Genomic DNA, 55683 nt, shown 5'->3' on the forward strand with positions numbered 1-55683 from the left:
GCGCGACGACTACGGCGTCGCCCTCCGCGGTGTCGTGAAACGATACCCGAGCGGCGGCGGGGATCCGGTCGTCGCGCTCGACGACGTCGACTTCGCGGCCCGGCCCGGCGAGTTCGTCGCGGTGGTCGGGCCGAGCGGCTCCGGGAAGTCGACGCTGCTGAACGTGTTGGGGCTGCTCGACGACCCGACCGGCGGTCGGCGGTTGCTTGACGGAACCGACGTGACCGAACTCACGGTGGGCGAACGCACCGCGGCCCGGAAGGAGTCGATCGGGTTCGTCTTCCAGGACTTCCACCTCCTCCCGACGCTGACGTCGGTCGAGAACGTTGCGCTCCCGACCGCGTTCAATCCGGGCGACGAGAGCGACCGCGCCGCTGACCTCCTCTCGCGGTTCGGGCTCGGCGACCGACTCGATCACGAGCCGACGGAACTGTCCGGCGGGCAGAAACAGCGGGTCGCTATCGCCGGGTCGCTCATCAACGAGCCGGCGGTGCTGCTCGCGGACGAGCCGACCGGGAACCTTGACACGGAGACCGGCGAATCGATCCTCGCGGAGTTCGAGCGCGTGAAAGAGGAGGGCGTCGCCGTCATCGCCGTCACGCACGACCCGCTCGTCGAGGAGTACGCGGACCGGGTCGTTGAGCTCAGGGACGGGATACTGAGCGGCGGCATCGCGGACGAGACGGACCCGTCGGAGGGTTTCTCGTCGGACCGGAACCCAGGCGCCGCGCTCGCACCAGGGGAACGATGAGCGGCAGCAACACAGGAGAGATCAAAAGCGGGGGCGGAGCCACCGGCCGACTTCGCGGCTGGCGGCCGGCCGTTTCGATGGCCGGACGGAACCTCCGTCGAAATCGCGTGCGAACGGTCCTCGCGGTACTCGGCGTCTCTATCGGTGTGCTTGCGGTCGCGGCGCTGGGTATTTTCGGGAACGTGCTCGCGCTCGGTGCCGCCGACGCTATCGGCGATATTGGCACACAGGTGGTGGTCTCGCCAAACGCCGACGCGGGGGTAGAGTCACTTTCTGCGACCGACGTTGCGGGGATTCGGCGCGCCGTTGATGACCCGGCGGTCGGGGATCCGGCAGTCGTCCCGCTGTACTCCGATAACGGGATCGTTGAGGGTCCGAGCTCACAGACCTTTGCGACAATCTACGGGGTCGAGGAGCCGGGGCTCGCGTTTGAATCCGCCGAAGGGAGGCTCCCGGACCGCCACCGGCAGGGCGCGATCATCGGCGCAGGCGTTGCCGAGGATCTTGGTATTGGGGTGGGCGACACCGTGGGGATCGCAGGGTCACAGCAGCGCGTCGTTGCCGTGCTCGCCGAGACGCAGACATTCAGCCCGGTTGCGCCCGACGACGCCGTCTTCCTCCCGGAGTCAGCGTTCGCCGCTGACGGCTACGCGCAAGCCCTTGTCATCTCGGAGTCCGGTGAGACAGCACAGGCCGCCGCGGACGCGATCCGTGAGAACGTGAATGCCCGCGAGGAACGAGTCGACCTGTTTGAACTGGCGGCGATCGTCGACGAGATTAACGGCTTCTTCGACCTCCTGAGTACGTTCCTGCTCGGGCTCGGCGGCATCTCGCTCGTGGTCGCCGGCGTCTCGATCCTCAATGTCATGTTAATGAGTACGGTCGAGCGCAGACAAGAGATTGGTGTGATGCGCGCGGTGGGGGTGACCCGCCGAGACGTATTACGCGTGTTGTTAGCAGAGGCTGGCCTGATCGGTGCCGCGGGCGCGGCAGCGGGGACCGCGCTGACTGTGGTGCTCGTCGCGGGGCTCGTAGCCGCGACGCCAGCGGTAGACACCAGTCTAGTTATCGATCCGACGAACGGCTACTATCTCCTACGCTCTTCTGTAGGAGATTGTTGATACTGCTGAGCTGTGGCTGTCGAGTCGAAGAGGACAAGGACACCGCGTCAGCGGTGTCCGACACGGATGATTCCGCTAGATGCGTTTGGGTCGGAATCGGTCGCAGCGGACCTGCTCCAACAGGTTCGCTGGCGTGACGGCGTTTCCTGTCCTCGCTGCCGTTCTGACCGAACGGTCAGAAACGGCAGCTACGGGCACTTTCAGCGGTATCTCTGTAAGGATTGCGACCGCACGTTCAACGATAAGACCGGCACGATCTTCGCTCATTCGAAGATCGCGCTCCGTAAATGGTTGTTCTCGATCTACGCGTTTTTGCGGTTTAACACGAGTATCAGGCAGTTACAGTGCGAAATCGAAGTTACCTACAAAACGATCCACAGGCGTGTCGAGCGCTTCGCCGAAGCGCTCGACGCGCCGTCACTCGATCTCCGTGGTCCGGTCGAAATTGACGAATTCTACGTCTCTGCCGGCCTGAAAGGCCGCGAGCGCGACCGCTGGTCGCGCTCTCGCGGCCTCTCTCGACGCGGGCGCGGGACGTATGAACAGGACAAACCACCTGTGTTCGTCCTCGTGGATCGCGGCACCGAGCAGCGGTACATCGTACCGGCAAAATCCGCAGACGAATCGACGATCCGGCTCCTGCTGGCGGACCGCCAGCAGGAGCCTCTCCCGGTCTATACCGACGGATTTTGCGCGTACGATCCGCTTGAGGAAGACGAGAAATTCGACCGCGAATACGTCGTTCACGGAGACGGAGAGTACGCCGATGACACGGTTCACGTGAACACGTGCGAGAGCCACGCGTCGCTGGCGCGACGGTGGCTCTCGCCGCATCGAGGCATCTCAAAAGATCGTCTCACACAGTACTTCAGAGCGTTCCAACTCAGACGAGAACTCTACCGCAAACCTGGACGAGAAGCGCTCAAACATGCCGTCAAAGCCACTCTCTGAAATCAACAATGTGCTACACAAGAGCGATCTCCTATTGGCGCTCGGATTCGGCGTTGGCGTAGGAATCGTCAGCGGAGCGTACCCTGCATGGAAGGCGGCAAACGAGCGCCCGGTAGAAGCGCTGCGAAGCTGAACCGGGATCGCGATAGAGGAGAGCGCACCCGGCGGGGCGATTCAGCCTGTCGTTCCGTTCGATAGAATCGAGACCCCGTCGACTACCCACTCACTAACGGCGACACTTCACTGAGCGTCGAGTCGTTTCTCTGCGACCAGCAACGCGGCGTTTTTTTGACGCGGGCCCCGCAACATCCGAACCTGATCGGGCTCTCGGTGGTTCTGGTTGAGTCCATTGAGAGACACGAACTCACGGTGAGAGTATTGACATCGTCGACGGAACCGTTGCTGGAGATCAAAGTGTTTGTTCCGGAATTCGACGTCTCGTCCGGAACGGAGGCTGGGTAAGAGACACGTCGGAGCCGACGGTCCGATCGGAACACGTCGACAAACGGTTTCTCTGACGGGTCTGTTCCCTGATTCAAGAACTAATTGGACGCCGTCGCTTACCATCTGCCAGCTTTGTAGAAATCTTCGTCTATCGATGGGTATCAGCAGCCTTACTGAATACAAACGAGGAGTTCAGCACCGTTGGTCTGTTCGATTCACGCACCTACTACTGAACCAGCCGGTAGGTCTGTAGCCCTCATCAACCGGCTTTTTCAGGCAAAAATATATCAGATTAATAGAATTTTACCAGACCCAAAGACAATTAAAACCCAACTCCAAGCGAAAACCTGCGACAACGTACGGGCTTAGACACGTTTACAAGTGAATCTCATTCATACGGCCGTCAGCCAGCCGCTTATGTCGGGACGTTGCGGGTACGACGTACCGCCAGTGTGCCGTGGTACAGGATCATTAGACAGACGAACAACGCAGATCCGATCAGGAGCACGAAACTGAGCTGATCGAGTATCGGCATCGAGAGCCACTCCGCGAGCTCGCCCAGCCCGACCGCCAAGCTGGCGACGAGCAGCATGATCCCGAAGTAGATAGTCACGTCATCCTCATCTACGTACGCAGTCGCACTCGACCCGATCCGTGCGCCGAGCGCGCTGCCGACGAGGAGCGCAGTGACGATCCCGAGATCTATCACGCCCGCACGCCCGTACGTGAATGCGCCGACGGCTCCAGACAGCAGGCCACCGAAGAGGCTCGTTCCGACCGCAGCTGCCAACGACGTGCCGATCACGTAATAGATCGCGGGCATCCGGACGAATCCCCCACCGACGCCCAGGAATCCGGAGACGAGCCCGACTCCACCTCCGACTCCGGAGATCGTCCATAGCGACGCCTTGCTCCCGTCCGCGAGAGTCATCATTGGCGGGATGTCGTATGATTTGATTTTTTGTGCGATCTCAGGCACCTCGTCGTCGGCGCCACCGTCGGTAGGCTCGTCAGCGGTAGTACCGGCGTCTTGGTCGTTGTCCAGCGCACTCCGCGTAAACAACACCCCAATCGCGGCTAGCAGGAGGACGTACGCGACACCGACGACAACGTTCGCGATCCCGAGAACCTCAAGCCCAAACACGAGCCGGCTCCCGAGTTCGATACCGGCAGCAATGCCGACGAACATCAGCGCGCCGAGCTTGTAATCTACTTGCCCGGCGTCATGATGTTTCATCGTCGCAATAACGGCCGTCCCGAAGACGAACGTCATTGAGCTACCGATCGCAACTGGAGCTGGGTAGCCGAGTATCAGCAGTGCAGGCGTGACGAGGAACGATCCCCCCATCCCGAAAAAGCCGAAGAACACGCCAACCATGAATCCGAACGCGACGAACAGAGCGAGGAGCTCTCCGCTGAGTCCCAACAGCTCGAAGCCGGGAACTATCTCGAACATCTACGTCTCCGCGAGACGGTCAAGGACGATCGCTCCAACGGCGTCCTCGACAGTGCCGTAGCCGACGTAGAGAAGAACCGCTTCGAGGAGGACTATCGCTATTACTGCGAGCGCTTGGAGTGACGGGGGGAACCGACGAGAATCTCTGTTCCCGTCATCTGATACCACCGTGGCCGTGTTCGCGGGTTCCGGCATGAAGCGCGCGATTGATGTCGACCATATAATTGGACGTAGCCGGTGTGTCGATATAACAGTTTTGGGTTAACTACACAATACTATATTCTTGTGGTGAACGAGGCACGATAGAGAGGTTAGCAATAAGTTATAAAAATATATGCCTGCTCCCTGTTAACCACTATCCCCGTCGTTGCTGTCGAATCTCTTTGAGTCCTCTCCGTATCGATAACAGAGTGGGCTACTTCTCGTGGTCAGAACGGTGAAAACTGGATAAAACGACCGCTAAACCGGGAGGTTATAGCGAAGTATATGTAAACAGACGGTCAGAATAAATGTGGAAGGGTTAGTGAGTGATCGCCCACCTCTTACCGTCAAACATACGGCACACGCAGATGAGTTGCGATACTGCTCTCAGTTCGGCGCCGTATTGGGTTCAGACGGGTCAGTATCGTTATACTTGTTCTCAAACTCCTGAATTAACTGTCCCATCTTCGCATACCAATCGTTCAGCATCCGCTGCATCTCGTCGGCGACTTGCTCTGGATCGGTCGGCTGGTACACGTGGTAGTAACCGCCTTGGTCATAATTGACCTGTTCTTTGCTGATCAGTCCGGACTGGAGGAGCCGCTGGACAGCGCGATACGCCGTGGATCGCTCGCGGTCGGTCGCTTCTCCAATCTCGTCTACTGTAAGTGGCTCCTCACTCTCAACGAGTACCTCGAAGCATATCCGGTCCAGCGGTTTGTGACCGTGGAAACACTCCAGTAACCCTTCACACTCCATGTCGCTTCGAAGTTGTTTGGACACTGAACCTGGCATGTTACTACTTAATAGTACGGGTGGCCGTTGTAAATTTCTTGTGTAGAATACACAATTCTACCCAAGCAAACGATGCGCGGTCTAATATCATGGTGACCGTTGCTGTGGAACTAAAAAGACATTCCCGCTCGCCTTGGCAACGATATCCTCTGAGACGTCCCCGATGAGAAGCCGCCGCAAGCGACTCCGCCCGCGCGAGCCGAGGAGAATCGTGCTCGGTTCGTGTTCACGCTCGGCTCGGAGGATCTCTTTGGTCGGGTCACCGCGTCGAATATCGGTCTTCGCGTCTAACTCCCACTCTCCGAGCCGCTCAACAAGCGGTTGCATACGTGACTCAACCTCGGCATGGTCACCGGTGTCGTCTTTCGGGGACCGAACGTGTACCAGCGTGACCTCTTCGGTCGCGTGACGGAGATACTCGAACGTATTGAAGGCGTGCTCCGCGTTCTCCGAGAAATCCGTCGCGAACAGCGTCCGCTTGAACAGATGCCGGCGTACCGTCCCCGGTGTGTCAGTACCACGCTCGATGCGGTCAACGAGCAGTGGGACTACCGCCGTTCGAGCGAGATTCCGCGCCGTGGATCCGATCACCCTGTTCTCGAGCGGACTCTCGCCTCGTGACCCAATAAGGATCAGGTCCGCACCGACTGTGCTGGCGATTCCGTTTATTCGACGGTGTGGCGTTCCTCGAACGACGTGCGTCTCAGCGCCGAAACCGGCGTCCTCTATCTGTGACTGATAGCGACCTAGCGCGCGCTTGCGCCGCTTTTCGAAGTTGATTCCGGGCATCCCCGAGTGAACACTCGAAGGAACGACCGTCACCAAGTGGATCTGCTTGACGCCGATCTGACTGAGACAGCGCAGCCCAGTCTCTGATTCGATCATCGTCTGGCTCGCCGTCGAGAGATCCGTCGCCAGCACTGCCGACTTCGCGGTCACCGATGACACCTCGTCGTGTCACGGCACCAGTTGATATTTTCCACTACCTACAATACCATCGCGGCGGATATAAATCCCAGCCCTGTCTCCGACAGATACGACAGCACCCCACTGATCGGTAAGAGGAATCCGTACAGTTTCATTCGCAGTGGCGAGGAACGGAGAACTGAGGGGTCCGAACATCTCAGTATTGAACTATATTAACAATACTTATACCTGAATAGATCGTACAACAGTGTATAATGAGCTGTGAAAAACGGCGTGTATTCGGTGCCGGCTTCGTGCTGTTACAAGGGGTCGTAACCGCGGTTTTCCCCCAACTAAGCGTCAAGCTGGCAAAGAAGATGATCGGGAAGAACTTCGATAACGCCTCTGATCTTGAAGCAAACCCGGCGTACGTCCGTCAGCTCCGGGCCGTCGGTGTTGGTATGGTCGCTGCTGGCGGTACGACCCTCCTCTTGGATAGCCCACAAGAGACGAAGTCCGACTCGCCCGAGGACGGTGCATCGGACGAGGGGTCCACCGAAAGCTCAACGTAATCACTCCGGCGAGACGACGGTGGATTCGGCGGTCTCCCCCCGACACGAATCTTTTGATCGGGTCGGTCATCCACTCCGCGTAGGAGTCCAATCCCGGTTCTCGTACCCGAACGTTTTCTCCGGAGGCGACGATTCCACTCGTGATCTCAGTGTCGCGCCTGAGAGTCACAGAACGGTTCGTCCGGGGCTGTCTCTCTCCGCCGAGTAGCGGGTACCGACTCCTGCCGCCGGGCGGTTGTGCTCATTCGGCTCCGTTAGACACCTCCAAATCAGACACAAATGGCGTATCATCTTCATCGCACCCGTTTTTGGGATTATTATGTCACGAACTGGCTGGCGAGCGTCACGACGGCGAAGAGGGCGGTTGGAGCGCGTTCCGTCCGAAACGGGAGATGTCAGTCGGCGCTCGCCGGCGCGGCGTCGCGGGTCTGACTCCGGCTCCGCCAGTAGCCCTGGGCGTACGCGCCGAGGAACATCCCGCCGAGCGCCCACAGGATCGTGATGTTCCCGACGCCGAGGCTGGCGTACGCGGCGCCCGGACAGATGCCGGAGAGGCCCCAGCCGACGCCGAAGACGGCACCGCCGACGAGGACGTTCCGGTCGAACGGCTTCAGCCGCCGCTCGTAGGGGGTGCCGGTGAGCGGCGCGGTATCTCGAATCCGGGGGAGGAGCGCGAACGCGATCCCGGAGACGATCGCTGCCCCGAACATGACCGAACGGGAGGCCGAGATCCTCGAACAGGAGGAAGTTCACCACGACTTCCGGCCGCGCCATGTGGCTGAACCCGAGCCCGAACCCGAATATCAGACCACCGACGAACACCAGCGGCTTGAAGAGGGGATGGCGATCACTCACGCGTCGCTCCCTCCGATCGCTCCCGTTCGCGCCTCGCGCATTACGGGCTCACCCCCAGCGCGGCGACGACCTGCGCGGTCCCGATCGCCACGGTCAGGAACGTCGCGACGCCGACCAGCGACGTCTTCGACGCCGATCCGACGCCGCAAACACCGTGGCCGGACGTACACCCCTTCCCGACGCGGGTCCCGATTCCGACGAGGATGCCGCCGAAGAACAGCCGCCACGGCTGGACATCGGTCGACCACAGCGTCACGCCGGCGACTTCGTAGAGCTGACCGGTCGTCCCGGGTTCGTACAGCGAGGTCGTGACCACGCCGGACTGGACCGTCGCGGCGAACGCGAGCGCACCGAGGATGATCCCGGCCGTGAACACGACTCGCCAGTCCCGTGAGGCGACGTACTGCTGGAACCGCGACTGGCCGGACACGTACGACAGCGTCGACTCGAGGAACGTACTCGCCCCCGCCGGGATGCCCGTGCCGACGTAGATAACGACGGTGCCGAGTCCGACGAGCAACCCGCCGACTGCGTACCGGCTGATCCCGTTGGGGAACAGCTCGGCGACCGACTGAAGCAGCACAAGTGAAGTCGCCATCGGGGCCGTTAGTCACCCGCGAGCGACTCCTGGCTCGCCGCGCAGTTGTTGGGCCCGAGTTCGAGCGTGAACGCTTCCTCGTCGTCGACGACGTTCTGTCCGAGGTTCGTCGCGATAATGTCCTCGTAGTTGGCGGGCCGCGGCGGCATATCCGAGAGGATCAGGTCGACGAAATCGTCCTCGTCGGTCGTGAGCGCATCCATCTCGTCGACGAGTTCGCCGATCGTCGCGGTATAGGTCCCGTCAGCTGCCGTCTCCGCGGCGTCGCTGAAGTGTGCACCGCCGATCAGCGTGTCGTCAGGCAGCGTCAGGACGCGCTCTTGGAGCGATTCGTACAGCATGCGTGCGGCGTCGGGCGCACCCTCGTCGCCCTCCTCAAGGTCGGGGCGGGCGACGCTCTCGACGAACAGTCCGTCACCGGTCGCGAGCAGACTCCCGTCGACGAGGTAGGAGGTCATCCCCGTCGTGTGGCCAGGCGTGTGAACGGTCTCGATGGTCGCGTCGCCGATCTCGAAGGTGTCGCCGTCGGCGGCGTTCGTCAGGTCATCGGCGTACGTGACGCCGCGGTCGACGGCCGCCTCGGGGATAACGCCCTCGACGCCCGCCGTGTCGAGGTCACGCACGCCCGAGATGTGGTCGGCGTGGACGTGGGTATCCAGCGCGTACTTCAGGTCGACACCGAGCTCGTCGGCGTCGTCGAGGTAGCGGTCGGTGAACGCCCGCAGCGGATCGACGATTGCGGCCTCGCCGTCGTCGTAGAGGAGGTAGCCGAGACACCCCGACGAGGGGCGCTGGTACTGGAGGAGCGTGCCGGCGCCGTCATAGCCGCTGACCTCGACGGTCTCGTAGATACTCGCCCAGCCGTTCATCCCGTCTTCGAGGTGATCGACTTCGTATCCGCGCTCGACGAGCGTACCCGCGACGTACTCGCTGGCGCCGCCCTTCGCGCACAGGACGGTCACTTCGCGGTCGTCGGGAATGCGGTCGAGGACGTCGTCGTCGATATCGTCTTCGAGGAACTCGAAGTACGGGACGTTGATCGACGTGACGTTCTCGCCGTCGATGCGCCACTCCTCGTAGTCGGAGCTCATCCGCGTGTCGAGAAGTGTCACGTCGTTGCCGGCGTCGATTCGGTCTTTCAGCGTTTCGGGCTCGACCGACGCCACCTCGGCGTCGGGGGTCGGGAAGTCATCAGCGTTCATATCGGACAACTACATCTACCGGCCTGACGCACAAAAGTATTTTCATAGTATTTCCTCTACTAAGCAATACTGTGGTAGCTGAAGAAGCACTTCATAGTGAAGAATCCCAAAAACAACGTTTTTGCCGGGTATGTGGGAGAACCCGGTCTGAGAGTAGTTTGTCATAAACACAAGAACCGACAATTTTTTATTTCGGCACAGGGTATTGTGCGTTAGCTCCAATATAGACCACCGGAGCAGATAACCAATGAGTTCCCAATACGACATCGCGGAGACGCTCGACGTAAAAGGCGCATCGTGTCCCATGCCTGTGGTGAAGACGAAGGGAGCCATCGACGACCTCGCGGTCGGCGATGTCCTCGAAGTGGTGGCGACAGACTCCGGCAGCATGAGCGACCTCGACGGCTGGGCGGCCGGCACTACCGGCGTCGAACTCGTCAATCAAGAGGCGGGCGACGACGTGTACAGACACTACGTGCGCAAGACAGAGTAACGATGAGCACGGACACACCTGATGTCCCGTCCGACGGGGGCCCCTCGCGCGCGGAACTGGCCGCGCGCGTCGACGAACTCGAGGCGGCGCTTGCCGACGCCACGACCGAGGACGACGCCAAGAAGATGAGCATCATCGCGACGAAGGGGACGCTTGACATGGCGTACCCGCCGCTCATCCTCGCCAGCACTGCCGCCGCGTTCGGCTACGAGGTGACCGTCTTCCACACGTTCTGGGGGTTGGACATCCTCCACGAGGAGCGCTCGAAGAACCTCAAGCTGAGCTCGGTCGGCAACCCCAACATGCCGGTTCCGAACGCGGTCGGGGCGCTCCCCGGCATGGACCGCGTGACGACGAAAATGATGGAGCGGCGGATCGCGGACAACGACACCGCGAGCATCGAGGAACTGCTCGAGACGAGCCTCGACATGGGTGTCGAGTTCCAGGCCTGCCAGATGACCATCGACCTCATGGACTACGACGAAGACGACTTCTACGACGGCGTCACCACCGGCGTCGGCGCCGCGACAGCGCTTCAGGACATGGCTGACGCCGACATTCAGCTTCTTGTCTGAGCGTCGTCAGTCCGACGCGCTCCCCCCACTGATATCGACCGCCGGAGGTTCGCTCCGCCGCCGATGGTCCCCACATTTCTCCTTCTGACCGCAAGTGTGGCTGCCACACCGCCACCGAACGTCCAGCGATGACGACCGTTGGAACCGGTGGTTCGGTTAGCCTCCAGTCGGACTCCAGCGGGTCGGATTGAGTTACCGGGAAGTTCGGTTGCCATCTAGCAATTTGAAGCAAATCCAAGACGAGATCTTGTTTAGAACTGGTCGGCTCTGTTTAAATCCTATTTTTTAGATATATACTCGCTTGAAACAACTGGTCGCTGAATAGTGCGAGTGGCCCGAACCAGCATACCCAGTGAAAACTACTGTGGATTCACAGAGAGTTCGAGAGTTTTGAGATCAAGGTAGACGACCATCCCGACAAAAAGGCCCTCTATACCTGTGTTCACTACTTTGGACTCGATGAGCGTCAGCTGTACTACTTGAGTGACTGCTACACCAAGAGCCGCAAGAACGCCAGCGGCGAACACAAGGTGGTAAATCGCACTTCGGATGTTCCTTTCGTCTGTCTATCCCATGCTGAATATCTCTCTGAACTGAACAAGTTGCGCTTCATCTGTATTGAGCGATTAAGCGTATGAGCCTATCAACTGATGAGCATTTCAACAAAGCCTAATCTCCAGAAATGTTTACTCACATCTCTGGTTGTAGCCCTGAAAACCACGAGATAGCGCCTCGCTCCATCACATGAGAATCAAGACGACTTGGACTGCCTTGTCGACGATCGAGGTTCCTCTGAGAGAAAAGCAAAATATCTCGGCTTCATCGCCTCCGGCTCAAAGTCCGTCGCTCAGCAAAAGCAATTAATTGTCTGACTCACGCCGACGCAGATCCGTCCCTGACGGTACTCCCCAGAACGAGTGCGCCGGCAATGATTACCAGGTTCTTTACGATATACTGGCCCTCAACGGTTAATCCGTACGGGAACGTGGTATAGACGACTTCTGGGAGAAGTACCATCGGAAGGAACGTCCCCGGGAGTTGGAGTGCCAGCAATAGTAATCCGGCACGAGTAAGCGGTGGATAGAGCAGACAGACCCCGATGACCATTTCCCACACGCCGAGTACCGGGACAAAAAACTCAGGCGGAAGGATGTACACCGTTGAAGCGACGAGGTCGCCAGCCGGCGAGACTCCGAGTACTTTGAGTGCGCCGAACCAGATGAACACTGCTCCGACAGCGGCTCGCAACGCTGGGACGCTCCAACGGTCCATTTTTGATGCCAGTGTCGCATCAAGTGCGTCCAACCGCTCTTGATACGCGGTTATCGTATCTTTTGATTCGTTTTCTGAGGTTGCCATCGCGTACCTAATAATTACGATTTCAGCGCGTAAAACACTTCTATCTCCTGATCGACCATGGTAGATTCTTCTCAACTGAAGCTGTGAGCTTTTCACCATCCGAGGGTGTCATAGAACGGTTGTCATAGGCGACACGAGAGAGCATTTGTCTAATTGAGTTCGAAGTGTGGTTCGGCTTTTGAGAGACGTGAAATACCAGAATTAAACTATCCGCGAACGCAGCAGTTCGATCACCCGTTGTGGTCAATATACCCATTTTCCCATTCAGCCCGCGCCTCAACGCTCTTGCGTAGAGGATTGTTGGTGAGGACTCGTTAATTCAGGCGGGCTGCAAGAAACCACGGTTCAGCTGTGTTCACCACCGTTCTGGAGGGGAAGCTCAAAAGAGCCGAGTTTGTAAAACCGCAAGACAGCTCACCACCAACAATCTACGCCACAAAAGTATAAATATTTGAACAGCTACTATCCCATCCTGTTCAGTGCGTCTCAACGGTCTTCTACTGGTGTTTGGCCGTATCGTATTGTCGTCTTTGGACTCTTATGACGGAGTTGTGCCTTTGCCGACGCCAAATCTTTCTCCCAAGTCAGGTACGTCCCAACAGAATGTCGGATCGTGTACCAGCTCATCTGGCGATTTTCAACAGGAATTCCCGCTATCTCACAGAGTTCGTGGAGATCGCTATATAACTGACTGGCAGTAACTCTCACCTCACTTTAATATGATAACTCGGTGAATACTTCCTTATGCGTGGACGAGGACGCGGTTCAATCGTATGTCGATCACGCGCAAGTCACCGCTATATTTTTGCTAAACCCGTGTGATAAGTTATTTGTTCATGGAAAAAGACCTATTTGAGCGAATACTGGTTCCGATCGCTGATCCCGAAGACGCCGAGGCAACGGCCCGTGCGCTTCGACCTCACCTTGATCCGGATACGACGCTCATTGTGACACATGTTGTACAAGGTGAAACCGACGAAACGTCAGTAAAAAGGGGGCGTGATCAGTTTGCGGGAGCGACTTATGAGACATTCTCGGACATATTATACCGTAGGGATCTCCAGTTCGAATGGGCAACACTTGAAGCACGGGAGGTCGCGGAGGCTATCATCGATGGGGTTGAAATGACAGAGGCAACACTCGTCGCCTTCACACCGAGAGACATTGATACTTGGAGTCGAACAATCTCCGGCGATCCCGGCGGCCAGCTCATCCGGGAATCGGATGTGCCAGTAATGGTCTTTCCAAATCAGGAAATGTAGAACGCTCTTGGGTAGAGGATTGTTAGTGAGAGTTCGTCAGTTCCGATCGGTTCCAAGAAAGCACGATTTATCCGGATTTATGTCCGTTCTAGTAGGCTGGGTCAAGGGAATAGAATCTCGAAAATCGCAAGACAGCTCTCAACCAACAATCTACGCCACAAGAGCGTTGTTCCCAATCTGCTGAACCAACCTTGTTACTCAGAGTGCGAATTGACCGCTGTAAGTCCTACCAGCTTGAGATGATGTTTGGAGCACCGTGTAAGATGTAGGGCGCGTATCTCGTACAGTGGTTCTGAAGCAACGGCTAGTATTCTACCAACACAGAAGCAGTTTTGACGGTTCGTTGTGTGTATACTACCATGGGCCAGGCTATTCCTCTCGCAATTGGGTTCTCTGTTGGGGTCTGTTTATTTGTGTGGCTTGCGGGACCGGTACTTGAAGCTCGGTTCGGTGCGGAAGCCCTGCTGATCGCTTATGCGGGCGTTGCAGTCGGTGCCGGCGCAACTACATATGCGCTCGTTCGATGGATTGACTCGCGTCTTAGCGGTACCCCCAACTCTTCTGTCGATCAACATTCACATACAGACGATCTTGAGAATAGCCCGAATGATGAGGGTGAGACTGTGACGATCGCTCTGGCTGAGCTAACTGATCCCGATATCGAACGAGAGGTGCGACAACTCAAAGCCGAACAGACAGTGAGCGAAGATGGACACGACCAGTCGGTTACCCACGACTGAGAAGCCGGTGTTTGGTCTCTGAATAGACGGCTAGTTGGGCACTGTCTAGTTTACACCTCCTCTGCTGGCGTTCGATTGTTGAGTGACTGATGCGGTCGTTGGTGGTTATAATAGCGTACGAACTGTTCAAGCCATTCGCGGACGCTTGCCCGACTGCCCACCCACGAATGATGAAAACGGTCAATTCGCATCTTAAGCGTATGAATCCACTTTTCGATGAGGTTTCGGTCAGTATAGTCAACCTGACCGTTCAAGTCTAATCGAAAGAGGGCAGTCCGGTAGCCGAACTTATCGACGAGAAACGTGGCATCAGAGAGATCGTGTTTCTCACGGAGACCAGCGAGGAACGCAGCCGCTGGATCTGTGCCATGTCGTCCAAACAGCTGGACATCGAGAATGAATTTTATCTCGATGTCTATTGCGGCATAGAAACAGGCGGCAACCTCAGAGGGCGGGCTTGAGGAACCGTCCAGTTCGGCCTCCTTCAGTAGGTTGTGAACGTCATCGCAGAGCGCTTCGTCGTCTATATAGCCCAGTTTTGTGGCGACGTACGGGATGTATTCCGGCGGGTCGACGACGAGGTCCGAAGCGGTCCGAGGCGTGTGTGTTGACCGCGCCGTGCTACCCCACTCGATTCTGTTGCGTTATCATCCGGTGAACGACCCCCGACGCGCCAAAGAGGAGCGCAAACAGCATCGCGTACGCGTAGCCGGAAACGCCCGCGAACGGAACCGTCCCGATCCATGCCGCGCCGGCGAGCAGCCCGCAGACGGTCGCGAGCCCGACGTAGTACTCGCTCCAGAGGATCTCGTTCTCCTCGACGACCTCCAGATACACCTCCAGCTGCTTGCTCTCCTCCGTCAGTGAGACGAGCCCGCGGTCCGACTCGTAGTCGATGAACTCTCCCTCGGCGAGCTTCGGCAGATGCGACTGGTGGAGCGCCGTGTAGACGCGCTTGCGCTGCTTGTACGTCACCTCATGGATTTCGAGGTCGTTCTCCCACGCCGCCAGCTGCTCGGCGATGTCTCTGACCTTCGCGTCGTCGCCGTCGTGTTGTTTCAGATACCTGATTATGTTCCGCCGTCGCCGATTGCTCAGCGCTGTGAACACCTCGTCGCGGGAGGGGCCGTCGTCATCGCTCGTCGCCGCCCCTTTGGTAATGAGGTGAGGTGTCATTGTTAGATCACGAAACGTATCTTCATACAGATTGGTACCGAGATACATATCTGTTTCTGTGACTGTTTCGGACCCATTACCGTTCCGGACCGGGCGTTTGCCGGCAAATCTGCTCGGGATCGAGTATCATCTCAGGACACACTAGCCCGCGTGCCGGCTGGCCGTCGCAACTGCCACAACCCGACTGCGTCTTCGCCGACAGCGCACTGGTCGCTCCGTCGCTGCCATCGGTAGGCCGGTCATACATACGACCGTTCCGCCCTACTACCGGGTATGACTACGTCACACGACACGTCTCACGGCGCTTCCCGATCCGCGTCGCCGAACCGCACCGGCCTCAACCGATTCCGAAGCCCGGAGTACACGGGTGAGAACCGGTGTCTTCCCTGTACGGCAGTCAATGTCGGCATCGCCGGCGTCCTCGCCGTCGCGGTCGGCGTCGTCGTCGCCGTCGAACTCGGCGTCTTCGCCTTCGTTGCCTCCCTCGCGGCGATCTGGCTGCGCGGCTACCTCGTTCCCGGTACCCCCGAACTCACGAAGCGGTACCTCCCCGAGCGCGTGTTGCGGCTGTTTGGAAAGGGCCGCGCTTCGTCGCCGCCGACAGCGCTCGACGCCGAGTCGTACCTGCTGTCGTCGTCGGTGCTCGTCGACACACCGGACGGTGTCGATCTCGCGTTCGCGCCGTGGTTCGCGTCGGCGTGGCGGTCAGAGCTCGCCGCGTTGCGAGCGGGAGACAGCGACGATGACGGCCCGTCGCGCGAGGCCGACGAAGCCACCGACGGACCCGATCCGGACATCGCCGCGCTCGCCGCGCTCACCGACATCGACGCTGAGCTGCTCGCTATCGACTGGCGAGATGGCGCCGCTTTCGCCCGCGCCGACGGCGAGCGGATCGGGCACTGGGAGTCTCGTGCCGCGTTCCTCGCGGACATCGCCGCCGACCGGGCGTTGGCCGACGAACTGGACGACTGGAACGACCTCCAGCTCGCGGCTCGCAGCGGCGTGCTCGGGGCGATTCGGCTGTTCGTCGAGGAGTGTCCCGCCTGCGAGGGCGCGGTCGCGCTCGAAGAGCGCGTCGTCGAGTCCTGCTGTACGCGCTACGACGTGGTCGCTGGTCGGTGTACGGCCTGCAACGAGCGCCTGTTCGAGATGGATCTGCCGCCGTCGGTCGCGGCGGAGTCGGCGTGAGTGTCGGAGACAATCAGGGCGGGATCCGGGATCAGAGGATGACATCGTCGGTCGTCGTTTTTGTTTATCACTGTCTTACCGAAGCGCGCGAAGCTGCCGAGCCACCGAAAAGCGGTTGAGCCACAGCTGATACGCGCCTGCGACGGCGAACGACGCCAGAAAGAGACTCGTCCACAGGATCGGATCGACCGCGGAGACGCCGGGCACGTTGAGCAGCGCCGCGAGCAGGACGGTCAGCGAGACGACCCCAAGCGCCCGATACAGTTCCGACCACGTGACGCCGCCCGTCGCGACGATCTCCGTATATAAGGAGATATCGCGTGCGTGTCGCGACAGCTCGATCGTCTGCGTCTCGCGGTCGTACTCAACGACGCCGAGATCTTTCAGCTTCGGGAGGTGCGTCTTGACGAGCGAGGTGTAGACGCTCTCGCGGCATCGCTTCGGCGCCGGGCTCTCGCCCGTCTCGCGGACCGGCTCGCTCGCATAGCAAGCGGCCCCCTCCCAAAGCCGATTCCCTACCTCTTGGCAGTGGGCATCACGCTCGGTGTACTGTGGATGGGTTCACGGCTCGCCTACGGTGGTACACTGACCCGGGCGCTGTTTGGGTCAAACTGAGACGTCACGAGGAGACTGAACTGGTCAGTCGGGGTCCGGCTGCTCTCAATACAGGCGTTCTGTGTCGTCTTCGCAGTTTTATCCGACCGGCTGTTTCAGCCGATGATATGTCTGGAGAATTGGATTCCAACAGAGCCAGTTCGATCAATCACTTGCGGGAGACATCTCTCCTCCGGTTCAATTACGAGTAGCGATTGGTGATCAAATGGGTGATATCGATTTCTGGCGCCGGGGCGGCGAGTAACACTGTCTCGCTCTCGTCAACCCACGCCAGTGCGTCCCGAGTTACTTCGGTATCCACATCGGTTCCACCCTATGGCGTCATCATCCTTGCTAATAAGGAGGGTTCATTGAGCGGGCGTACCCATGGGGGGCCGCGAACTGACATTGAACGGCTCGCTGCCGACCTCGAACGAGCAGCTACCGCGTGACAGGTCGTGAGTTCTGAGAATCCAGCTACGTCGTTTTCCGAAGCCTAGCCGCACAAGTAGCCCGTTGCCTATCTCGGGCTGGCCAAAAGTTTCTAGTGCTCGGTTAGTGCCCCATTGCGCCCCCGAGCGGCTGGTAGTGCGGGAACATCGGGTGGGGGATGCGGATACCGAGCGCCATCAGTCCGTGTGCGAACAGGACGTACCCCAACACGACGAACACGACACCGAGCAGACGATGGACGCGACGTCGGTGCGCGACGTCGATCGACTGGATGACAGTTCCGTAGAGGAAGACGGCCGGGATCGTCCCGACGCCGAGAGCGCCGAGAGCGATCCCGCCGGTCGTTGGGGAGCCGCTCGCAAAGGCAAACAGGTACGCGGGATACAGCATCGGGCAGGGGAGAAACGCGTGAACAGCGCCGAGGCCGACGATACTCGGGCTGTTCACGTGGCGGTGAACTCTCGCTGCGAGCCACGACGTTACGCGCTGTACGCCCGGTATGCGAATATCGCCGCCGCTTCCCCCGATAACGTACCGAACCCCTGTCGCCACGATGAACCCGCCCACCGCGAGGCCAACGGTACCGCGCAGGACGTCAGCGACCGGTGTCAGCTGGTCGGTGGTGACGAACACGACGCTCCCGAGCGCACCGAAGGCGGCCCCGAGAACCGCGTACGTCGTCGCCCGTCCGACGTTGAACAAAAAGTGCTGTCGAACTTCGTAGGTTGTGAGATGCCCGGCCCGTCCGTCGTCAACTGTCGCGGTTCCGCCGTCCGGCTGCGGCGTCATCTGCTTCGAATACATCGTGACGAGTGGACCACACATTCCGATACAGTGTGCGCCGCCGAGGACGCCGATGAGGACGAACAGCGCGACGTCGATCCGGAACAGCGATTCGAGCATACTCTCTCTCAGTCGCGCATCGGCTTGTGTCGTCTGGTGTATCTCTCTACAAGCAGGACAGCACAAACAACAATCTTTAATAAATGACTGGCGCTATATTGTTACATGAGCGTCGTCAGCGTTTCAATGCCGGAAGAGTTGCTTGAGCGGATCGACCAATTCGCAGATGACCACGGGTATACCGGTCGCAGCGAAGTGGTCCGTGAGGGGAGCCGGAATTTGCTCGGCGAGTTCGAGGACAAGAAGCTCGAAGGTCGCGACTTGATGGGTGTTGTCACAGTGCTTTTCGATTACGAGACGACAAGCGTTGAGGAGAAAATGATGCATCTCCGTCACGAACACGAAGACATCGTCGCCTCGAACTTCCACAGTCACGTGGGGGGTCACCACTGTATGGAACTGTTCGTATTAGAAGGATCACTCGAAGACATTTCGACGTTCGTCGGAAAGATTCGAGCGACACAAGATACGATCACGATCGACTACTCTGTATCGCCGGTAGACGACTTCGGCCCGCTGGCAGACATAAATTAATTCTTCCGCACTTCTCGCGGAAATTATGTCTCTCTAGCAACTCCTACGTCAAGAGTATCTAATATGTTAACTATATCTTCTCAAATCACAGGAATTATTATAATCCAGATTAGTATTAGTAACACTGACGAATCAGATCTCGCGCCGAAAACTGCTACAGAGTGCAGGCGCAACCACAGTCGCTGCGACGGGAATAGCCGGTTGCCTCGGTCAGGGTGGCAACTCACTCGACTCGGTTACCATCGCGTACGTCCCGATCTATCCGAATATGCAACACTATGTGATGGAACGGGAGGGCTACTACGAGGATATCCCGGCAGAGGTCGCGATAGAACGGTTCAACTCTGGCCCTAGCGTTGTCAAGGCGTTCGCCAGCGGTGAAGTAGACGTCGCGCTCTTCGGCATTACTCCTGCGATGGTTCTCGCCGACAAAGGTACCGACGCCGGTATTCTCGCGGCGAACTCGAGAAACGGGTTCAAGATCATGGGGACGACCGAACTCGTCGACCTCTACGAAGAGGAAGGAGAAGCGGCGTTCGAGCGCTTTGAGCAGGAGCATGGCCGCAAGGCCCGGTTCGGTGCGCCGCCCGACGGGAGTGTGCCCGACATCGTCCTTCGATACTGGATCCAGGAGGATCTCGACCTCGGAGAGATGGAATCGGTCATTGCCAAATCGAAAGTCCCACCGGCGAAGGCGGTCCAGACGATCCAGTCGGGCGATATCGACGCGACGATCATCCAAGAGCCGTTCGCGACGATTATCAGTCAGAATGATAACTTTGGGGAGCTCGCGTGGTCCGGGAACATACTCGAAAACCATCCAGTCACGGTACTGTTCGCGAACCGGAAAATCCTCGACGACACCGAAGTTTCCCAATCACTCGCTGAACAACACACTGCTGCGACCGAGTTCACGACAGGCTCGCCGGATCGAGCTGCTGCCCACGCCGCATCGGTGATCGGCTCCGGTGTGAGCAAGGACCTCGCGAAAGCCGCTATGGAGTCCAAGGCGTCAGATTTCCTCTCGGATCCGCACGCGATTACCGACCAAGCCACGACGATGGGGGAATTCGTCGCGAACGTCGGCAACATCGAGGAACCGGTCGCGACTGAGAACCTATTTGCGTTCGATCCCTACGACACCATTCAAGAATGAGCACGCGTACTGACACCAGATCCGACACGTCGGTCGCCTACGGTTTTGAGGGGAATCTGCGGCGGTATCTCCGCGGACTGGGCGGACTCATTGTGTTCCTTCTCGTCTGGTGGGTCGGCGCGATGCTGACTCAACCGTCATACCTGGTGCCGAGCCCGCTCGACTCGGTCCGCGCGTTCATCGATCTGTTCGCGACCACGACCGCGATTGTCGTCCCCGTCTCGGGATCGAGTCTAGTGCTGCCGACCGGGCTCGCGCACCTCACGGAGACGCTGTTCCACTACGTTCCTGGCCTTCTTCTCGGAGCTGGCGGTGGCATTGGACTCGGACTATTAATGGGTTGGAACGGCGCACTCGACGACTGGTTACGCCCACTCGTTCGGGTCCTTCGCCCGATCCCGCCGCTTGCGTGGATCGTCTTCGCGATTGTCTGGTTCGGCATTCATCACACCGGTGCGGCGTTCATCGTCTTCATCGGGGCGTTCTGGATAAACTTTTACGCCGCCTACGGTGGCGTCGAAGGCGTCGCAGGCGACTTGACCGATGCCGCATCGACGCTCGGCGTGGAACGCGATCTCTCGATGCTGAAACTCGTCGCCCTCCCGAGCGCAGCGCCCCAAGTGTTGACTGGGTTCCGGACGAGCATCGGTCGGTGCTGGATGATCGTCGTCGGTGCCGAGCTGTTCGGCGCGCCCGGCGTCGGGTACGAGATCATCAACGCCTCGAACAACCTCGCGATGGCGACGAGCGTCGCCTACATGTTTCTGATCAGCCTAGCGTTCCTGTGTATGGACATCGGGTTTCGCCTTTTCGAAGGGAGGGTTCTCGCATGGCGCTGAGTTCCGAGTCGCCAGTCAATCGAGAGTCACGCGAGAAGATTACTGTCCAGAACGTCAGCAGGGCGTACGACTCCACCCAAGCGCTCGAGGGTGTCTCGCTCTCGGTCGGGGAGGGTGAGTTCTGCTGTATCGTCGGCCCGTCGGGATGTGGAAAGACGACGCTGTTGCGAGCGATAGCGGGCCTCGATGACCCCGATACCGGGTCGATACTGGTCGGCGGGGACCCGGTTACCGGCCCCGGACTGGACCGGGGGATGGTCTTTCAGGAATACGCGCTGTTCCCGTGGCGAACGGTCCGTGGCAACATCCGGTTCGGCCTCGACCGACCCGCGTGTGGCTGTCCCGACTGCGAGGCGCGGGCTCGAGAGCTGATCGAGTTAGTGGGACTCGACGGATTCGAGGACGCGTATCCCAAAGAGCTGTCCGGCGGGATGAAACAGCGCGTCGGGATCGCTCGCGCGCTCGCGCCCGATCCAGAGATACTCTTGATGGACGAGCCGTTCGGCAGCGTCGACGCCCGGACGCGCGACCGACTACACACCGAACTGCTCGATATCTGGGCGCAGACGGAACAGACGGTCGTCTTCGTCACACACGACATCGACGAGGCAGTAAAGCTCGCCGACCGTGTGGTTGTTATGGATGCCGAGCCGGGAATGGTCCAGTCGACCGTCTCGATCGACGTAGAGCGCCCACGCGAACGGACAGCACACGACTTCGTCGAGTACGTTGCACAGATTCGGGCCGAACTCGGGGAGCCTGAGCCGCGTTAGTCGAGGATCTCCCGCTGAGATATAGTTATTAACAATATTTTTTATATCGTTATATCTATTATCTCTGAGTTATTATTTAATATATGCCCATTGTGAGCTCTTCGATGACGGAGCAACTCCGCGAGGACCTCGACAGTTTCGCGGAAGAACATGGCTATAGCGGGCGCAGCGAGGTCATACGCGAAGCGTGTCAGGGACTGCTTGAAGAATATCAAAAGAGCGATTACGAGAACCGACGTGTCTTAGCGACAGTTACTGCCGGATTTGAATATGATGCACCGGATATCGAACACAAAATGATGGATATTCGGCATGAATTTGAATCGCTGATCCGGTCGAATTCGCACAACTGCTTGGAAAGTAATGCCGGATGTGTCGAGACGTTCGTCATCGAAGCGACTGGTGACGATGTGTTGAGATTCATCGGGACCATTCGGGGAACGGACGAGTCGGTTTCAGTCGAATACACAGTCATACCCGTCGATGAGTTACACGCGGAACCCAGTGAAGACTGAGTCCGGTATATATCAATAGAAACGAAAGCATCGCTTCTACTTATCAATACTTGAGCCTACTCTGTACTACTATTGTTATTTGGATCCATTTATTGCGACAAGTTTATTATAACGGGTCTTAGAATTGTGAAACAGACATGCCACACATCCACCTTGGAGAAGGTTCGTTCCCCCTCTGGGCGCTAGTGCTTTGGACGCTGATCGGGACCGCGTTGATCAGCACTGTGGTCTACCGGGTCCGGAAAGGCGGTATCAAAACACATCAGATTGCGCTCGCGGGTATTGGAGCGGCCGCGAGTTTCGCAATTTTTCAACTGAATATCCCCGTCTGGGGTGGGATTCATATGAATCTCACCGGTTTAGTGGGTATCATCGCTGGACCGCTACTCGGCGCAATCGTCGCACTTGTCGTTAACGTGTTCTCGGCTGCTCTCGGCCATGGAGCAGTCGGCCTCATCGGAGCAAACACCCTCATCAACGCCAGTGAGGCGATTGTCGCCTACTACGCATTTAAAACTCTGATTGGAATGGACTGGGACGTCTTTCCTGCTGGCGCGAGTGCAACAACACTCGGTCTTTCGGTGGGTTCCTTCCTGATGGCTGCGATCATCGTCATTAGTGGGGTAAACGGAAGCGCGCTACCGCGTGGTGACCTGACAATTGCCGTGGCCGGACTCGCAGGACTCAACCTCGGTGTCGCCGTTGTTGAGGGAATTCTCACCGGTCTCATCGTTCAATTCCTTGCCTCCGTGCGCCCCGATCTTGTTGGGCTCACGGACCGCGACACCCAAGAGGAAGCCACGGGGGTGACGGCCTGATGCAGCGCTGGAAGCAGTACGGCGCGTTGTCTGCTCTCTTCGCAGCCTTTCTTGCTGCTGGATACTGGGGTTTCACTGCGACCGGCGGCGCCCTTCCATGGGCAAAGCGCTCCTCACAGGCGCTTCAGCGCGGTATTCAGGAGGGTGGTGGAGGACTTGTCAATTTGGGACGTGGTATCCTCGTAGCAGGCCCTATCCGAAAAGGAGGAATGATGCTTGAGTTCGCTGGGCTCTTTCTTTTACTGCTGTTCCTCGGTATCGGGATGTACGTTTATGTAGACCGCTACGGCGGCTTTGGGGGCGGGGAACGCGCGTCCCGGTAATCGTGACAACGCTCTCAAATCACGTCCCGGACCCACGACTTATTACTGCGTTCGCCGAGCGGCGGGACGGGCCGCTACACCAGGTTAACCCTTGGACGAAGGTCGGGATTATCGGCGCGCTTGTCCTCGCAGTTACGGTGTTTGACCGGCTCGCACTCCTCGCGGGACTGTACGGGACCGTCCTCATCGTCTACGGTCTTGCTAAGCTACCGTATCGGCGTCTCGTCGGCTGGTACACACTCCCGATGTTATTCATCGTCTCCGTTGCAGGGCCGCTAGCGTTTTTCGAACCGGGTACGCCGATCGGTGGTGCGCTTTCGACGCCACTCGGCAACATCTCGGTCACGTGGGCTGGAGTCATCCTCTTCTTAGAGCTCAGCTGTCGATCACTCACTGTCGTCACGTTCGCACTGACGGCATCAATGACAACAAAGTACACCGACGTGGCGTATATGCTTGGACGGTTACTCCCCAGACCGATCGATCAGGTCGCGTTACTCACGTACCGGTTCACCTTTGTCATGCTCGAGACACTTGAAGACCTCGTGAAAGCCGCACTCTCTCGTGGAGCGAACTTCTCGGAGTTTTGGTCGAACAAGCGGCTGTACGCGAGAATTCTCGGCATGACGATGCTATCAGCGATCGAGCAGTCCGAACGGCTGGTCAAATCGATGGAGGCTCGCGGTTACGACGGAGATATCGTGCTGTACGGGGACGTTTCGCGACCGCCGATCCACGAATTGTTCGTCGTCGCCGGTTCGTACGTCGCCGTTGTGGGGTACGCGCTGATTGCGGTCTACAAGGTGGGGCTATGAGCCAAGACGATTCACCGTTGGTCGAGCTTCAGTGTGAAGCTCACACCTATCCTGACGGGACAGTCGGCATGCATGATGTCGACTTCTCGGTGTACCCCAACGAAGTCGTCGCGCTTGTCGGTGGCAACGGTGCCGGGAAGTCGACGCTGCTCGAACACCTGAACGCGACGCTCGTTCCCGATGTCGGCGAGCTCGTCGTTGACGACACACCAATCACCGAAGACAACAAGTCATATGCTCGAAAGGAGGTCGGATTCGTCTTTCAGGACGCAGATACGCAACTGGTCGCCCCCACAGTTCTTGACGATGTCATGTTCGGTCTCCAAAACTACGGCGTACCTAGTGACGAAGCGAAAGAACGCGCCCGTGAAGCGCTCGCGACCGTCGACGCGAGCCATCTTGAAGACCGGATTCCCCACTACCTAAGTGGTGGAGAAAAACGCCTCGTCGGTCTCGCCGGTGTGCTGGTACTCGAACCGAGTGTGGTCGTGCTGGACGAACCACTCGCGGGACTCGATCCCGAGCGGTCACAACTCGTGGCCGACCGAATCGAACAGGTCCATCAGGAGGGTATTAGCGTCGTTCTCTCGACGCACGATCTGGACTTTGCTGCTACGGTCGCAGACCGCGTCTGTGTAATGGCCGACGGCAACGTCGTCGGAAACGGAACGCCTAGAGAGGTGTTCTACGACGACGCGTTATTAGCAGAAGCCAATCTTCATGCTCCGAGTACAGTTCGTATAGCTCGCGATACAGGGCTGGGAGAGAAAGCACAGCCTGTCACAGAATCTGAGCTTGTCAGGCACCTCACAGCGGCAGTTGAGGATGTGAACTCGAATCAAGTCTCATCTGTCGATACCACCCAAACGAATCAGTAGACCAATGCGCACGAGTTTCAATATATCCGATGACCTCCTCGCCGAGTTCGACGAAACGTGGCAGTCGGAGGGACTAGACTCGCGTTCGCGCGGTGTTCGCGAGGCGATGCAAGAGTACATCGAAGACCACGCGAGACTGGAGGATATCGAAGGCGATGTCGTCGTCATCATCTCCTTCGATTATGAACACGAAGCAGTCATCGAAGACATTCATGACGTACAACACCGATTTCAGGACGTTATCACGACAACGAATCATATCCACGAAGGAGAATGGTGTCTCGAGACGCTCTTTTGTAGCGGGGCTGCATCACGCGTCAGAGACCTCACGTATCGCTTGCGTAACTTCGATGCGGTAAGTCAAGTCAAACTGATGCTTCTCGCGGAGCAGTAGCGCGTTTACGACTCGATAGCTTGGTTAAGAGGTACATTATTGAGCGAGGTAATCGAGTACTTGACTGTCTGGACATCTGGCACTGCTCGGACCGCGTTGACAAATCCGGACAGTTCCTCTGTGATTCCTTCCAGGACGTACAACTCCATACAGTACTGGTCCTGTACGTGTACGTGGGTAGTCGCAGAGACGATACCGTCGTACTCGTGACGCACACCCGTGAGACGCTGCTGGACCGCGGGCTGACAGTACTCGAAGAACACTGTCACTGTACACATCTGTTTCTGTCCGTCGACACCTTGCCCTTGGAACTCTTCGAGTAGCGTGCGTGTGCCTTCGCGTACGACCTCGCTCCGCCCACTGTACCCGTGTTCGTCGGCGAACTCGTCGATGTGTTCGAGTAACACTTCTGGCATCGAAATGCTAACTACGCTCATATACTATACTAAAATTATATTCTAATATGTTATTTCCTGTTATTACTTGATTCCTCTCAACGTAATAATTAGTATTTTAACTTTCGACTTTCATAAGATAGATGTGCTGTCTAACAACGATCCGATTCCAGTGACGGTCCTCAGCGGAAGCCTCGGCGCGGGAAAGACGACGACCCTCAATCACATTCTCGAAAGCGAGCAGGAACTGAACGCTGCCGTCCTCGTCAACGACATGGGGGAGGTGAATGTCGACGCCGACCTCGTTGAGCGTGAATCGGACCTCACGCAGAACGACGACGAGATCATCGAGATGTCGAACGGGTGTATCTGCTGTCGGCTTCGCGGCGACATGCTCGATGAAGTGGGGCGGCTAGCAGACGAACGGGACTTTGAGTATCTCCTCGTCGAGTCGTCCGGGATCAGCGAGCCGATCCCGGTCGCCCAGACGTTCGCTCGCGGGTTCGAGGACGCTGACTTCGATCCCACGGGAGTGTACGAGCTCGACACGATGGTCAGCGTCGTCGACGCACATAGCTTCTGGAAAGCGTTCGACTCCGGGCAGGTACTCACCGACGACTCGATCGACCCACAAGGAAATCGCGTTCCGGAAGAAGCGCTCATGGACCAGATCGAATTCTGTGACATCCTTCTGTTGAACAAGTGCGACCTCGTCCCGGACGACGAACTCGACGAGATCGAGGCGGTGCTGAAGACACTGCAACCGCGGGCGAAGATCATCCGAACCGAACACGGTGCGGTTGCTCCCGAGGAAATCCTCAACACTGATCGGTTCGACTTCAACCGTGCCAGTCAGTCGGCCGGGTGGAAGCGCGAACTCCAGGAGGGACATCATCACGAGTCGGCCTCCGACGAACACGGCGTCGCGTCGTTCGTCTTCGACGCGGACCGACCGTTCCACCCCGAACGCCTCTCGAAACTGTTCACGGGCCTCCCAGACGGGATCATCCGCGCGAAGGGCTTCTTCTGGTCGGCGGGTCGCGAAGATGTCGCGATGGGGCTGGATAAGTCCGGGCAGTCGGTCCGAGCCGGTCCGAAGGGGACGTGGGTCGCCACGCTCCCGAAGGCACAACAGGAGCGCTACTTCGCCGCGCGTCCCGGGATCAAAGAGAACTGGGACGAACAGTGGGGCGATCGGGGGTCGGAACTCGTGTTCATCGGTCGCGAGTTCGACCAGGAGTCACTCGTTACAGACCTCGAAGACTGTGTCCTCTCAGACGCGGAAATGGACGAGAACTGGAACGAGTACCCGGATCCGTTCGGTCGTGACGAGCAGCGCGAACTCGTGTTAGCCGACGACTGATGGCTGTCGACGAGCAACCTCCCGTAACGATCCTCAGTGGCGGGCTCGGCGCCGGCAAGACGACCCTGCTGAACCACCTGCTTCGGGTCGCTGGCGAGCAGCGCGATATCACCGTCCTCGTCAACGACGTCGGAGAAATGAACGTCGACGCCGAACTCATCGAGAATGGTTCCGAGCTTTCGATGGAAGACGGCGGCGTCACCGAACTGTCAAACGGGTGTATCTGCTGTGGGCTCCAGAACGAGCTCGATCAGGAGCTATTGCGTCTCGCCTTCGACGAGGAGTTCGATCACCTCGTCATCGAAGCCTCGGGGATCAGCGATCCGGTTCCCATCGCTCAGCGGTTCGTTTCCCCCGCACGTGCCTCCACACTGTACGAACTCGACACGACTGTTACCGTAGTCGACGCCGCACAGTTTCACCGCGTGTTCGTCGACGGTCACCCAGTCAAGTCGGCGGACGACGAGGCTCGACCGCTCTCGGACCTCCTCGCCGAACAGGTTGAGTTCTGCGACGTGCTCGTCCTCAACAAGTGCGATCTCGTCTCGGATGAAGAGCAAGAGGCGGTCGAACGCGTGCTCGAAACGCTTCATCCAGGCGTCGACATCGTCCGCACGACTGAGAGCGCCGTCGAACCCGACGACGTTCTCGGAACCGGACGATTCGACAGAGAGCAAGCAAAACAGTCCGCCCGGTGGAAACAGGTACTCTCAACCGACCACGAGGGTGCCACAGAGTCGAGTGAACACGGACACGGTGACGATAACGGTCATGAAGGCGAGTCCGGACACAACGACTCTGGACACGTAGACGATCACGGTCATACCCACGACAAAGACACCGGTGACGACCATGACCACCTCCACCCGCCCGAAGAGTTCGGCGTCGACTCGTTCGTGTACGAGCGCCACCGGCCGTTACACCCGGAACGATTCAATGAGTGGCTCAGCTTATTCCCTGAGTCCGTTGTGAGAGCGAAAGGGCATCTGTGGGTCGCCGGACGCGAGCGATACGCGCTCGACTTGAGCCAAGCGGGCACGCAGACACACGTCGAAGTCAACGGTCGTTGGGCGGCCACAGTCCCCGAGTTCCAGCAGGACTCTTACCGGGAGTCGCGACCGGATCTCCACTGGGACGAGCAATGGGGGGACCGCGAAGTGAAACTCGTTTTCATCGGCGCCGGAATGGACGAGTCGGCGATTACTAGCGCCCTCGACGACTGTCTTCTCTCGGAGCCGGAGATGGAGGACAACTGGGACGACCTCAAGAATCCGTTTCCGGGGACGATGGACCGGCCGCAGCCACCGATGGAACAGCGTCTCGTGGTCGGTGACGGACAATGACCGGGAGTCACTCGGAACTCCCGTCGCCGGCAGATCGACGGACAACGGACGCCGACGGTCACGACTGCGTTGATCCGCTCGGCGTCGCCGTCGTAACCGTCTCGTCGTCTCGGGGAACCGCTACGGAAACAGATCCGTCCGATCCCGGCGGTGACGCTGTCGAGAACATCCTCGCAGAGGCGAGTCACGTCGTCACGTCACGCCTGACGATTCCCGACGATTACGTCCAGATCAAGACCACCGTGGGCGAATGCCTCGAACGTCCGGATGTCGATCTCGTCGTGACCACGGGCGGGACGGGAGTCACCGTTGACGACGTCACTCCGGACGCAGTGAGCGAACTCTTCGACCGAGAGCTCCCAGGATTCGGGGAAGCGTTCAGGCGGCTCTCGTGGGAAGAGGTCGGGACGCGCGTCGTCGCGACCCGCGCGACGGCGGGTATCGCCCGCGACGTCCCGGTGTTCGTGTTACCGGGAAGCGTGAACGCCGTCGAGCTCGCCACGGCGGAGATCATCGCTGAAGAAGCCCCGCATCTCGCCGGACTCGCGACGCGACACACAGTCGGTGAGGACGATGAGTGACGACGCGAGCAGCGTCTTGGAGACGGAGAGTTCCCAGCGATGACGCTCTACGGGATCGGGCTGGGGCCGGGTGTAACCGACCTGCTCACGGTTCGCGGTAAGCGACGGCTCAAGTCCGTTGATGTCGTCTACTCGCCGGGTCGCTTGTCGCGGCGCGTCGCGGCCGAGTACGTTCCCGACTCGAAACTGGGTGACCTCGAGTTCCCGATGACGACCGATCCCAACGAGTTACAGGCGGCGTGGCAGACGGCGGCCGCTGAAGTCGCACCGAACGCGCAAGACGCTGACGCGGCGTTCGTCACGCTCGGCGATCCCTGTATTTACTCGACGTTCGGACACCTGTGGCGGACGCTCAGTGATCAGCATCCGGACGTTGACGTTGAGGTCGTCCCAGGAGTCAGTAGTATGACGGCGTTCGCCTCCGTCCTCGGGGTCGATATCGATGCCGGCGCGGAGTTGACGCTCCGCGAGGCGACCGGCGGTACAGCGCCGATCGGACCGGACCGGTTGATCCTGTTCAAAGTGACCGACGCACCGACGACCCACAAAAAACTGGTCGAGGCAGGGTACGACGTGACGTTCGGCCGGCGACTCTTCATGGACACAGAAGAGACACTCGTTTCGAATGACCCCACCGATGTGACCGACCGGGACTACTACACGCTCGCGTACGCTGAGAAACGGAACGCAACTGACCCCGAGTGACGCGAGCCCTATCGGTCGTTCAGACCGGGCCGATGTGGGGAACTCAGGCGGTGACGCCGAGGCTCTCTAGTTCCTCGGTGGAGTATTCGGCGCGGAGTTCTTCGGTCGAGTGTTCGTCGACAATTTCCGCTTGCTCTTCATCGCTCATCTCGGTCAGCTCGCTGAAGCAGTGGCACATTACGATCGTATCTGAGGCCCATAGATACAAAATGCCTGTTAGCACGCTTCTTACGCTTATGTAATACAGGATCTGGGATAGCAACTATTAGCAATTATAGGACCCGCATTATTTAGTAAGACTACTATCCATCTAGTGAGTAATTGCTAAATCTACTATCTCAAATCATAGCATTTATTATTTAGTCTATCAGTATTAGCAATAGATGTCTCAATACACTCGGCGACGCCTCGTCGCAGCCGGAATTGGATTCACCACTATCAGCGCACTCGCTGGCTGTACGTCGAATGACGCCGACGGCGGTGACTCAACTGGAGATGGACCGGGAGCCCAGTCTTCGTTCTTCGTGTTCGGCGACTTCGCCACACACGTCGCGGGCGACGCCGCGACTGCCGAGACGCTCGTGCCGGTCGGCCAACACGGTCACGGCTGGGAGCCCGGTCCAGATATTCAGGGAACCATCCTCGAATCCGATCTGTTCGTCTACGGTACCGACGGCTTCCAGCCGTGGGTCGGCGACCTCATTACGAGCCTCCGTGACGACGGAGCAGATGTCGAAATGGTCCCCGTCGGCGAGGGGGTTGACCTCATCGAGGGAGGCCATGACCACGGAGGCGAAGACGAACACGGCCACGAAGAAGAGGAGGAACACGAAGACGACCACGACGAATCGCTCGGTGAGCATGCGATATCACACGCCTGCGGCCACATGGAAAGCGGCGAGACGGAGCCGCTCGCCGCAGCATCTGCTCAGGGAGACACTTCGACGTTTTCGCAAACACACCAGCCGTACGCCGTGGAACTCACCGAAGGGGCCAGCTATGTTAGGTTCGAGCCCGAAAGTGGAGGGACCGAAAAGTACGCTTTCTTCACTGATACCCACGAGACAGTGCGTCCGGTCGAGACATCGATCGTTCATGAAGCGCACAGCGTCGAGAGCTGTGACGCTATCGAGGAGTACTATGTCGTCGAAACAGACGCCAGCGCCGTCACGATAGAGCTGAGCGGTGATGCCGGGACCGTAGTGACGCTCCTTGCCGAAGGCGTCAGCGACGACCACAACCACGGCGAAGAAGACGAACACGGCCACGAAGAGGAACACGAAGACGAAGACGAACACGACCACGAGGGCGAGGACGAACACGACCACGGAGCGATGGACCCGCACTTCTGGCTCGACCCTCAGCGGGCCGCCCAAGCGGTCGGTACGCTTGAGGCAACGTTCGCCGAGATGGACGGGCAAAACGCTGGCGTGTACGCCGACAACGCGGCCGCCTACCGCGACCAGCTTGAGGACCTCGACGACGAGATCCAGTCGATCGTCGATGACGCGCCGAAGAACACGCTGTTCGTCGCCGGTCACGACGCGTTCCAGTACCTCGAAGATCGCTATGGCCTGCGTGTCGAGTCGCTGACGAGCCTCTCGCCGGACGACCAACCTACTCCACGAGACATCGAGCGCGCACAAGACATTATCGACGAACACGGGCTCGCACACGTCTGTGCTGACCCGCTGGAAGATCAGACCGCGGCCGAGCAGCTCGTCGAGGAAACCGACGCGACTGGGATGCTCCCGCTGACGGCGATCCCGGGGCAGACGAGTGAGTGGGCCGACAACGACTGGGGATACATCGAGATTATGGAGAACATCAACCTCGACACGCTCGAAACCGCGCTCAACGCATGAATAATACGGACCCTGACAGCACGTGTCCGAGCTGGAACGGAACGGAAGCACCCGGTCCGTCCGACCACCAGCGACCGGAACTCCTCGCGCTCGTCGTTAGGTCCACAGACGAGCCGACGTGTACGATCTATCCGCCGGACGTGGCGGCTCCATACCGGTCGACGACCTGGATCAGCGCGTCTGGTGACGACTTCGTACGTCTCGAACAGTGCCGATGACGACCGAAACAGCAGGGAGTGAATCACCCCGAGAACGCTCAACAGAGCCCGTCGTCAGCGTCGATGACGTCAGCTTTGCGTACGGGGACCTCCCCGTGATCGAATCGGTTTCGATCGACGTCGAACCGGGGGCGTTTCTCGGGCTCGTCGGACCGAACGGCAGCGGCAAGAGCACGTTGCTGAATTTGATGCTCGGTCTCCAGAAGCCGGACACGGGAGCGGTTCGGCTGTTCGGTGAGCCCGCGACCGAGTTCGACGCCGGCGAGCGGATCGGCTACGTGCCACAGAACGCGACGACCGCTGCGCAACGGATGCCGGTGACCGTTCGCGAACTCGTCACGATGGGACGATATCCACGGCGGCTCGTCGGTCGGTTCTCAGACGAAGACCGCCGCGCAGTCAACGACGCGCTCCGCGCGGTCGAGATCACGGACCTGACCGACCGGCGGGTCGGACAGCTTTCTGGGGGCCAACGCCAGCGCGTCTTCATCGCGCGTGCGCTTGCCGCCGAAGCCGACCTGCTCGCACTTGACGAGCCGACGGTCGGCGTCGACGCCGAGTCCAGGGAGGCCTTCTACGAGCTGTTAGCCGACCTCAACGACTCGGGGCTCACGATCATACTGATCGAACACGACATCGGCGTCGTCACGACGTACGCCAGCGAGATCGCCTGTCTCAACCGACGACTGTACTTCGACGGTGATCCCGAGGACTTCGTCGCTACTGACGCTCTCGCAGCCGCGTACGGTACCGATCAACACGTGCTGACTCACGATCACTGACCATGGTTTCCCCATCCCTCGCGACGACTCTGTTACAGGCGTCAGCAGACGGCTCTTCGCCGGGTCGGTTTTCGCCGGTCGAGAGCCTATGGCGACTCTTCGAATGGCTACTCGTCGACGTGTACGGAACCGGAATGAACCTGCTGGCCGAGCTGTTGGGCGTACGGATGCTCGGCTATCCGTACATGCAGCGAGCCTATCTCGCGGCGATCTGTATCGCGGTGATCGGCCCGCTCGTCGGCACGTTCCTCGTCCATCGCGAACTGTCAATGCTCGCCGACACGCTCGCTCACACCGCCTTCGCGGGCGTGGCGGTCGGGCTGTTCCTCAACGCGGCGCTATCGCTGTCGCTGTCGCCGCTGTTGACCGCCATGATCGTCGCCGTCGGAACGGCGCTGCTCGTCGAACTGCTGATCGATTACGCGGGGGCCTACAGCGATACGTCGCTGGCGATCGTCCTCACGACCGGGTTCGCGCTCGGAAGTGTCCTCATCACCGCGACAGACGGCGGAATCGCCGTCGGAATCGACGCGTATCTGTTCGGCAGTCTTTCAACCGTCTCGAAGGACAACGTCGGGCTGCTCGTCGCGATGAGCCTCCTCATCGGCACGCTCGTCACAGTCGCGTACCGTCCGCTGTTGTACGTCACCGTTGACGCAACCGCGGCACGGGCCGCCCGGATTAACGTTCGGCTCTACAAGCGCCTGATGGTCGTGCTCACGGCGTTCGTCGTCGTCAGCGCGATGCAGATCATGGGCGTGATCCTCGTCGCGGCGATGCTCGTCGTGCCGGTCGCCACGGCGGGATTCGTCGCACGGAGTTTCAAGCAATCGATACTGCTGGCGATCCTCGCGGCCGAGTTCGCCGTTCTATCTGGCGTGACGCTCGCGTATGTGTACGGAATTGCGGCTGGGGGCTCAATTGTCATCTCGGCGGCAGCGGTCTACGCGACGGTTCTCGTGGTGGCTAAAGTCGACATCCGGTGGGTGCTTCGGCTGCTCCCGACGCGTTCCGGACCGTCAGTCGAGCGTGCGGAGCAGGGGCTCGAAGCCGATGGCGGTGAGCGAGAGTGACGACCAACGACGCTCTCGAAGAACATCCGGCCGCCAACCGTCAGCCGTACGAATATGTGATCGTCGGCGGCGGGATCCACGGCACGTGTCTCGCGAACTACCTCCTCACAGAAGGAGAATACACGCACGACGAGATTCGAATACTCGATCCGCGCGAGGAGTTACTCGCGTCGTTCGGCAAAAAGGCTCGTCAGTGTGGGATTGAGACGCTTCGGTCGACGTTCGTCCATCATATCGATACCGAGTCGTTCTCGCTCGAGTCGTTCGCGGAAGGACACCACCGAGCGCACGAGCTTGTGTCGACGGAGAATCACCCCGATCGACCGACGCTTGACCTCTTTCTCGACCACGCGCGCGACATCATCGATCGCCGTGACCTCGACGACTGTCACCACCGGTCGAGAGTGACGGACATTACCCGGCCCACATCTCAGAAGGGCTATTTGCTGGAAACGGACACAGGAACGGTCGAGGCCCACCGCGTCGTTTTGGCTGTCGGACTCGGCGTGGCACCCACGCTTCCGGAGTGGACAACGTCGCTCTCGGACGACGCGCCGCTCGCACACGTCTGGGACGACAAGTTCGATCCGACAACGACGAGCGAATTCGAGGGGCGGACGTTCGTCGTCGGAGGCGGCATCACGGCCGGGCAGCTCGCCTGCTGTCTGGCAGAACAGACTGACGTGACGCTCCTGTCGCGTCACGAACTCGATATCGAGCTGACCGAGGCCGACCCGTACTGGATCAACTGGCGTCACATCGGCAAAGAAATCCACACATTACCACCGGGGTCGGAGGCTCGTCTCGATCGGATTCGGGCCGCCCGCAACGATGCTACAATCCCACCGTACGTTGAACGACGACTGACGGAAGCGTGTGACGACGGTACGCTCGAACTCCGACGAGGCGAAATCACGTCTGCGCACGGGACAGACGAGGGGTTGTCCCTCCGCTTCGACGACGGCACGAGGGTGACGGCCGCGCGGGTCGTCCTCGCCACCGGACTCGAACCCGTCCCGGAGCGGCCGGTGGTCGAACGCGTCAGCGAGTCGCTGTCGCTCGCACGTGGGGCGGAGGGGTTTCCCATCCTCGACGATCGAACGCTCGCGTGGAGACGGACCGACGGCACCGACTCCGCGGTGTACGTTTCGGGTGCGCTCGCGGAGCCCAGCGTCGGCCCCTTCGCTCGCAACATCGTCGGCGCTCGACGCGCCGCGGAACGAATCCTCGATCCCCCTGAGCAGGCGCGGGCAGAGTCGCTCCCGATGAGCTCTCGAGGCGGGTCCTGACGTGGGTACGACCGATCTCACGCTCGCCGTCTCGTTGGGCGCACTCGATCGACTCGCACGGCCCGACCACGCGCTCGAAGACGCCGCCACGTGGGCGAGCTACGTCGGGATCGTCTCCTCGGAGCCGTCGTACATTGAACGACGGCGGGTGCGGGAGGCCGACTATCATCAGGAGTTTCTGTCCGGGCCGCGTTCCGTAGCGGAGGCGCTCTCGGCCGTTCGAAACAACTTCCAGACGGAGCGGTACGTGTTCGTCGGAACCGATGAGACCAGCGGGGCGGTTGAAGCGGTCCCCGACTGGACGTATCAGTCGGTTGCGGACGCCGGGATGGCTGCGGACTGGAAACTGTCGACTCCCTCTACTGTGGACCGCGACTGGCCGTAGCGGCAACCGCTAGACCAGTTCTATTTAAACATTTATAAATTGATAATAATGGCGTGCTGAATAGAACGCGCGTATCTAGCATCTATGGCCGGAACACATGCTCCGAAATAATTGCGTTTGACTCAGTGTGGACAATAACAACTTCAAGTTCGTCAGCATGTGGGCTCTCACCTTCACGGAAGTCAGCCCCATTTTCCCCCGAATTTATTTCGAAGCGTATTGTTTCTCCTGCCTCCCACCTGTTATTGTCAGTTGGGTAATCCTCTATAATCACTTGATTCGGATCGTCATCACCAGCATCTCCATAACCCTTAGCAATCAGTCCATTATCCTGCTTCAGATTTGCGGAACTAATGGAATGACCTGTAGAGGGCAAATTAATCAACCGCTCTTTTTTATTCACACCGGAACCAGATGCACGAACGATAATTTCTATGTTTTTAACTTCCACATAATTTCCACCAATATGATTCACTTTAACAGCTTGATCGTTCGGCCCGATGACAAACTCACCGGTCGTTTGAGCCACTTGCGGTGCAGGTTCGTTAATATTCTCCACAAACCCAAGAGCAAAAACAGAGACTGTCGCCGCTAAAATAACGACAATTGCGACCATGAGAATAGTCGAAACAACAGGTGTGACAGCACGATCCTGCTGATTCATCACCATATTTATTCGCTACTAAGCAATACAGTTACCGGACTTGCTGCTGAATTGATCCTCTATATTCAGCACGGCTACTGATACTTATCAACAGACGATGATTTCTACAAAGCCGGCAGATGGTAACCGACAGCGTCCAAATAGTTCCTGAATCAGGGGTCGCACCCGTCAGAGAAACCGTTTGTCGGCCTGTTCCGATCGGATCGTCGACGCCGACGCGTCCATCCACCCCGTCTCCGTTTCGGACGGAACGTCGAACTCCGGAACATATGGCTTGATATCCAGCAACGGTGTTCCGTCGACGACGTCGATACCGCCTACCGTCAGTTTGCGTCCCTCAACGGACTTGACCGAGACCACGGAGAGCCCGATCGGGTTCGGACGTTGCGGGGCCCGCGTCGAGAAGACGCCGCGTCGCTCGTCGTCGAGAAACGGCTCGACGCTCAGCGGAGCGTCATCACCGGACGCGTGAAAGTGGTACAACAGGATACAGTGCGAAAACCCGTCGAGGTCTGCCAGTCCGTCCGCAAACGACGGGTCGAGCTCGACGGTTCCCGTTACCGAATCTGCGCCGACAGGCTGAATCGGCATCCCCTCGGGCGATTCAAACGGGGTCCGGATCACCCCGATCGATTCGTAGCTAAACGTGTCTGTGGGCACGACCGTGTCTCGGCCTGTGGGGGAAAAGTCAGTATCGTAATTGAGGGTGCGGCTGTACCGTACCGGGGAGTGACTGATTAGTGACTCTCGTGGACGTGCTCGCGCAGTGAGTCGGTCCCTTCGAACTCCTCGTCACACACGGCACATCGGTCGTGGTGTAAGGCGACGTGCTGGGTCACACCGGCAGCGCTCTGGAACTGTGCATCGCAGTTGGTGCATGCGTACGACATTACATTAACAATCTAGACCCATATATACAAGAATGTTATTAAGAACTGGTGTACGACAACTGCTTTAGAATATTAATTAGAGCCACGGGCTAACTAATTCCCGTGCGCACAACGAGAACCGACGAACCAGACGAAGCGTTAGCGCAGTTGGTCCGCCCGCTCTCGGAGCGGTGTCGGTAGGCTCGCGTCGTCGGCCAGCGCCGCGAGTTCTGTTGTCGCTTGGCACCGACCGAGCCCGTTCAACGCCTGCCGGCGGAACGACCCGTTAAAACCGTCTGCGACGACGATAACGCGGAGCTGCGTCGTCGCGGCGATCTCGGCGAGTTCATCGATCGCCGCTGTGCGGGTCTCGCGTGGCGCGTTCTTGTCGACGGCCGTCCGGAAGAGGGAGCGTGGCGAGGACATCGTCAGTCTGCGAGGCCGACCTCCTCGGCGCTGTCGTCGGTCGTCTCAGCCGACTCCTCGGTACCCTCGCCAGGTTCGTTATCATCCTCGACATCCCACGTCGGGAACCGGTCATCGAAGGCGGTCCAGTCGGCGTCCATCTCCTCGTCGGTCAGCAGGGCCGCGTCGAGGTCACCGCGGAGCGCGTCGTGGTCCATATCCGTCCCAATAAGCACGAGTTGTGTCCCCCTGTCACCCCACTCGTCGTCCCATATCTCTTCAAATTCCGGATTGGCCTCGAAGTAGGTCTCACGCTCTTCTTCGGGGAGCGTCGCGATCCAGTCGCCGGCCGACCCGACTCGGATCGACTGTCCCGCGACGTTCAGTCCGAGCGCCGTCTGCTCGCGACCCGCCACCCAGAAGTGGCCCTTCGAGCGGACGACGTTCGCGGGGAACGCGTCGAGCAGATCGGCGAACCGCTCGGGGTGGAACGGACGACGCGACGTGTAGACGAACGACGTGACGCCGTGTTCTTCCTCGGCGGACTCGTGTGGCTGCTGGAGTTCCCGTACCCACCCCGCGGACTGACTCGCTTCCTCGAAGTCGAACCGGCCCGTGTCAAGGATCTCATCGGGATCGACCGCGCCGTGTTCCGTTCGGATGATTTTCGCACGCGGCTGGAGGACCTCGAGCATCTCCTCGATCTCGTCGAGCGTCGCCTCGTCGACGAGGTCGCACTTGTTCAACAGGAGGACGTCACAGAACTCGATCTGCTCGATGAGCAGGCTGCCGAGGTCCTTCTCGGTGTCCCCGTCCATGAGCGACTCTTTTGAATCGAACGCCGTCCAGAACTGGTGGGCGTCGACGACGGTGACCGTCGTGTCGAGTTCGTAGTAGTCCATCACCTCGATGCCGGTCTCTTCGTAGAACTCCGTCGGGTCAAGGTCGCCCTGATCGAATCCCATGGTGAGCGTCTGTGCGACAGGTAACGGTTCAGCGACGCCCGTCGATTCGATGACGAGGTAGTCGAACTCGCGGGCCTGAGCGAGTTTCGCGAGCGCGTCGAGCAGGTCGCCGCGCAACTCACAGCAGATACACCCGTTCGACAGTTCGATCAGGTCCTCGTCGTCTTCGGAGATATCCGAGTGCTCGGCGACGCGTTCCGCGTCGACGTTTACCTCGCCCATGTCGTTGACGAGGACCGCGATATCCAGGTCCGTTCGCGTGTTCAGAAGGTTGTTCAACACGGTCGTCTTTCCCGCGCCGAGGTTGCCGCTCAATACCGTGACGGGGATCGTCTCTCGATTCATCTGTTATTAAGACTATAGTGTATATTATTTATATTTGGCTATTGAGTTTCAGTTGTTGCTAATAATGGCCTCGACAAACCTCCGAAAGTGCGAGTCGCTTGACGCGGTGATCGTCGGCGCGGGTGCTGCCGGCGTCGGAACCGGCGTCATCCTCGAAGACCTCGGTCTAGATTCCTACGCGATTCTCGACCGAGAGGCGGTCGGCGCGTCGTTCAGGCAGTGGCCCGACGAGATGCGACTGATCACGCCCTCGTTTCCGAGCAACAGCTTCGGCTGTCGAGACTTGAACGCCGTTACCACTGACACGTCGCCCGCGTTCGCGCTCGACAGCGAACATCCGAGCGGTGAAGCGTACGCCGAATACCTCGACGGAGTCGTCGAGTTCTACGACCTCCCCGTCCGGACCGGCGTCGACGTGGAGTCGGTACAGCGTCACGACGACGAGTTCGTCCTCCATACGTCGAGTGGTCCGATCCAGAGCCGGTTCGTCGTCTGGGCGACCGGCCAGTTCGGCCGGCCGAACGACGAGCCGTTCCCGGGCGCGAGCCACTGCGTTCACAACACTCGGGTCGGGTCGTGGAGCTCGTTCGCCGACGAGTGCGTCGACGACCCGGTCGTGGTCGTCGGCGGGTACGAGAGCGGGATCGACGCGGCGCTCGCGCTCGCCGACGCGGGGCGAGAGACGATCGTTCTCGACGAGGAGGGGCCGTGGCGGTTCCGCGGGCCCGACCCGAGCGAAGTGCTCTCGCCGTACACGAGCCAGCGGTTGCGCGAAGCGTTCGAACGGCACGCGCCGATCACGCTCGAAGACGGCGTCCGCGTCGAACGGGTCGAGCGCGCAGAGAGTGATAATGAGTCGTTCGAGGTCGTTAGCAAGGACGGTGAGACGTTTGCGACGCGGAACCGACCCGTGCTGGCAACGGGGTTCCAAAGCGGACTCGGCCCCGCAGACGAGCACTTCGCGTTCGACGACAGCCGACCGGAACTGACCGACCGAGACGAGTCGACGACGACTCCCGGGGTGTTTCTGGTCGGCCCACAGGTGTCACACAACGGCCAGCTGTTCTGTTTTATTTATAAGTTCAGACAGCGCTTCGCCGTGGTCGCCGACGAAATAGCCGCCAGACTCGATATCGACCGTACTCCCCTCGAAGAGTATCGTGAGAAGGACATGTTCCTCGAGGACCTGTCCTGCTGTGAGCCCGACATGTGCGACTGCTAATCATGACACGAGACACATCGAACGAAGACGGTAGCATCGAGCGATCGACCGAAGCGAGTAACGATGATCGACACGTCTGTCGGGTGACCGGCCGCGAACAGGGTCTCGTCGGGAAGTACGACATCTGGCTCTGTCGGCAGTCGTTCCGCGAGCTGGCCCCCGCTATCGGGTTCGAGAAGTATGACTGAAAGGCGGGAGCGACCGGCCGACACACCGGCTGCGGAGGATGCCGACAGAGAGACCGTCGTGGTCGTCGGGAAGGAGAGCGTCGGGAAGTCCGAACTCGTCTCCTCACTCACGGGCGACCGGCCGACCAGCGGGAACTTCCGCGGCACCACCACCCGCAGTGAGCGGTACACGACCGACGGGTACGAGTTTGTCGACACGCCCGGTATCGTCCTCGATACCGACACCGAGGGAACGCGGGACGCACTGGCGCAGGTCGACGAAGACGAGACAGTGTTGCTCGTCGTTCCGGCGACGGACATCGACGACGACCTCGACGCGCTACTGCCGCTGGTCGAATCCCATCTCGGAGCCGTGGTCGTCACCTTTTGGGACAAAGTCGAGGAGCGAACCGAAACCCGCCGCGCACTCGAGGAACTGAGCGCCGACATCGGCGTTCCGGTCGCCCCCGTCGACGCTCGCACGGTCGAGCGGCCGATGGTCGACGGCGGGACACCGGAAGCGAGCGCCGGAACGTCGACCGACGCCTACGGGAAGATCATGGACGCATTGGCCCAGCCGGGGATTTTCCCGAACGCTGCGCGCAAGCAGGTCGGTCGGCGGATCGAGCCGCCGAAAACGGTGTTCGAGTGGCCGATCATCGGTCCGCTGGTGAGCCTGTTGCTCCTGTTGGTCCCGGCCGGCGCGGCGGTCTGGTTCGCAAACACACTCGCCGTCGAACTCGATCCAATCGTGGGGGCTGCCTTCGAGCCGCTGGTTGCGGCCGCTGAACGACTTCCAGAGTCGCTAGCAGTACTGCTGACGAACGAGTACGGTTTGCTATCGATGGGACCCTTTTTGTTGGTCTGGGCCGGCCCAACGATGCTCCTCTTTGCGGTGATTCTCAGCGTGTACAAGGACACGGGCGTTGTCACCCGCATGACCGTCGCACTACATCCGACGATGCGACGGATCGGCCTCTCCGGCCGGGACCTCATCCGGGTCGTGATGGGCTTCGGATGTAACGTCCCCGCGGTGGTCAACACCCGCTCGTGTTCGGACTGTACGCGATGTACGACCATTTCGGCGATCTCGTTCGGCTCGGCCTGTTCGTACCAGTTTCCCGCGACGCTTGCGGTGTTCGCGGCGGTCGGTATGGGCTGGCTCGTCGGGCCCTACCTGCTCGTGTTGGCGGCGACGACGTTCATTTACGTCGAACTGATCGCGCCCGCTGAAGCCCGAGAGTCGACCACCGTGATCGACCGCCGAACGTTCCTCCAGTGGCCAGACCCGAAGGCGGTCGCCCGTGAGGCCTGGAGCGCGCTCAGGGAGTTCTTTATGAAGGCACTCCCTGTCTTCGTCGTCATCACCTTCGTCGCTGCCGCGCTCGACCGTCTCGGCGTGATCGACGCGCTGGGATCGGTGCTTGGACCGGCGATGAGTCTGTTCAACCTCCCGGCAGATGCCGCGCTCACAGTCGTGCTGGCGTCGATCCGGAAGGACGGGATCGCCCTGCTGACTGCCAACGGCGCATCGACGGCGGCCACGCTCTCGCCGGTACAGGTACTCGTAGTCGTCTATCTCGCGGGGGTCTTGCTGCCGTGTCTGGTGACAGCGTTTACCGTTGCCCGCGAGGTCTCACCACGATGGGCTCTGACAATGATGCTTCGGCAGGCGGTTGCTGCGATCGGCTTTGCGGCCGTGATCGCGCGGGGAGGTGTAGTCGTCTTCGGCTGATCTCTGGGAGATCTAGAGAGCAGAATCCTCGGTCAGACTCATCTCCGAAAATTTGGATAGGAAAACACGCATCAATTCTATCCCCCAAATATTGTGTATATAGGGTGCCGAAACACCAACGATGACCAATGAGATAGACATCCCGAGCGAACCACGAGCTGCGGTCGACGCGCTGGCCAACCATCTAACTGCGACCGCAGACCGGCCAGTACCGCCAGCGACGAACCGCTGGCTCGGTGAAGCCGAAGCTGTCGCCCGCGATGCTACCAGCGACGACCTTGACACCCCAACCAGACGGAAACGCGTTCGACAAGTCGCTACACTGCTTGAGTCGGCTGACAAAACGGACGACGCGGTCGCCGATCGCCACATCGAAGCGGCGATTGAGTGCTGTCAAGTCGCTCTTGCTGACGAGTGAGTCGGACACTAGTCGTACGGAGCCACTCTCTCGTCACTAACTAAATTCTAATTTGCGGGGAAACCAAATTAAACCTCACTAAGTTATTCTCTTTCGTTAAAGAAACCAATATAAGTTACAAAAGAGTGTTCCAGCGCATCACACTTATGTTCGTAGTCTCTGAAGAATAGTTTGATGAGTTCAAAACAAGACGATCTCAAGGAGACGAACACCGAGGCCCGCTTCGAGTTCAAGAAGGAGGAGAAGTCCGCCTTCCAGACCGAGAAGGGTCTCACCGAGGAGACAGTCCGTGTCATCTCCGAGGACAAGGGTGAGCCGGAGTGGATGTTAGAGCGCCGCCTGCGCGCGCTCGAGCAGTTCCAGCAGATGCCGATGCCGACCGACTGGCCCGGCCAGCCGGACCTCAGTGAGGTCGACGTCGACGAGATTATCCCGTACATCCGGCCGGACGTCGACGTCCGTGCCGGCGTCGACGACTGGACCGAACTCCCGGACGAGATTCAGGACACCTTCGACAAGCTGGGCATTCCAGAGGCCGAAAAGAACGCACTCTCCGGCGTCGGTGCCCAGTACGAGTCCGAAGTCGTGTACCAGAACATACAGGAGCGGTGGGAGGAGAAGGGCGTCATCTTCTGTAACATGGACGAGGCCGTCCAAGAACACGAAGAACTCGTCCGCGAGCACTTCATGACGAAGTGCGTCCCACCGAGCGACAACAAGTTTGCCGCGCTTCACGGCGCGATCTGGTCCGGCGGCTCGTTCGTCTACATTCCCGAGAACACCACCGTCGACATGCCGGTCCAGGCGTACTTCCGGATGAACAGCGAGGGGATGGGCCAGTTCGAGCACACGCTCATCATCGCCGAAGAGGGCTCGGAGGTCCACTACATCGAGGGCTGTTCCGCCCCGAAGTACTCGAAGTTCAACCTCCACTGTGGCGGTGTCGAAGTGTTTGTTGACGAGGATGCCCATGTTCAGTACTCGACCGTTCAGAACTGGTCGAAGAACACGTACAACCTGAACACGAAACGCGCCATCGCCGAGAAGGGCGGGCGCATGGAGTGGATCTCCGGCTCGATGGGGTCGAAGGCGACGATGTTGTACCCGTCGACGATCCTGAAGGGCCGCGGCGCGTCCGACAACCACATCACCATCGCGATGGCCGGCGAGGGCCAGGACATCGACACCGGTGCGAAGGTGTACCACAACGCGCCGAACACGAAGTCTACCGTGGAGTCGAAGTCGATCGCGAAGGACGGCGGCCGCACGAACTACCGCGGTCTCGTCCACATCGCCGACGGCGCGGAGAACTCCTCGACGGCCGTCGAGTGCGACGCGCTGATGTTCGACAACGAGTCGACCTCCGACACGATGCCGTACATGGAGATCAACGAGTCGAAGGTCGACGTCGCCCACGAGGCGACCGTCGGCAAGATCGGCGACGAGGACATCTTCTACCTCCAGTCGCGCGGTCTCGACGACGACGACGCGAAACAGATGATCGTCTCGGGGCTTCATCGAGCCGATCACGGAGGAGCTGCCGATCGAGTACGCCGTCGAGCTGAACCGGCTCGTCGAGCTCGAGATGGAGGGCTCCCTCGGGTGATTTGATGCCGGAGTGTGCACACTGCGGGGGACACGTCTCGCAGCGATTCGTGACCGTGTTCGGCTTGGACGGCGGTGACGTCGTTGCCTGTCCGGCGTGTTCCAGTCAAGCGAACATCGCTGAGACGGTGTTAGACCGTCGCTGACAGCGAACCATGGAACACTGCTTCGCGTGCGACACTGACTACGGGTATCTTGGAACGACGCCACACGAGGGGTCCTGTCCAGCCTGCGGCTCGTCGACCGTTACGCCGGCAGGCGAACTCAGTGTCGTCGACACGACAGCGTGGGAAAGCGCCAATAGTCTCTCGACGATCCACGTGACGGCGGTCGACGCCCGAGCCCGTCGCTTCGAGTTTGTCGTTGCGGCGCGTCGCGGGCGCGGAGAACTCGTCTGTCTCGCGATCGACGGAACAGAAGTACCCACTGACACAGTGTGGTCGGTTCCGGCTGCCGTCGCCACGAGAGTTACCGCACACGGGATCAGAATTGGCGACTCGACATCGGCTCAGAGCGCATGACGAACAGTACAGGCCAGACACCAGGTCAGTCGCGTTTGTTCTGTTCCGGTCACGAGTGGTGATGTCACAGAAGTAACGAGCGAACTACCGAAGAGCGACTTGACACCGTTTCTCGCAAAGACGAGAGAGACGGACACTCAGCAAGCGAAGGCAGCAACAGGCGGCCTGTGACCGATTCGGTTTCGGAGGCAAGAGGACAGACGGTCCCAAGATCGAACCACCTGTCCGGAGTGTTGCGGGCGACTTCGTCAAGCTGATGATGACGTGGACGCAGTCTGTGACGACTGTGGACTTGTTGTGCCAGATGCGACACTCGATACGAGTATCACGCTGTACACGTCGAGCGGAACCGACGGTCAGGAATCTCACGTCGGGGCACCGAGCACAAACCTCTTACACGATAAGGGGTTGTCAACGATAATCGGGTGGCAAAACACCGACCTGAATGGAAACACGCTACCCGGGAAACGGCGACAACAGATGCGTCGCCTTCGGCGGTGGGACGAGCGGTTCCGACGACGCTCATCGTCCGATAAAAATCTCATATACGCGTTCGGTGAGACCAATCGCATGGCTTCCGCGCTCGGCGTCCCCCAGAGCACCCGCGAGACGGCGGGCATTATCTATCGACGCGCACTCGGCGATGGTCTCCTTCCGAGTCGGGCTGTTGAAAGCGTCGGCACTGCGGCGCTGAACGCGGCGAGTCGTATGGACGATGCCCCACGCTCTATCGACGAGGTCTCAACGGTGAGCCGTGTCGAACAGATTCGCGTTGAGCGGGCATATCGACACGTCTCACGTGAGCTCGGGCTGGAGATTGTTCCGATAGATCCACGTTCGTTTATGCTGAATTCGGTACATATAGAAAGTTGATTCCCAAGTTCCTATACGAGGGCGTGATATTTTATCAGTTCATGTGAAATTGTACATATGAGTACAAACTATACAACGCAGTCAGACAGTCTTATTCAATGGCCGTCGAATCCAGTCGGATATGTGGCGATTCTTTTGGCCTTCATTACTGGACTCATTCACCTCGTAGCGACGACACGGGCTATTGAGATGAGCGTCGTGCTGGCGGTCCTCTTCGTGCTTAACGGACTGGGCTTCCTCGGCGGGGCAGCACTGCACTTCACCCGGTTCTGGCGGCGATCGTTGTTCCTCGTGGCTGCGGTATACTCACTAGTAACGATTCTCGCGCTGTTCCCGTTTCGGGGCTGGGGGATTGAAGCGTTCTACATGCACGGGGGAATTAACCCAATTGTTACTATCACAAAAGTCGCTGAGGCCTTCCTTGTGATCGTGTCGGCCTATCTGTATAGATGCAGTGATGAATAATTACGGCTATTCAACTAAATACAATTCTCTATCTTCAGGCGCAGAGGATATCACTCAGTTACGCCAATAGCCTCAATTTGTACTGCTGCGTCACTTGGTAATTCCTCAGCCCCGACAACTGTTCGTGATGGCCGTTGGCCGTCAAAAAACTCATCGTAAGCCTGCGTAACTGCCTCTGATTGGTCAATCTCCGTCAAATATACAGTCGTACGCATTAGATTTCGAACGTGAACGCCGGCTTCTGCAGCTACATTCGACACATGTTCGAGCGCAGCGAGTGTCTGCTGTCGGATACCTTTTTTTCTTGCTACCTCATCAGGGAGTTGGCCATCGAAGAAGACCAATTGTGAGTCGTGATTACGCACACTGTACGGGGTTGTTGTCAAGTTATCTCGTTGGTGTCGGGTTACATTGGATGTCATTTTAATCACTTAGTTTTGAGTTTCCTGGTGGTTTGTCGTTGGCTGCTCTGAACTCGAGAAAGTCGTCGTACTGATCGACGACCAGCGTGGAATCGGCCCGTGGCTTCGCGGTACAACTGAGTACGTAACCGGCTTCACGGTCTTCATCATAGTACCGACGCGCGTTCGGATGGGTGACCTCGCCGTCAATCAAACGGGCAGCACATGTGGTACACCAGCCCTGCTGGCAGTCAGCTTGGAGCCAAATCCCCGCTGAACGCGCGGCCGCGAGAATTGTCTCATCCTCATCAACGTCAATTGTATGCGTTTCACCGGCACCATCTAACGACGACTCTTCCGGAATAACAATCGTCACGGACCACGTTTCGTTCGGTGATTGGCTCATAAAATGCGGGTGCGGTAGTGGGAGACCGACTATTAGACGGTCAGGCTGAGTCGTTAAACTGAGTATTCTTTGTGTACGGTGCGTCGCCCGGCTCGCCGCGAGCAAAGTGGCCGGCCGGATTAATCTCGTCGTCCCGTTCCTTGCTCAGCAGCTCAATGAACCAGGCTTCATGATCTATCTCCTCATTAAGAATCCGCTGAGCCATGTCGTAGGTCCGCGGGTCGGCGCCACGGGTCATGTCACAGATCTCGCTCCATGTTCGGATCGCACACCGCTCAGCTTCTAGCAGCACTTCGAGGATATCTGCTACTTCGAGATCGGATGTGTCAAAATTCCCTCCGTCATCCATCGGGGTCGGAACCCCGGCATCAGGACAGGAAGCCCGATCCGCAAAATCACGGATGTCGTTCGGCAGTGAACCCTCGAGTTCGTAGACTCGAGGCACAACGAGTTCGAAGTGTGCTCGGTCTTCGAGACGCGCGTCTTCGGTGATCTCCTTGTAATCCTCCTCACCAGCGAGGTGCATCCGGAGGTTCGTGTAGTAGTAGTAGGTTGTGAACTCCGCGCCAATAGCGTCAATCAGTTTCTCGCGTAGCTCTTCAGGATCGACACCTCGCTCTCGAATGACTTCAGCTCCAACTCGCTTACTCGTATCACCCGGTTCAACAGCGCCACTTCCGTGCTCTTTCTCTTCGGACATTGCAACTCTGTATATCGCCGTCATAAGGATCAAAGTTGGTTTAGCAATAGCCAACTATTTTGATTTTTGATCTCAAAGGCTCTTGTTTCAAGTGTTTTTTCTTCGAGTATCTCTTAGCTATAGATAAGATGACCGGTAACTCTACCACAGTAGAAGAGATGCGCGAGTTTGAGTTCGTCCTCCAGTTCGAGTCTGGAGCTGACGAACTGATGGACATCTTTCGACAACATGAGAAACTCTCTCTGTGGTCATCGGCTATTTTTATAAACGACAATAATATGTGGCGACTCGATCACGCAAAGGGGACGAAAGAAGCTTTGAGTGCGTTTGACAAGGTGTTTTTAGATGAGACACGTTGTAACGAGTGCTTTGACGTGAGTGGTTGTGCTACAGAGCGTGCGTACAAGGTTCTCGATCAACAGGAGACAAGCCGGACAATCTACACGCTTCGTCAGGAAATCGAGGAATGCTATTCGTTACCACATTTTGTATTTGATCATGTTCAGAAGGGGACCGTATTCGAATCTCGTCGAATCGGGAACGAGTACCGCTGGCGCGTACTCTTCCCCGGGGGCTGCCCTATTGGCGATGTGTACGATACGATGGAATCGCATCTTCGCGACGGGGTATCACTCTCGGTATCTCATCTCACCAGTGCCGGAAATTGGGACGCAACCGAGAGAGTTGCGACTAACTTTTCGACGGAACACTGGCAGGTGCTGAAAACCGCAGTTGATCACGGATATTATAATCGGCCACGGGAAGTCTCCGTTGCTGATTTAGCGTCAATACTCGATGAGCCACGCTCAACTGTCCAGTACCGTCTTCGGACAGCGGAGGATCGGATCCTATCACAATTTGTTAAACAAACGCTCTGAGATTACTCTAGTTTTGGGTTAGCTTGGACGCCATACGTGCTTCCAGTGCGAAACGCGTTGTACCCCATAGTCATTGCGCGCGAGTATCGCCGCACCCGTAAGCAGTTCCACGGCCCGACGGAGTGCGTTTCGAAGTTCCTGAACGCCTCGGGGATGCTCTTAAGTAACTGATCCTCACCCACGTATTCGATCCGCTCGTACCCCAGTTCGTACGCATCTATGTCGGTTATTCGGCCACCCAGCGCTTAGGCGAGGAACTGGTGGCCCCAACAGATTCCGAGTATCGGTACATCCGACCGGTGAACACGACGGATCTACTCTGTCGCCTCGTAGATCTAGTCCTGGCCGTCATACACTGAAGTCTGGGAGCCGCTGATGACGATGCCGTCGAAGCGCCAGCCCGCTGTGGACACCGGTGGCAGAAACCCGCCGTCACTGACCTTGTAGACAGTGAAATTCGCCGAGTTCATGACGGAGACCAAACAGCCCCGCTTGACCGATCCGACTCCGATACAACCGACCTACGGCTGCTCGAAGTCGACGTCAATGCCTCGTTTTACGAGGAGTGTCACGCGCCCGGTGCCGTCGGCGTCGACTGGCGGACCGACCTCCGGTCGGCGGAGGCGCACGACATCCTCTCGCCGGCGGAGATGACCGCCTTCCTCGAATCGAATGGGATCGCCGAGGAGACAACCGTCGTGATCTGCGGCGACAGCAAAAGCTGGTTCGCGGCCTACCCGTACTGGCAGCTCGTCTATTACGGCCATCCAGATGTCCAGATCATGGACGGCGGCCGCAAGTATTGCTGGAACACAGCTACCCGACCGCGACCGAGTCTGTCGACCCACCAGACGTTATGTACGGCGACGCGCCCGATGGGCCAACTGGGCCGGAGGTTCGGGCAGGCGAACGGACGCGCGAGCGGCGCTTGGAACGGAGACGAAGCTGGTCGACGTGTGGCTACCCGAAGAATTCCGCGGTGAGATCATGAAGCTGCCCGGCAGCGACGAGGGGGCGATGCGGGGCGGTCACGTCCCCGGGGCGACGAACATGTTCTGGGCCGAGAACGTCCGTTCTAATGGCCTGTTCAAGTCGCGCGAGGAACTCGTGGACGTGTACGGGTCGCGGGGGATCGCCCCCGACGACGACGTGATCGTCTACTGTCGGATCGGCGAGCGGTCGTCAATCACGTGGTTCGTCCTTGAGGAGCTGCTCGGATACGAGTACATGTGGCACTACGATGACTCCTGAACGAGTGGGAAACATGATCGGCGTCCCGATCGGGGTCGGCGACCCCGACGGCAGCGGCTAGCCGCTGCCTCCGAGCGACGGTGACACCGGACTTGTCATATGACAAATGGACACACTAGCCGCCGTGCGCCCAAACGGTTATGATGAGCGGGTCTCATGTCGAGCCAAGAGCGAAACGCACAGTAGACCGGTACGGAGGCCGGCAAATCGAACCCGTCTTGAGAGTTCGCGATGAGTGACACTGGATCGAAGCGCGCCGAATCGCAGTCCGTCCGGCAGATCCTCGACGCGCTAAGCGAGGAGACAACCCGGACGATTCTGTCCGTGCTCGACGAGCCGACCTCGGTCGCTGAACTCGTCGAGGAGTGTGACATCGCGATGTCGACGGCGTACCGGCGCTTGGACACGCTCAACGAGCTGGACCTAGTGACGGAACACGTCGCGATCGACACGGACAAGGGCAGATACCGACTATTTGAGCGCAACGTGAACGGCTTCACGATCAGCGTCGACGAGGCCGGTCGTATCAGAACCCGCGTCGAGCGGCCGACCGACAGTCCCGATGAAGAGATGACGTGGCGGCCGAGTAGGAGGTAACGGCGTCTCAGGCTGAGGGGTTCCCGCTCTACTTTCGGCAGGCCGTCATCCCGCGCCTATTATCCCGTGAGCATGTACGGCAGACGATAATCGAGAACCGACAATCGGGGAGTACATGACCCGCGAAGTGGAGACGGTTAGCCCGGATAAGACGGTAGCGACCGTCGCGCGCCGCATGGCTGACAGCGACGGACACGCAGGGTTCCCTATCACGCAGAGTCGAACCGTGAAAGGGTTCGTCTCGGCCGGTAACTTGCTGCTTGCGGACGACGATACCCCCGCGTTCACGGTGATGACGAAGGACCAGATCGTCGCGCACCCGACAGGAAGGTAGACGACGCTGCCCGGGTGATCCTCAGGTCCGGGCTACAGCGGCTCGCGATCGTCGACGACGCCGACAACCCCGCTGGGATCATCTCGAACAGCGATGTGGTCCGCTTGTAGATCGAGCGCGCGACACCCAGAAAGATCAGAAATCTGGTACGTACCCACTCGTAGATCCACGGCGTCGGCCTCGACAAGGAGCGCTGGGAGGTGGCGATCTCCGTGTTAACCCCGACACAGGCCCGCGTATACGCCGATTGTCTCCATGGGCGCCAGACGAGTCGACCACGGGCTCGTTGAGTCGCTCGTTGTCATCGACAACGGCGGCGCGCTCTCCCCCGCCGACGGCCACTACCAGGCGATGGCCGCGCGAAGCCAGCATTGAGACGATGGACGCGTGCGTGATCGTTCCACGGACCCCGGTCGAACTCGGGATGGCGAAGACCGCGCAGAAGGAAGGGCTCCGCGTCGTCGAGAGCGTCGAGATTGTCGACTCGATAACCGTGGACCTTATCGCCGCCGTTGTGACGTAGTCTTTGGTGCGGGCACTGCGTGACAGCGGGGTCTTCTTCCAGCAGACGCCGATCATCGGTGAGACGAACCGAGATTGACTCGGCGAGGTCGACGGTGTAGCCGTGGTTTACGACCTACAGATCTAGTCTGTAGCTAACTTACCGTCGCAACGGCCCACGTCTGAACCGATATCGAAAAGCTCGCCGACGCCAACGCAGTGGTCTACAAGCTCATGTTTTGTATCCCTCACCCTCGATCGGACCGCTAAACACGCCATAGAGGAATTTGAAGTACCACAGTACGAGGAGAAGCGCCGGAAATCCGAGAATCGTCACGAGATTCAGCGCTAACGGTGAGACAACCGCTTCTCGAACCGTCAAACCGGTCGGCGGATAGATAGTTGGATACAGCAGGAGCGCGACCAGCAGGCTCAACAGCGCAGGAAGCGCGAGCGCGCCCACCAGCCAAGTACGGTACTCGCCGCGCAGGGCAAGAACACTCCCGCCTCCTCCCGCAACAACCGACAAGAAGACAATCGTACCTACAGGAAGCGAAAGAACTGTCTCAGCAGCACCTCCGGCATCAGTTACAACGACAGTCGTCAGCAGGGCAACGACCCCAATCAAGTACACCAGCGTCGCGATGATTCCGTACATCCGCAGGTCCGACGCTAACTGTGGCCCGGTTTTAGCCGTCAGAAAGGCCGCCCCTGTGACGACAGAGACGGCGACGAGGCCGACACCGGTCAGCAGTGCCGGCAGCGACAGTGTCGGCACGTCGAAGACCCACCGACCGGCGAGAGTGCCGAACAGCAACGGCGCGAGGAAGCTCCCTCCAATAAAGGAGTAATCCCAGTACCGCTTCCACCGCTCGTCGTCGCGCTGTTCGCGCATTTCTGGGCCGAGCCCTCGGAAGAGCAGCGCGAGCACGAAGCCGATCGCAAGGAGGTAGTGGTCGGCCAACACTCGGGAGTACACCCGCGGGAATGCCGCGAGCAGCATCGTTCCGAAGGCGACGACCCACACCTCGTTCGCGTCCCAAACCGGACCGAACGCCGTCAAGAACGTCTCCTTCTCGTGTTCGTCGTCGCGCGTCGCGTACAGTATCCCGATTCCGAAGTCGAACCCGTCGAGGGTTACGTACATCGCCAGCGCGAACATGACGACGCCGAACCAGATCTCGGGGAGCGCGTCGACGAGATACGCGTCGACGAGCAACAACGGCTCAGTCATCACTGGTCACCTTCGGAACCGGACCGTACCAGCGGTCGTCGTCTGATAGCTTGACACCGAGTTCGCGAAGCTCGTCTCTGACTAGCCACCGCAGCACGTAGAGGGCCACCGAGATCAGTCCAATATAGATGACGACGAACCCTACGAGTGTCAGAGTCGCTTCCGTTCCGGTCAACGTCGACGAGACGGCCTCGCTAGTTCTGAGTTCGCCCTGTATGACCCACGGTTGACGGCCGATCTCGGTGACGTACCACCCCGTAAGCAGCGCCGCGTAGCCGAGCGGCGACGCGGCGATGATCGCCTTCAGGAACCGATCGCTCTCCGAGAGGCGTCCGTCGTAGATGAGATACCCGCCCCACAGCGCCAGCCCGATGAACAGGAATCCGAGCCCGACCATGAATCGGAACGACCAGAACACCATCGCGACGGGCGGGTTCTCTTCGTACTCGTTTAATCCAAGCACCTCGGCGTCGAAGTCACCCCCGCTAGCGAGGAACGACCCGACGCCCGGGAGACTCACTGTAAAGAGGTTCTCCGCTTTCGGATCGGTGATCGCGTCGATGCTCTTCGGGAACGCGAGCAGGTGTAAGTCCGCCGTGCCGGTCTCGTAGTGAGCTTCCATCGCCGCGAACTTCTGCGGCTGTGTATCTGCGACGTGACGACCATACGCGTCGCCGTGGAGAGCCTGTAAGGGAGCGGTGACGAGCAGGATGATAACTGCGATTTTCAACGCTGTGTTCCATGCGGCGGCGTCGCGCTTCTTCCAGACGATGTACGCCGAGACGCCGGCGACCAGCAGCGCGACGGAAATCACCGACGCATTGACCATGTGTACATACATCCAAGGCATCCGCGGAGTAAAGAACGCGGCAATCGGATCGGTTAGCTTCGCAACCTCCATTCCGTTGCGCATGACCATCTCGAAGCCCTGTGGAGTCTGCATCCAAGCGTTGACGATCAGGATCCAGAAGGCCGACAACCAAGCTCCGACTCCAACTAGTACCGACGAGAGGATGTAGGTCCGATTGCTGACGCGTTCCCGGCCGAACAGCAACACCCCAAGGAAGACTGCCTCGAGGAAGAACGCCATCTTCGCTTCGAATGCGAGCGGCCCGCCGATCATCTCCCCTGCTACCTCAGCAAACTGCGGGAAGTTCGTCCCGAACTGGAAGCTCATCGGGATGCCGGTGACCGTCCCCATGACGAAGCCGGCGGCGAACACCTTCACCCAGAATGACCGCAGCCGTGTGAACCGCTCGGCGTCGCTCCGAACGTCTTTCCACGTGAAGTAGATAATGAACGGCGCGAGCCCGACCGAGAGGGCGGCGAAAATAATGTGAACGCTGATCGTCCAGCCGAACTGCGCACGGCTCGCGAGCTCCGGCGAGAGCTGGAGCACCCACCCCTGAATCAAGGCGTCAGATAGTACTGTCGAGAACATATTTTTACTTACTCACGGATCAAAAAGAGAAGCCGTACAGTTCTCGTTTTAGAGAACCGTACTACAGTAGCTTATATCCGCTGAGCCGTAGTTACCGTAGTCAATACGAGGTGGCTACAGGCGTGCTGGGATAATCTCGTTACACTCTTTGATATCCTCAACGTTGAGGGCCTCTGAGCACCCGTACACCACATTGAGCAGTCTCGCCGCCTAACTGACTAAGACTGGGGGGAACACGCGGGCGAGCCTGTCAGCAGCAGATTCGCCCGCGGAGCTCATGTCATCTTTGTTCTCAGATCGAAGACGGGCACAATTATTGTAAAACGCCGGATCAGCTGAACTACACGGCCGAAGTTTGTGACGGTCTCAACATAGACCTAGGAGGTTTCCCAATCAAAAGGCTCTGTTGAAATCCTATTCTTCAGACATATTTCTGCCTGAAACAGTCGTTAGCTGAAGCGTGCGGATTGCTCACTTCAATCCATTTGTATCGTAGGTACGATAGTATCCCCGTTGACGCCATTGTTCGTCCATGAGCGACGAAACTGGCCCGAAAACAAAGATAGAACTTCAAAACGCATTAGATAGGGTGGTACAGACGGCGTACGAGAACGGGGTAGAGATCAATAATAGTGCCTACGCACTTCGCCATGACAACCCTAAAATTCCCGATTGGGAGATACATCTTACCTGGACGACGAAGACAGTGAAGCACGATGACTAAACGCCCTGTACTGAGCGATTGGAGTGTGAAACTATCAACTACAGAGGATTTCAACAAAGCCAGCTACTCTTGACATAGATCGCTATACAGCGGGAATGTGAACTGTTCTATGGCACCCTCACCATCCATCTTTAGTTAATACTTACAGTAATACTATTCTAGCCCAGTCTCTGCTCGAATTCTGGCGATCTTACCCCTCTACGGCGAGAAAACCGTGTTTCTAGGGTCAGTTTATTGCTTGGTTTCAGTGGATACGATGTCTGACTCATTTAATTAGTACGCTTCAATACTACACGGAATATTTCGATCTGTGTGTATCACTGTCAAGCTCAACTAAAGACGACTGAGACAGCAGGTACCACATCTCCACGAACAAGTATCGTTTTTGTGAGCGATCTCACACATCAGCGTTAATGTCCAGGCTGTGTTGAATCGCTGTAAGTCGTAGATATTCTCTGTTTGACGAAGTGCTTGATTTTACAGACTATACATACCAAGACGATTTCGCGGAACTCACGGAATCATAACCGCGTTCGAATGGCGAAGGTAAGCGAGCTTTTCACAGCCGATTTCACAGTTTCGGTCACGGCCTTAGATCGTTTCAGCGATCCGCCCGGCCGTCAACCCGTCGCTTATGTCGAGACGCTGCGCGTACGACGTACCGCCAGTGTGCCGTGGTACAGGATCATCAGACAGACGAACAATGCAGATCCGATCAGGAGCACGAAACTGAGCTGATCGAGTATCGGCATCGAGAGCCACTCAGCGAGTTCGCCCAGCCCGACTGCTAGGCTGGCGACGAGCAGCATGATCCCGAAGTAGATAGTCACATCATCCTCATCCACGTACGCGGTCGCACTCGACCCGATCCGTGCGCCGAGCGCGCTGCCGACGAGGAGCGCAGTGACGATCCCGAGGTCTATCACGCCCGCACGCCCGTACGTGAATGCGCCGACGGCTCCCGACAGTAGGCCACCGAAGAGGCTCGTTCCGACCGCGGCTGCTAACGACGTGCCAATCACGTAATAGATCGCGGGCATCCGAACGAAGCCCCCGCCGACGCCCAAGAATCCGGAGACGAGTCCGACACCACCACCGACTCCGGAGATCGTCCATAGCGACGCCTTGCTCCCGTCTGCGAGAGTCATCATCGGCGGGATATCGTACGATTTGATTTTTTGTGCGATCTCAGGCACCTCGTCGTCGGTGCCACCGTCGGTAGGCTCATCATCAGTAGTACCGGCGTCTTGGTCGTTGTCCAGCGCACTCCGCGTAAACAACACCCCAATCGCGGCCAGCAGGAGGACGTACGCGACACCGACG

61 protein-coding genes and 7 pseudogenes (1 of these 68 cut by a window edge) are annotated in these 55683 nt (G+C 58.9%); 41 read left to right on the forward strand and 27 right to left on the reverse strand.

Annotation, left to right across the window (positions count from 1 at the left end):
- From BN903_RS00095 to BN903_RS18500, 4 genes are all read left to right on the forward strand, one after another.
- The coding region (locus tag BN903_RS00095; RefSeq protein WP_048075787.1) for an ABC transporter ATP-binding protein at positions 1 to 751 on the forward strand (751 nt) is incomplete at its 5' end.
- Entirely contained in the window at positions 748 to 1872 is a 1125-nt protein-coding gene (locus BN903_RS00100; protein WP_228840970.1) for an ABC transporter permease, read from the forward strand. The genes BN903_RS00095 and BN903_RS00100, both read left to right, overlap by 4 nt.
- 66 nt (positions 1873 to 1938) lie before the next feature.
- Complete coding sequence (locus tag BN903_RS00105; protein ID WP_048075788.1) at positions 1939 to 2823, forward strand: IS1595 family transposase; 885 nt, start codon at positions 1939 to 1941, stop codon at positions 2821 to 2823.
- A 288-nt stretch (positions 2824 to 3111) separates the two neighbouring features.
- Positions 3112 to 3285, forward strand: coding sequence for a TrmO family methyltransferase (locus BN903_RS18500; protein ID WP_195155656.1), 174 nt, complete (start codon positions 3112 to 3114; stop codon positions 3283 to 3285).
- A 397-nt stretch (positions 3286 to 3682) separates the two neighbouring features.
- On the opposite strand, the gene BN903_RS00110 is transcribed toward BN903_RS18500, so the two are convergent.
- From BN903_RS00110 to BN903_RS00125, 4 genes are all read right to left on the reverse strand, one after another.
- Complete coding sequence (locus tag BN903_RS00110) at positions 3683 to 4723, reverse strand: sulfite exporter TauE/SafE family protein (protein ID WP_048075789.1); 1041 nt, start codon at positions 4721 to 4723, stop codon at positions 3683 to 3685.
- Positions 4724 to 4918, reverse strand: a complete 195-nt coding sequence (locus BN903_RS00115) for a hypothetical protein (protein WP_048075790.1) — start codon at positions 4916 to 4918, stop codon at positions 4724 to 4726.
- A gap of 393 nt (positions 4919 to 5311) precedes the next feature.
- On the reverse strand, positions 5312 to 5719 hold the full coding sequence (locus BN903_RS00120) for a helix-turn-helix domain-containing protein (protein ID WP_048075791.1): 408 nt from the start codon (positions 5717 to 5719) through the stop codon (positions 5312 to 5314).
- An 87-nt stretch (positions 5720 to 5806) separates the two neighbouring features.
- Positions 5807 to 6604, reverse strand: coding sequence for a universal stress protein (locus tag BN903_RS00125; protein ID WP_048076136.1), 798 nt, complete (start codon positions 6602 to 6604; stop codon positions 5807 to 5809).
- A gap of 293 nt (positions 6605 to 6897) precedes the next feature.
- Here BN903_RS00125 and BN903_RS00130 point away from each other — a divergent pair, with 293 nt between their 5' ends.
- Positions 6898 to 7197, forward strand: a complete 300-nt coding sequence (locus tag BN903_RS00130) for a hypothetical protein (protein ID WP_048075792.1) — start codon at positions 6898 to 6900, stop codon at positions 7195 to 7197.
- Between the two features lie 395 nt (positions 7198 to 7592).
- On the opposite strand, the pseudogene BN903_RS00135 reads toward BN903_RS00130, so the two are convergent.
- The 3 genes and pseudogenes from BN903_RS00135 to BN903_RS00145 all read right to left on the reverse strand — a co-directional run bounded on the left by BN903_RS00135 (position 7593) and on the right by BN903_RS00145 (position 9852).
- Positions 7593 to 8052, reverse strand: a pseudogene (locus tag BN903_RS00135) (YeeE/YedE family protein).
- 40 nt (positions 8053 to 8092) lie between these two features.
- Positions 8093 to 8650 (reverse strand): YeeE/YedE family protein, encoded by a 558-nt coding sequence (locus BN903_RS00140; RefSeq protein WP_048075793.1) that lies wholly within the window; start codon positions 8648 to 8650, stop codon positions 8093 to 8095.
- A gap of 8 nt (positions 8651 to 8658) precedes the next feature.
- A complete protein-coding gene (locus BN903_RS00145) occupies positions 8659 to 9852 on the reverse strand; it encodes an MBL fold metallo-hydrolase (RefSeq protein ID WP_048075794.1) in 1194 nt (397 codons plus the stop codon).
- 247 nt (positions 9853 to 10099) lie between these two features.
- On the opposite strand from BN903_RS00145, the gene BN903_RS00150 reads away from it, so the two are divergent.
- Together BN903_RS00150 and BN903_RS00155 are read left to right on the forward strand one after the other, a co-directional pair.
- Entirely contained in the window at positions 10100 to 10345 is a 246-nt protein-coding gene (locus tag BN903_RS00150) for a sulfurtransferase TusA family protein (RefSeq protein WP_048075795.1), read from the forward strand.
- Between the two features lie 2 nt (positions 10346 to 10347).
- Entirely contained in the window at positions 10348 to 10920 is a 573-nt protein-coding gene (locus tag BN903_RS00155) for a DsrE/DsrF/DrsH-like family protein (protein WP_048075796.1), read from the forward strand.
- An 873-nt stretch (positions 10921 to 11793) separates the two neighbouring features.
- On the opposite strand, the gene BN903_RS00160 is transcribed toward BN903_RS00155, so the two are convergent.
- Together BN903_RS00160 and BN903_RS18505 are read right to left on the reverse strand one after the other, a co-directional pair.
- Positions 11794 to 12279: a hypothetical protein gene (locus BN903_RS00160; RefSeq protein ID WP_048075797.1), complete on the reverse strand. Its 486-nt coding sequence runs from the start codon at positions 12277 to 12279 to the stop codon at positions 11794 to 11796.
- Between the two features lie 486 nt (positions 12280 to 12765).
- Positions 12766 to 12954 (reverse strand): annotated as a pseudogene (locus tag BN903_RS18505) (site-specific integrase); the annotation flags it as partial.
- A 161-nt stretch (positions 12955 to 13115) separates the two neighbouring features.
- On the opposite strand from BN903_RS18505, the gene BN903_RS00165 reads away from it, so the two are divergent.
- Together BN903_RS00165 and BN903_RS16180 are read left to right on the forward strand one after the other, a co-directional pair.
- On the forward strand, positions 13116 to 13541 hold the full coding sequence (locus tag BN903_RS00165) for a universal stress protein (RefSeq protein ID WP_048075798.1): 426 nt from the start codon (positions 13116 to 13118) through the stop codon (positions 13539 to 13541).
- A gap of 359 nt (positions 13542 to 13900) precedes the next feature.
- Positions 13901 to 14281 carry a hypothetical protein gene (locus BN903_RS16180; RefSeq protein WP_154017948.1) on the forward strand — a complete coding sequence of 127 codons (381 nt, stop codon included), beginning with the start codon at positions 13901 to 13903 and terminating at the stop codon, positions 14279 to 14281.
- Positions 14282 to 14331: 50 nt separating this feature from the next.
- Here the strand turns inward: BN903_RS16180 and BN903_RS15320 are convergent.
- Positions 14332 to 14709: pseudogene (locus tag BN903_RS15320) on the reverse strand (integrase core domain-containing protein); the annotation flags it as partial.
- A gap of 193 nt (positions 14710 to 14902) precedes the next feature.
- Positions 14903 to 15457 carry a hypothetical protein gene (locus tag BN903_RS00170; RefSeq protein WP_048075799.1) on the reverse strand — a complete coding sequence of 185 codons (555 nt, stop codon included), beginning with the start codon at positions 15455 to 15457 and terminating at the stop codon, positions 14903 to 14905.
- 273 nt (positions 15458 to 15730) lie between these two features.
- On the opposite strand from BN903_RS00170, the gene BN903_RS00175 reads away from it, so the two are divergent.
- Positions 15731 to 16645: a hypothetical protein gene (locus BN903_RS00175; protein ID WP_048075800.1), complete on the forward strand. Its 915-nt coding sequence runs from the start codon at positions 15731 to 15733 to the stop codon at positions 16643 to 16645.
- 75 nt (positions 16646 to 16720) lie between these two features.
- Here the strand turns inward: BN903_RS00175 and BN903_RS17770 are convergent.
- Together BN903_RS17770 and BN903_RS00185 are read right to left on the reverse strand one after the other, a co-directional pair.
- Positions 16721 to 17113, reverse strand: a pseudogene (locus BN903_RS17770) (hypothetical protein); the annotation flags it as partial.
- A gap of 681 nt (positions 17114 to 17794) precedes the next feature.
- Positions 17795 to 18595 (reverse strand): sulfite exporter TauE/SafE family protein, encoded by an 801-nt coding sequence (locus BN903_RS00185; protein WP_048075801.1) that lies wholly within the window; start codon positions 18593 to 18595, stop codon positions 17795 to 17797.
- A gap of 105 nt (positions 18596 to 18700) precedes the next feature.
- Here BN903_RS00185 and BN903_RS00190 point away from each other — a divergent pair, with 105 nt between their 5' ends.
- From BN903_RS00190 to BN903_RS00235, 10 genes are all read left to right on the forward strand, one after another.
- Positions 18701 to 19129: a CopG family ribbon-helix-helix protein gene (locus BN903_RS00190; RefSeq protein WP_006630628.1), complete on the forward strand. Its 429-nt coding sequence runs from the start codon at positions 18701 to 18703 to the stop codon at positions 19127 to 19129.
- A gap of 193 nt (positions 19130 to 19322) precedes the next feature.
- Entirely contained in the window at positions 19323 to 20285 is a 963-nt protein-coding gene (locus BN903_RS00195) for an ABC transporter substrate-binding protein (RefSeq protein ID WP_369317828.1), read from the forward strand.
- Positions 20282 to 21124: an ABC transporter permease gene (locus tag BN903_RS00200; protein ID WP_048075803.1), complete on the forward strand. Its 843-nt coding sequence runs from the start codon at positions 20282 to 20284 to the stop codon at positions 21122 to 21124. Before BN903_RS00195 ends, BN903_RS00200 begins: the two co-directional genes overlap by 4 nt.
- The gene (locus BN903_RS00205) at positions 21115 to 21897 is read left to right on the forward strand and encodes an ABC transporter ATP-binding protein (RefSeq protein ID WP_048075804.1); all 783 of its coding nucleotides are present in this window, start codon (positions 21115 to 21117) and stop codon (positions 21895 to 21897) included. The genes BN903_RS00200 and BN903_RS00205 overlap by 10 nt, the downstream gene beginning before the upstream one ends.
- Before the next feature lie 104 nt (positions 21898 to 22001).
- Positions 22002 to 22412: a CopG family ribbon-helix-helix protein gene (locus tag BN903_RS00210; RefSeq protein ID WP_048075805.1), complete on the forward strand. Its 411-nt coding sequence runs from the start codon at positions 22002 to 22004 to the stop codon at positions 22410 to 22412.
- Positions 22413 to 22549: 137 nt separating this feature from the next.
- On the forward strand, positions 22550 to 23230 hold the full coding sequence (locus tag BN903_RS00215) for an energy-coupling factor ABC transporter permease (protein WP_006630633.1): 681 nt from the start codon (positions 22550 to 22552) through the stop codon (positions 23228 to 23230).
- Positions 23230 to 23553 (forward strand): hypothetical protein, encoded by a 324-nt coding sequence (locus BN903_RS00220; RefSeq protein ID WP_048075806.1) that lies wholly within the window; start codon positions 23230 to 23232, stop codon positions 23551 to 23553. The genes BN903_RS00215 and BN903_RS00220 overlap by 1 nt, the downstream gene beginning before the upstream one ends.
- Positions 23554 to 23555: 2 nt before the next feature.
- The gene (locus tag BN903_RS00225; RefSeq protein WP_048075807.1) at positions 23556 to 24368 is read left to right on the forward strand and encodes an energy-coupling factor transporter transmembrane protein EcfT; all 813 of its coding nucleotides are present in this window, start codon (positions 23556 to 23558) and stop codon (positions 24366 to 24368) included.
- A complete protein-coding gene (locus BN903_RS00230; protein ID WP_048075808.1) occupies positions 24365 to 25246 on the forward strand; it encodes an energy-coupling factor ABC transporter ATP-binding protein in 882 nt (293 codons plus the stop codon). Before BN903_RS00225 ends, BN903_RS00230 begins: the two co-directional genes overlap by 4 nt.
- A 4-nt stretch (positions 25247 to 25250) precedes the next feature.
- Positions 25251 to 25640 carry a CopG family ribbon-helix-helix protein gene (locus BN903_RS00235; protein ID WP_048075809.1) on the forward strand — a complete coding sequence of 130 codons (390 nt, stop codon included), beginning with the start codon at positions 25251 to 25253 and terminating at the stop codon, positions 25638 to 25640.
- A gap of 5 nt (positions 25641 to 25645) precedes the next feature.
- On the opposite strand, the gene BN903_RS00240 is transcribed toward BN903_RS00235, so the two are convergent.
- Complete coding sequence (locus BN903_RS00240) at positions 25646 to 26077, reverse strand: CopG family ribbon-helix-helix protein (protein ID WP_048075810.1); 432 nt, start codon at positions 26075 to 26077, stop codon at positions 25646 to 25648.
- Positions 26078 to 26180: 103 nt separating this feature from the next.
- On the opposite strand from BN903_RS00240, the gene BN903_RS00245 reads away from it, so the two are divergent.
- Genes BN903_RS00245 through BN903_RS00260 form a run of 4 tightly spaced genes read left to right on the forward strand, consistent with a single transcriptional unit; the run spans position 26181 to position 30027 of the window.
- A complete protein-coding gene (locus BN903_RS00245; protein ID WP_048075811.1) occupies positions 26181 to 27398 on the forward strand; it encodes a GTP-binding protein in 1218 nt (405 codons plus the stop codon).
- Positions 27398 to 28741 (forward strand): GTP-binding protein, encoded by a 1344-nt coding sequence (locus tag BN903_RS00250; RefSeq protein WP_048075812.1) that lies wholly within the window; start codon positions 27398 to 27400, stop codon positions 28739 to 28741. Before BN903_RS00245 ends, BN903_RS00250 begins: the two co-directional genes overlap by 1 nt.
- A complete protein-coding gene (locus BN903_RS00255; protein ID WP_048075813.1) occupies positions 28738 to 29322 on the forward strand; it encodes a molybdenum cofactor biosynthesis protein B in 585 nt (194 codons plus the stop codon). Before BN903_RS00250 ends, BN903_RS00255 begins: the two co-directional genes overlap by 4 nt.
- A 39-nt stretch (positions 29323 to 29361) precedes the next feature.
- Positions 29362 to 30027 carry a cobalt-factor II C(20)-methyltransferase gene (locus BN903_RS00260; RefSeq protein WP_048075814.1) on the forward strand — a complete coding sequence of 222 codons (666 nt, stop codon included), beginning with the start codon at positions 29362 to 29364 and terminating at the stop codon, positions 30025 to 30027.
- 43 nt (positions 30028 to 30070) lie between these two features.
- Here the strand turns inward: BN903_RS00260 and BN903_RS18270 are convergent, their stop codons facing one another.
- Entirely contained in the window at positions 30071 to 30205 is a 135-nt protein-coding gene (locus BN903_RS18270; protein WP_006630642.1) for a hypothetical protein, read from the reverse strand.
- Positions 30206 to 30410: 205 nt separating this feature from the next.
- Between BN903_RS18270 and BN903_RS00265 the strand changes: the two genes are divergently transcribed.
- The 5 genes from BN903_RS00265 (at position 30411) to BN903_RS00290 (ending at position 35639) form a co-directional block, all read left to right on the forward strand.
- Positions 30411 to 31892: a metal ABC transporter substrate-binding protein gene (locus tag BN903_RS00265; RefSeq protein WP_048075815.1), complete on the forward strand. Its 1482-nt coding sequence runs from the start codon at positions 30411 to 30413 to the stop codon at positions 31890 to 31892.
- Positions 31893 to 32106: 214 nt separating this feature from the next.
- Positions 32107 to 32892: a metal ABC transporter ATP-binding protein gene (locus BN903_RS00275; protein ID WP_048075817.1), complete on the forward strand. Its 786-nt coding sequence runs from the start codon at positions 32107 to 32109 to the stop codon at positions 32890 to 32892.
- Positions 32893 to 32894: 2 nt separating this feature from the next.
- Positions 32895 to 33965 carry a metal ABC transporter permease gene (locus BN903_RS00280; protein ID WP_048075818.1) on the forward strand — a complete coding sequence of 357 codons (1071 nt, stop codon included), beginning with the start codon at positions 32895 to 32897 and terminating at the stop codon, positions 33963 to 33965.
- Positions 33962 to 35254: an FAD/NAD(P)-binding protein gene (locus tag BN903_RS00285; RefSeq protein ID WP_048075819.1), complete on the forward strand. Its 1293-nt coding sequence runs from the start codon at positions 33962 to 33964 to the stop codon at positions 35252 to 35254. The genes BN903_RS00280 and BN903_RS00285 overlap by 4 nt, the downstream gene beginning before the upstream one ends.
- 1 nt (position 35255) lies before the next feature.
- Positions 35256 to 35639, forward strand: coding sequence for a hypothetical protein (locus BN903_RS00290; protein ID WP_048075820.1), 384 nt, complete (start codon positions 35256 to 35258; stop codon positions 35637 to 35639).
- A gap of 82 nt (positions 35640 to 35721) precedes the next feature.
- On the opposite strand, the gene BN903_RS15325 is transcribed toward BN903_RS00290, so the two are convergent.
- The 5 genes from BN903_RS15325 to BN903_RS00310 form a co-directional block, all read right to left on the reverse strand.
- A complete protein-coding gene (locus tag BN903_RS15325) occupies positions 35722 to 36303 on the reverse strand; it encodes a type IV pilin (RefSeq protein WP_079890544.1) in 582 nt (193 codons plus the stop codon).
- A 168-nt stretch (positions 36304 to 36471) separates the two neighbouring features.
- Positions 36472 to 36963, reverse strand: coding sequence for a tRNA (N6-threonylcarbamoyladenosine(37)-N6)-methyltransferase TrmO (tsaA, locus tag BN903_RS00300; RefSeq protein ID WP_048075822.1), 492 nt, complete (start codon positions 36961 to 36963; stop codon positions 36472 to 36474).
- Between the two features lie 77 nt (positions 36964 to 37040).
- Positions 37041 to 37193 (reverse strand): hypothetical protein, encoded by a 153-nt coding sequence (locus BN903_RS17040; RefSeq protein WP_166377211.1) that lies wholly within the window; start codon positions 37191 to 37193, stop codon positions 37041 to 37043.
- 138 nt (positions 37194 to 37331) lie between these two features.
- Positions 37332 to 37598: a hypothetical protein gene (locus BN903_RS00305; protein ID WP_048075823.1), complete on the reverse strand. Its 267-nt coding sequence runs from the start codon at positions 37596 to 37598 to the stop codon at positions 37332 to 37334.
- Positions 37599 to 37600: 2 nt separating this feature from the next.
- Complete coding sequence (locus BN903_RS00310; RefSeq protein ID WP_048075824.1) at positions 37601 to 38887, reverse strand: GTP-binding protein; 1287 nt, start codon at positions 38885 to 38887, stop codon at positions 37601 to 37603.
- A gap of 64 nt (positions 38888 to 38951) precedes the next feature.
- Here BN903_RS00310 and BN903_RS00315 point away from each other — a divergent pair, with 64 nt between their 5' ends.
- From BN903_RS00315 to BN903_RS00345, 7 genes and pseudogenes are all read left to right on the forward strand, one after another.
- On the forward strand, positions 38952 to 40109 hold the full coding sequence (locus tag BN903_RS00315) for an NAD(P)/FAD-dependent oxidoreductase (RefSeq protein ID WP_048075825.1): 1158 nt from the start codon (positions 38952 to 38954) through the stop codon (positions 40107 to 40109).
- A 2-nt stretch (positions 40110 to 40111) separates the two neighbouring features.
- A complete protein-coding gene (locus BN903_RS00320; protein ID WP_048075826.1) occupies positions 40112 to 40297 on the forward strand; it encodes a 30S ribosomal protein S14 in 186 nt (61 codons plus the stop codon).
- Positions 40290 to 42011, forward strand: a complete 1722-nt coding sequence (locus BN903_RS00325) for a nucleoside recognition domain-containing protein (RefSeq protein WP_048075827.1) — start codon at positions 40290 to 40292, stop codon at positions 42009 to 42011. Before BN903_RS00320 ends, BN903_RS00325 begins: the two co-directional genes overlap by 8 nt.
- A gap of 121 nt (positions 42012 to 42132) precedes the next feature.
- Complete coding sequence (locus BN903_RS15330) at positions 42133 to 42429, forward strand: hypothetical protein (protein ID WP_079890507.1); 297 nt, start codon at positions 42133 to 42135, stop codon at positions 42427 to 42429.
- Positions 42430 to 42603: 174 nt separating this feature from the next.
- Positions 42604 to 44035, forward strand: a pseudogene (sufB, locus tag BN903_RS00335) (Fe-S cluster assembly protein SufB).
- 1090 nt (positions 44036 to 45125) lie between these two features.
- Positions 45126 to 45428 carry a hypothetical protein gene (locus BN903_RS17775; protein ID WP_228840973.1) on the forward strand — a complete coding sequence of 101 codons (303 nt, stop codon included), beginning with the start codon at positions 45126 to 45128 and terminating at the stop codon, positions 45426 to 45428.
- 57 nt (positions 45429 to 45485) lie between these two features.
- A complete protein-coding gene (locus tag BN903_RS00345; protein ID WP_048075830.1) occupies positions 45486 to 45893 on the forward strand; it encodes a hypothetical protein in 408 nt (135 codons plus the stop codon).
- 50 nt (positions 45894 to 45943) lie between these two features.
- Here BN903_RS00345 and BN903_RS15345 read toward each other — a convergent pair whose 3' ends face one another.
- Genes BN903_RS15345 through dps form a run of 3 tightly spaced genes read right to left on the reverse strand, consistent with a single transcriptional unit; the run spans position 45944 to position 47400 of the window.
- Positions 45944 to 46315: a RidA family protein gene (locus BN903_RS15345; RefSeq protein WP_079890511.1), complete on the reverse strand. Its 372-nt coding sequence runs from the start codon at positions 46313 to 46315 to the stop codon at positions 45944 to 45946.
- A 1-nt stretch (position 46316) separates the two neighbouring features.
- Positions 46317 to 46700 (reverse strand): 2Fe-2S iron-sulfur cluster binding domain-containing protein, encoded by a 384-nt coding sequence (locus BN903_RS15350; RefSeq protein WP_079890512.1) that lies wholly within the window; start codon positions 46698 to 46700, stop codon positions 46317 to 46319.
- Positions 46701 to 46740: 40 nt separating this feature from the next.
- Entirely contained in the window at positions 46741 to 47400 is a 660-nt protein-coding gene (gene dps, locus BN903_RS00350) for a DNA protection during starvation protein (RefSeq protein ID WP_048075831.1), read from the reverse strand.
- A 128-nt stretch (positions 47401 to 47528) separates the two neighbouring features.
- Between dps and BN903_RS00355 the strand changes: the two genes are divergently transcribed.
- Complete coding sequence (locus BN903_RS00355) at positions 47529 to 48278, forward strand: helix-turn-helix domain-containing protein (RefSeq protein ID WP_048075832.1); 750 nt, start codon at positions 47529 to 47531, stop codon at positions 48276 to 48278.
- 245 nt (positions 48279 to 48523) lie between these two features.
- Here BN903_RS00355 and BN903_RS18385 read toward each other — a convergent pair whose 3' ends face one another.
- The gene (locus BN903_RS18385) at positions 48524 to 48592 is read right to left on the reverse strand and encodes a hypothetical protein (RefSeq protein ID WP_303645096.1); all 69 of its coding nucleotides are present in this window, start codon (positions 48590 to 48592) and stop codon (positions 48524 to 48526) included.
- Between the two features lie 141 nt (positions 48593 to 48733).
- Between BN903_RS18385 and BN903_RS18625 the strand changes: the two are divergent.
- The 3 genes and pseudogenes from BN903_RS18625 to BN903_RS00380 all read left to right on the forward strand — a co-directional run bounded on the left by BN903_RS18625 (position 48734) and on the right by BN903_RS00380 (position 50983).
- A pseudogene (locus BN903_RS18625) lies at positions 48734 to 49590 on the forward strand (sulfurtransferase).
- 170 nt (positions 49591 to 49760) lie between these two features.
- The gene (locus BN903_RS00375) at positions 49761 to 50126 is read left to right on the forward strand and encodes a helix-turn-helix domain-containing protein (RefSeq protein WP_048075833.1); all 366 of its coding nucleotides are present in this window, start codon (positions 49761 to 49763) and stop codon (positions 50124 to 50126) included.
- Positions 50127 to 50241: 115 nt separating this feature from the next.
- Positions 50242 to 50983, forward strand: a pseudogene (locus BN903_RS00380) (CBS domain-containing protein).
- A 210-nt stretch (positions 50984 to 51193) separates the two neighbouring features.
- On the opposite strand, the gene BN903_RS00385 reads toward BN903_RS00380, so the two are convergent.
- Together BN903_RS00385 and BN903_RS00390 are read right to left on the reverse strand one after the other, a co-directional pair.
- Positions 51194 to 52195, reverse strand: a complete 1002-nt coding sequence (locus tag BN903_RS00385; protein ID WP_048075834.1) for a cytochrome d ubiquinol oxidase subunit II — start codon at positions 52193 to 52195, stop codon at positions 51194 to 51196.
- Positions 52188 to 53636 (reverse strand): cytochrome ubiquinol oxidase subunit I, encoded by a 1449-nt coding sequence (locus BN903_RS00390; RefSeq protein WP_048075835.1) that lies wholly within the window; start codon positions 53634 to 53636, stop codon positions 52188 to 52190. The genes BN903_RS00385 and BN903_RS00390 overlap by 8 nt, the downstream gene beginning before the upstream one ends.
- 532 nt (positions 53637 to 54168) lie before the next feature.
- Here BN903_RS00390 and BN903_RS16185 point away from each other — a divergent pair.
- Positions 54169 to 54360 carry a hypothetical protein gene (locus BN903_RS16185; protein WP_154017949.1) on the forward strand — a complete coding sequence of 64 codons (192 nt, stop codon included), beginning with the start codon at positions 54169 to 54171 and terminating at the stop codon, positions 54358 to 54360.
- A 632-nt stretch (positions 54361 to 54992) separates the two neighbouring features.
- Here the strand turns inward: BN903_RS16185 and BN903_RS00395 are convergent.
- A protein-coding gene (locus tag BN903_RS00395; RefSeq protein ID WP_048075836.1) for a sulfite exporter TauE/SafE family protein crosses the window boundary here: on the reverse strand, positions 54993 to 55683 show its 3' portion. It continues 341 nt past the right edge of the window; only the last 691 of its 1032 coding nucleotides appear in the window; its start codon lies beyond the right edge, outside the window; its stop codon occupies positions 54993 to 54995.

Source organism: Halorubrum sp. AJ67 (genome assembly GCF_000513435.1).

Bases quoted from the DNA above. Each gene is read 5' to 3' on its own strand.
- BN903_RS00280 (WP_048075818.1), top strand. From the start codon at position 32,895: ATGGTTTCCCCATCCCTCGCGACGACTCTGTTACAGGCGTCAGCAGAC.
- BN903_RS00175 (WP_048075800.1), top strand. From the start codon at position 15,731: ATGACTACGTCACACGACACGTCTCACGGCGCTTCCCGATCCGCGTCG.
- BN903_RS00100 (WP_228840970.1), top strand. From the start codon at position 748: ATGAGCGGCAGCAACACAGGAGAGATCAAAAGCGGGGGCGGAGCCACC.
- BN903_RS00170 (WP_048075799.1), bottom strand. From the start codon at position 15,457: ATGACACCTCACCTCATTACCAAAGGGGCGGCGACGAGCGATGACGAC.
- BN903_RS00150 (WP_048075795.1), top strand. From the start codon at position 10,100: ATGAGTTCCCAATACGACATCGCGGAGACGCTCGACGTAAAAGGCGCA.
- BN903_RS00265 (WP_048075815.1), top strand. From the start codon at position 30,411: ATGTCTCAATACACTCGGCGACGCCTCGTCGCAGCCGGAATTGGATTC.
- BN903_RS00110 (WP_048075789.1), bottom strand. From the start codon at position 4,723: ATGTTCGAGATAGTTCCCGGCTTCGAGCTGTTGGGACTCAGCGGAGAG.
- BN903_RS00165 (WP_048075798.1), top strand. From the start codon at position 13,116: ATGGAAAAAGACCTATTTGAGCGAATACTGGTTCCGATCGCTGATCCC.
- BN903_RS00305 (WP_048075823.1), bottom strand. From the start codon at position 37,598: ATGTCCTCGCCACGCTCCCTCTTCCGGACGGCCGTCGACAAGAACGCG.
- BN903_RS00230 (WP_048075808.1), top strand. From the start codon at position 24,365: ATGAGCCAAGACGATTCACCGTTGGTCGAGCTTCAGTGTGAAGCTCAC.
- BN903_RS00200 (WP_048075803.1), top strand. From the start codon at position 20,282: ATGAGCACGCGTACTGACACCAGATCCGACACGTCGGTCGCCTACGGT.
- BN903_RS16180 (WP_154017948.1), top strand. From the start codon at position 13,901: ATGGGCCAGGCTATTCCTCTCGCAATTGGGTTCTCTGTTGGGGTCTGT.
- BN903_RS00310 (WP_048075824.1), bottom strand. From the start codon at position 38,887: ATGAATCGAGAGACGATCCCCGTCACGGTATTGAGCGGCAACCTCGGC.
- BN903_RS00375 (WP_048075833.1), top strand. From the start codon at position 49,761: ATGAGTGACACTGGATCGAAGCGCGCCGAATCGCAGTCCGTCCGGCAG.
- BN903_RS00205 (WP_048075804.1), top strand. From the start codon at position 21,115: ATGGCGCTGAGTTCCGAGTCGCCAGTCAATCGAGAGTCACGCGAGAAG.
- BN903_RS00235 (WP_048075809.1), top strand. From the start codon at position 25,251: ATGCGCACGAGTTTCAATATATCCGATGACCTCCTCGCCGAGTTCGAC.
- BN903_RS00185 (WP_048075801.1), bottom strand. From the start codon at position 18,595: ATGCTCGAATCGCTGTTCCGGATCGACGTCGCGCTGTTCGTCCTCATC.
- BN903_RS00215 (WP_006630633.1), top strand. From the start codon at position 22,550: ATGCCACACATCCACCTTGGAGAAGGTTCGTTCCCCCTCTGGGCGCTA.
- BN903_RS00250 (WP_048075812.1), top strand. From the start codon at position 27,398: ATGGCTGTCGACGAGCAACCTCCCGTAACGATCCTCAGTGGCGGGCTC.
- BN903_RS00325 (WP_048075827.1), top strand. From the start codon at position 40,290: ATGACTGAAAGGCGGGAGCGACCGGCCGACACACCGGCTGCGGAGGAT.
- BN903_RS00355 (WP_048075832.1), top strand. From the start codon at position 47,529: ATGACCGGTAACTCTACCACAGTAGAAGAGATGCGCGAGTTTGAGTTC.
- BN903_RS00240 (WP_048075810.1), bottom strand. From the start codon at position 26,077: ATGAGCGTAGTTAGCATTTCGATGCCAGAAGTGTTACTCGAACACATC.
- BN903_RS17775 (WP_228840973.1), top strand. From the start codon at position 45,126: ATGGCTTCCGCGCTCGGCGTCCCCCAGAGCACCCGCGAGACGGCGGGC.
- BN903_RS00125 (WP_048076136.1), bottom strand. From the start codon at position 6,604: ATGATCGAATCAGAGACTGGGCTGCGCTGTCTCAGTCAGATCGGCGTC.
- BN903_RS00155 (WP_048075796.1), top strand. From the start codon at position 10,348: ATGAGCACGGACACACCTGATGTCCCGTCCGACGGGGGCCCCTCGCGC.
- BN903_RS15350 (WP_079890512.1), bottom strand. From the start codon at position 46,700: ATGAGCCAATCACCGAACGAAACGTGGTCCGTGACGATTGTTATTCCG.
- BN903_RS00255 (WP_048075813.1), top strand. From the start codon at position 28,738: ATGACCGGGAGTCACTCGGAACTCCCGTCGCCGGCAGATCGACGGACA.
- BN903_RS00140 (WP_048075793.1), bottom strand. From the start codon at position 8,650: ATGGCGACTTCACTTGTGCTGCTTCAGTCGGTCGCCGAGCTGTTCCCC.
- BN903_RS00120 (WP_048075791.1), bottom strand. From the start codon at position 5,719: ATGCCAGGTTCAGTGTCCAAACAACTTCGAAGCGACATGGAGTGTGAA.
- BN903_RS00115 (WP_048075790.1), bottom strand. From the start codon at position 4,918: ATGCCGGAACCCGCGAACACGGCCACGGTGGTATCAGATGACGGGAAC.
- BN903_RS15330 (WP_079890507.1), top strand. From the start codon at position 42,133: ATGACCAATGAGATAGACATCCCGAGCGAACCACGAGCTGCGGTCGAC.
- BN903_RS15345 (WP_079890511.1), bottom strand. From the start codon at position 46,315: ATGACATCCAATGTAACCCGACACCAACGAGATAACTTGACAACAACC.
- BN903_RS00105 (WP_048075788.1), top strand. From the start codon at position 1,939: ATGATTCCGCTAGATGCGTTTGGGTCGGAATCGGTCGCAGCGGACCTG.
- BN903_RS00260 (WP_048075814.1), top strand. From the start codon at position 29,362: ATGACGCTCTACGGGATCGGGCTGGGGCCGGGTGTAACCGACCTGCTC.
- BN903_RS00390 (WP_048075835.1), bottom strand. From the start codon at position 53,636: ATGTTCTCGACAGTACTATCTGACGCCTTGATTCAGGGGTGGGTGCTC.
- BN903_RS18270 (WP_006630642.1), bottom strand. From the start codon at position 30,205: ATGTGCCACTGCTTCAGCGAGCTGACCGAGATGAGCGATGAAGAGCAA.
- BN903_RS00145 (WP_048075794.1), bottom strand. From the start codon at position 9,852: ATGAACGCTGATGACTTCCCGACCCCCGACGCCGAGGTGGCGTCGGTC.
- BN903_RS00210 (WP_048075805.1), top strand. From the start codon at position 22,002: ATGACGGAGCAACTCCGCGAGGACCTCGACAGTTTCGCGGAAGAACAT.
- BN903_RS00275 (WP_048075817.1), top strand. From the start codon at position 32,107: ATGACGACCGAAACAGCAGGGAGTGAATCACCCCGAGAACGCTCAACA.
- BN903_RS00345 (WP_048075830.1), top strand. From the start codon at position 45,486: ATGAGTACAAACTATACAACGCAGTCAGACAGTCTTATTCAATGGCCG.
- BN903_RS00190 (WP_006630628.1), top strand. From the start codon at position 18,701: ATGAGCGTCGTCAGCGTTTCAATGCCGGAAGAGTTGCTTGAGCGGATC.
- BN903_RS00315 (WP_048075825.1), top strand. From the start codon at position 38,952: ATGGCCTCGACAAACCTCCGAAAGTGCGAGTCGCTTGACGCGGTGATC.
- dps (WP_048075831.1), bottom strand. From the start codon at position 47,400: ATGTCCGAAGAGAAAGAGCACGGAAGTGGCGCTGTTGAACCGGGTGAT.
- BN903_RS00320 (WP_048075826.1), top strand. From the start codon at position 40,112: ATGACACGAGACACATCGAACGAAGACGGTAGCATCGAGCGATCGACC.
- BN903_RS00385 (WP_048075834.1), bottom strand. From the start codon at position 52,195: ATGACTGAGCCGTTGTTGCTCGTCGACGCGTATCTCGTCGACGCGCTC.
- BN903_RS15325 (WP_079890544.1), bottom strand. From the start codon at position 36,303: ATGAATCAGCAGGATCGTGCTGTCACACCTGTTGTTTCGACTATTCTC.
- BN903_RS00160 (WP_048075797.1), bottom strand. From the start codon at position 12,279: ATGGCAACCTCAGAAAACGAATCAAAAGATACGATAACCGCGTATCAA.
- BN903_RS17040 (WP_166377211.1), bottom strand. From the start codon at position 37,193: ATGTCGTACGCATGCACCAACTGCGATGCACAGTTCCAGAGCGCTGCC.
- BN903_RS16185 (WP_154017949.1), top strand. From the start codon at position 54,169: ATGAGCGACGAAACTGGCCCGAAAACAAAGATAGAACTTCAAAACGCA.
- BN903_RS00220 (WP_048075806.1), top strand. From the start codon at position 23,230: ATGCAGCGCTGGAAGCAGTACGGCGCGTTGTCTGCTCTCTTCGCAGCC.